The 56,308-nt window shown below is 35.4% G+C and carries 64 protein-coding genes, 3 pseudogenes and 2 riboswitches (2 of these 69 running past the window's edge); of the genes and pseudogenes, 47 read left to right on the top strand and 20 right to left on the bottom strand.

What is annotated here, in order from left to right:
* The 10 genes from BAU28_RS12755 to BAU28_RS12800 all read left to right on the top strand — a co-directional run.
* Positions 1-1,515 carry the 3' portion of a sodium-dependent transporter gene (locus BAU28_RS12755; protein ID WP_002173303.1) on the top strand. The gene continues 12 nt to the left of window position 1, outside the view, so the window shows 1,515 of its 1,527 coding nt (coding positions 13-1,527); its start codon lies beyond the left edge, outside the window; its stop codon occupies positions 1,513-1,515.
* A complete protein-coding gene (locus BAU28_RS12760) occupies positions 1,512-1,613 on the top strand; it encodes a methionine/alanine import family NSS transporter small subunit (RefSeq protein WP_002094424.1) in 102 nt (33 codons plus the stop codon). Before BAU28_RS12755 ends, BAU28_RS12760 begins: the two co-directional genes overlap by 4 nt.
* Positions 1,614-1,727: 114 nt before the next feature.
* Positions 1,728-2,348, top strand: a complete 621-nt coding sequence (locus tag BAU28_RS12765) for a stage V sporulation protein AA (protein WP_071718744.1) — start codon at positions 1,728-1,730, stop codon at positions 2,346-2,348.
* Positions 2,341-2,757, top strand: coding sequence for a stage V sporulation protein SpoVAB (gene spoVAB / locus BAU28_RS12770; RefSeq protein WP_048374094.1), 417 nt, complete (start codon positions 2,341-2,343; stop codon positions 2,755-2,757). The genes BAU28_RS12765 and spoVAB overlap by 8 nt, the downstream gene beginning before the upstream one ends.
* 12 nt (positions 2,758-2,769) lie before the next feature.
* Positions 2,770-3,228, top strand: coding sequence for a stage V sporulation protein AC (spoVAC, locus tag BAU28_RS12775; protein WP_048374093.1), 459 nt, complete (start codon positions 2,770-2,772; stop codon positions 3,226-3,228).
* Between the two features lie 13 nt (positions 3,229-3,241).
* Complete coding sequence (gene spoVAD, locus BAU28_RS12780) at positions 3,242-4,258, top strand: stage V sporulation protein AD (RefSeq protein WP_071718745.1); 1,017 nt, start codon at positions 3,242-3,244, stop codon at positions 4,256-4,258.
* A gap of 3 nt (positions 4,259-4,261) precedes the next feature.
* On the top strand, positions 4,262-4,612 hold the full coding sequence (gene spoVAE, locus BAU28_RS12785) for a stage V sporulation protein AE (RefSeq protein WP_000345912.1): 351 nt from the start codon (positions 4,262-4,264) through the stop codon (positions 4,610-4,612).
* A gap of 5 nt (positions 4,613-4,617) precedes the next feature.
* Positions 4,618-5,187, top strand: coding sequence for a stage V sporulation protein SpoVABEA (gene spoVAEA / locus BAU28_RS12790; RefSeq protein ID WP_001254419.1), 570 nt, complete (start codon positions 4,618-4,620; stop codon positions 5,185-5,187).
* Positions 5,174-6,646, top strand: coding sequence for a spore germination protein SpoVAF (spoVAF, locus tag BAU28_RS12795; protein ID WP_071718746.1), 1,473 nt, complete (start codon positions 5,174-5,176; stop codon positions 6,644-6,646). The genes spoVAEA and spoVAF overlap by 14 nt, the downstream gene beginning before the upstream one ends.
* 96 nt (positions 6,647-6,742) lie before the next feature.
* Positions 6,743-7,546 carry a Cof-type HAD-IIB family hydrolase gene (locus BAU28_RS12800; RefSeq protein ID WP_071718747.1) on the top strand — a complete coding sequence of 268 codons (804 nt, stop codon included), beginning with the start codon at positions 6,743-6,745 and terminating at the stop codon, positions 7,544-7,546.
* Between the two features lie 80 nt (positions 7,547-7,626).
* Here the strand turns inward: BAU28_RS12800 and BAU28_RS12805 are convergent, their stop codons facing one another.
* The gene (locus BAU28_RS12805) at positions 7,627-8,493 is read right to left on the bottom strand and encodes a DUF1002 domain-containing protein (protein WP_002173296.1); all 867 of its coding nucleotides are present in this window, start codon (positions 8,491-8,493) and stop codon (positions 7,627-7,629) included.
* 187 nt (positions 8,494-8,680) lie between these two features.
* Between BAU28_RS12805 and BAU28_RS12810 the strand changes: the two genes are divergently transcribed.
* The 3 genes and pseudogenes from BAU28_RS12810 to ribT all read left to right on the top strand — a co-directional run bounded on the left by BAU28_RS12810 (position 8,681) and on the right by ribT (position 9,966).
* Entirely contained in the window at positions 8,681-9,118 is a 438-nt protein-coding gene (locus BAU28_RS12810; RefSeq protein ID WP_025150154.1) for a peptidylprolyl isomerase, read from the top strand.
* A 229-nt stretch (positions 9,119-9,347) separates the two neighbouring features.
* Positions 9,348-9,530 (top strand): annotated as a pseudogene (locus tag BAU28_RS31565) (hypothetical protein).
* Between the two features lie 67 nt (positions 9,531-9,597).
* Positions 9,598-9,966, top strand: a complete 369-nt coding sequence (ribT, locus tag BAU28_RS12815; RefSeq protein WP_071718748.1) for a GNAT family N-acetyltransferase RibT — start codon at positions 9,598-9,600, stop codon at positions 9,964-9,966.
* 20 nt (positions 9,967-9,986) lie between these two features.
* Here the strand turns inward: ribT and BAU28_RS12820 are convergent, their stop codons facing one another.
* Positions 9,987-10,505: a DUF309 domain-containing protein gene (locus BAU28_RS12820; protein WP_071718749.1), complete on the bottom strand. Its 519-nt coding sequence runs from the start codon at positions 10,503-10,505 to the stop codon at positions 9,987-9,989.
* Between the two features lie 99 nt (positions 10,506-10,604).
* Positions 10,605-10,700, bottom strand: a complete 96-nt coding sequence (locus BAU28_RS12825) for a YjcZ family sporulation protein (protein WP_000510194.1) — start codon at positions 10,698-10,700, stop codon at positions 10,605-10,607.
* Between the two features lie 169 nt (positions 10,701-10,869).
* Here BAU28_RS12825 and BAU28_RS12830 point away from each other — a divergent pair, with 169 nt between their 5' ends.
* The 6 genes from BAU28_RS12830 to phnF all read left to right on the top strand — a co-directional run bounded on the left by BAU28_RS12830 (position 10,870) and on the right by phnF (position 16,145).
* Positions 10,870-11,613: a segregation/condensation protein A gene (locus BAU28_RS12830; RefSeq protein ID WP_002173293.1), complete on the top strand. Its 744-nt coding sequence runs from the start codon at positions 10,870-10,872 to the stop codon at positions 11,611-11,613.
* A gap of 171 nt (positions 11,614-11,784) precedes the next feature.
* Positions 11,785-12,357, top strand: a complete 573-nt coding sequence (gene scpB, locus BAU28_RS12840; RefSeq protein ID WP_002173292.1) for an SMC-Scp complex subunit ScpB — start codon at positions 11,785-11,787, stop codon at positions 12,355-12,357.
* Positions 12,358-12,435: 78 nt separating this feature from the next.
* The gene (locus BAU28_RS12845) at positions 12,436-13,338 is read left to right on the top strand and encodes a ComEC/Rec2 family competence protein (protein ID WP_002173291.1); all 903 of its coding nucleotides are present in this window, start codon (positions 12,436-12,438) and stop codon (positions 13,336-13,338) included.
* Positions 13,339-13,548: 210 nt separating this feature from the next.
* Positions 13,549-14,691, top strand: a complete 1,143-nt coding sequence (nagA, locus tag BAU28_RS12850) for an N-acetylglucosamine-6-phosphate deacetylase (RefSeq protein ID WP_071718830.1) — start codon at positions 13,549-13,551, stop codon at positions 14,689-14,691.
* Positions 14,692-14,695: 4 nt separating this feature from the next.
* A complete protein-coding gene (gene nagB, locus BAU28_RS12855; protein ID WP_002173289.1) occupies positions 14,696-15,484 on the top strand; it encodes a glucosamine-6-phosphate deaminase in 789 nt (262 codons plus the stop codon).
* Positions 15,414-16,145 (top strand): phosphonate metabolism transcriptional regulator PhnF, encoded by a 732-nt coding sequence (gene phnF, locus BAU28_RS12860; protein WP_071718750.1) that lies wholly within the window; start codon positions 15,414-15,416, stop codon positions 16,143-16,145. Before nagB ends, phnF begins: the two co-directional genes overlap by 71 nt.
* Before the next feature lie 74 nt (positions 16,146-16,219).
* Here the strand turns inward: phnF and BAU28_RS12865 are convergent, their stop codons facing one another.
* Positions 16,220-17,038 (bottom strand): Cof-type HAD-IIB family hydrolase, encoded by an 819-nt coding sequence (locus BAU28_RS12865; protein WP_071718751.1) that lies wholly within the window; start codon positions 17,036-17,038, stop codon positions 16,220-16,222.
* A gap of 165 nt (positions 17,039-17,203) precedes the next feature.
* Between BAU28_RS12865 and glcT the strand changes: the two genes are divergently transcribed.
* From glcT to ptsP, 4 genes are all read left to right on the top strand, one after another.
* Positions 17,204-18,052 (top strand): glucose PTS transporter transcription antiterminator GlcT, encoded by an 849-nt coding sequence (gene glcT, locus BAU28_RS12870; protein WP_071718752.1) that lies wholly within the window; start codon positions 17,204-17,206, stop codon positions 18,050-18,052.
* 339 nt (positions 18,053-18,391) lie between these two features.
* Positions 18,392-20,455, top strand: coding sequence for a PTS glucose transporter subunit IIABC (gene ptsG, locus BAU28_RS12875; RefSeq protein ID WP_025150161.1), 2,064 nt, complete (start codon positions 18,392-18,394; stop codon positions 20,453-20,455).
* 135 nt (positions 20,456-20,590) lie between these two features.
* Positions 20,591-20,854, top strand: a complete 264-nt coding sequence (gene ptsH, locus BAU28_RS12880) for a phosphocarrier protein HPr (protein ID WP_000411079.1) — start codon at positions 20,591-20,593, stop codon at positions 20,852-20,854.
* Positions 20,854-22,566 (top strand): phosphoenolpyruvate--protein phosphotransferase, encoded by a 1,713-nt coding sequence (gene ptsP / locus BAU28_RS12885; RefSeq protein ID WP_071718753.1) that lies wholly within the window; start codon positions 20,854-20,856, stop codon positions 22,564-22,566. The genes ptsH and ptsP overlap by 1 nt, the downstream gene beginning before the upstream one ends.
* A 96-nt stretch (positions 22,567-22,662) precedes the next feature.
* Here ptsP and BAU28_RS12890 read toward each other — a convergent pair.
* The 3 genes and pseudogenes from BAU28_RS12890 to BAU28_RS12900 all read right to left on the bottom strand — a co-directional run bounded on the left by BAU28_RS12890 (position 22,663) and on the right by BAU28_RS12900 (position 24,282).
* A pseudogene (locus tag BAU28_RS12890) lies at positions 22,663-23,011 on the bottom strand (DUF3915 family protein).
* Between the two features lie 196 nt (positions 23,012-23,207).
* Positions 23,208-23,426, bottom strand: coding sequence for a hypothetical protein (locus tag BAU28_RS12895; protein ID WP_071718754.1), 219 nt, complete (start codon positions 23,424-23,426; stop codon positions 23,208-23,210).
* A gap of 238 nt (positions 23,427-23,664) precedes the next feature.
* Positions 23,665-24,282: a nitroreductase family protein gene (locus BAU28_RS12900; RefSeq protein ID WP_071718755.1), complete on the bottom strand. Its 618-nt coding sequence runs from the start codon at positions 24,280-24,282 to the stop codon at positions 23,665-23,667.
* A gap of 329 nt (positions 24,283-24,611) precedes the next feature.
* Between BAU28_RS12900 and BAU28_RS12905 the strand changes: the two genes are divergently transcribed.
* The 4 genes from BAU28_RS12905 to BAU28_RS12920 all read left to right on the top strand — a co-directional run bounded on the left by BAU28_RS12905 (position 24,612) and on the right by BAU28_RS12920 (position 28,347).
* Positions 24,612-25,904 (top strand): GGDEF domain-containing protein, encoded by a 1,293-nt coding sequence (locus tag BAU28_RS12905; RefSeq protein WP_071718756.1) that lies wholly within the window; start codon positions 24,612-24,614, stop codon positions 25,902-25,904.
* Between the two features lie 91 nt (positions 25,905-25,995).
* On the top strand, positions 25,996-27,126 hold the full coding sequence (locus BAU28_RS12910) for a serine hydrolase (RefSeq protein WP_071718757.1): 1,131 nt from the start codon (positions 25,996-25,998) through the stop codon (positions 27,124-27,126).
* Positions 27,127-27,130: 4 nt separating this feature from the next.
* Positions 27,131-28,009 (top strand): NAD(P)-dependent oxidoreductase, encoded by an 879-nt coding sequence (locus BAU28_RS12915; RefSeq protein WP_071718758.1) that lies wholly within the window; start codon positions 27,131-27,133, stop codon positions 28,007-28,009.
* Between the two features lie 5 nt (positions 28,010-28,014).
* Positions 28,015-28,347, top strand: coding sequence for a DUF3909 family protein (locus BAU28_RS12920; RefSeq protein ID WP_048374081.1), 333 nt, complete (start codon positions 28,015-28,017; stop codon positions 28,345-28,347).
* Positions 28,348-28,407: 60 nt separating this feature from the next.
* On the opposite strand, the gene BAU28_RS12925 is transcribed toward BAU28_RS12920, so the two are convergent.
* The 6 genes from BAU28_RS12925 to BAU28_RS12950 all read right to left on the bottom strand — a co-directional run bounded on the left by BAU28_RS12925 (position 28,408) and on the right by BAU28_RS12950 (position 33,440).
* Entirely contained in the window at positions 28,408-28,683 is a 276-nt protein-coding gene (locus tag BAU28_RS12925; RefSeq protein WP_002173276.1) for a hypothetical protein, read from the bottom strand.
* 318 nt (positions 28,684-29,001) lie between these two features.
* The gene (locus BAU28_RS12930; protein WP_071718759.1) at positions 29,002-29,514 is read right to left on the bottom strand and encodes a 1,2-dihydroxy-3-keto-5-methylthiopentene dioxygenase; all 513 of its coding nucleotides are present in this window, start codon (positions 29,512-29,514) and stop codon (positions 29,002-29,004) included.
* Positions 29,492-30,130, bottom strand: coding sequence for a methylthioribulose 1-phosphate dehydratase (locus tag BAU28_RS12935; RefSeq protein WP_048374079.1), 639 nt, complete (start codon positions 30,128-30,130; stop codon positions 29,492-29,494). The genes BAU28_RS12930 and BAU28_RS12935 overlap by 23 nt, the downstream gene beginning before the upstream one ends.
* Positions 30,127-30,786 carry a 2-hydroxy-3-keto-5-methylthiopentenyl-1-phosphate phosphatase gene (locus BAU28_RS12940; protein ID WP_071718760.1) on the bottom strand — a complete coding sequence of 220 codons (660 nt, stop codon included), beginning with the start codon at positions 30,784-30,786 and terminating at the stop codon, positions 30,127-30,129. Before BAU28_RS12940 ends, BAU28_RS12935 begins: the two co-directional genes overlap by 4 nt.
* Positions 30,783-32,027, bottom strand: coding sequence for a 2,3-diketo-5-methylthiopentyl-1-phosphate enolase (gene mtnW, locus BAU28_RS12945; protein ID WP_071718761.1), 1,245 nt, complete (start codon positions 32,025-32,027; stop codon positions 30,783-30,785). The genes BAU28_RS12940 and mtnW overlap by 4 nt, the downstream gene beginning before the upstream one ends.
* Before the next feature lie 64 nt (positions 32,028-32,091).
* Positions 32,092-32,197, bottom strand: a riboswitch (SAM riboswitch).
* A 52-nt stretch (positions 32,198-32,249) separates the two neighbouring features.
* Positions 32,250-33,440 (bottom strand): pyridoxal phosphate-dependent aminotransferase, encoded by a 1,191-nt coding sequence (locus BAU28_RS12950; RefSeq protein WP_071718762.1) that lies wholly within the window; start codon positions 33,438-33,440, stop codon positions 32,250-32,252.
* 99 nt (positions 33,441-33,539) lie between these two features.
* On the opposite strand from BAU28_RS12950, the gene BAU28_RS12955 reads away from it, so the two are divergent.
* From BAU28_RS12955 to BAU28_RS12970, 4 genes are all read left to right on the top strand, one after another.
* Complete coding sequence (locus tag BAU28_RS12955) at positions 33,540-34,319, top strand: carbon-nitrogen family hydrolase (RefSeq protein WP_071718763.1); 780 nt, start codon at positions 33,540-33,542, stop codon at positions 34,317-34,319.
* Between the two features lie 69 nt (positions 34,320-34,388).
* Positions 34,389-34,530, top strand: a riboswitch (SAM riboswitch).
* 88 nt (positions 34,531-34,618) lie between these two features.
* A complete protein-coding gene (gene mtnK, locus BAU28_RS12960) occupies positions 34,619-35,800 on the top strand; it encodes an S-methyl-5-thioribose kinase (protein ID WP_071718764.1) in 1,182 nt (393 codons plus the stop codon).
* Positions 35,797-36,855, top strand: coding sequence for an S-methyl-5-thioribose-1-phosphate isomerase (gene mtnA / locus BAU28_RS12965; protein WP_071718765.1), 1,059 nt, complete (start codon positions 35,797-35,799; stop codon positions 36,853-36,855). Before mtnK ends, mtnA begins: the two co-directional genes overlap by 4 nt.
* A gap of 70 nt (positions 36,856-36,925) precedes the next feature.
* Positions 36,926-37,087, top strand: a complete 162-nt coding sequence (locus BAU28_RS12970) for a YvrJ family protein (protein WP_002173267.1) — start codon at positions 36,926-36,928, stop codon at positions 37,085-37,087.
* Positions 37,088-37,192: 105 nt separating this feature from the next.
* Here the strand turns inward: BAU28_RS12970 and BAU28_RS12975 are convergent, their stop codons facing one another.
* Entirely contained in the window at positions 37,193-37,969 is a 777-nt protein-coding gene (locus BAU28_RS12975) for a 3-hydroxybutyrate dehydrogenase (protein WP_048374072.1), read from the bottom strand.
* Positions 37,970-38,229: 260 nt separating this feature from the next.
* On the opposite strand from BAU28_RS12975, the gene BAU28_RS12980 reads away from it, so the two are divergent.
* The 4 genes and pseudogenes from BAU28_RS12980 to BAU28_RS30915 form a co-directional block, all read left to right on the top strand.
* A complete protein-coding gene (locus BAU28_RS12980; protein WP_048374071.1) occupies positions 38,230-38,562 on the top strand; it encodes a PadR family transcriptional regulator in 333 nt (110 codons plus the stop codon).
* A complete protein-coding gene (locus BAU28_RS12985; RefSeq protein WP_071718766.1) occupies positions 38,562-39,329 on the top strand; it encodes a DUF1129 domain-containing protein in 768 nt (255 codons plus the stop codon). Before BAU28_RS12980 ends, BAU28_RS12985 begins: the two co-directional genes overlap by 1 nt.
* A 13-nt stretch (positions 39,330-39,342) precedes the next feature.
* Complete coding sequence (locus BAU28_RS12990) at positions 39,343-40,098, top strand: DUF1129 domain-containing protein (RefSeq protein WP_071718767.1); 756 nt, start codon at positions 39,343-39,345, stop codon at positions 40,096-40,098.
* 33 nt (positions 40,099-40,131) lie between these two features.
* Positions 40,132-40,260 (top strand): annotated as a pseudogene (locus BAU28_RS30915) (DNA-binding protein); the annotation flags it as partial.
* 15 nt (positions 40,261-40,275) lie between these two features.
* On the opposite strand, the gene BAU28_RS13000 reads toward BAU28_RS30915, so the two are convergent.
* Positions 40,276-40,893 carry an ImmA/IrrE family metallo-endopeptidase gene (locus tag BAU28_RS13000; RefSeq protein ID WP_002173262.1) on the bottom strand — a complete coding sequence of 206 codons (618 nt, stop codon included), beginning with the start codon at positions 40,891-40,893 and terminating at the stop codon, positions 40,276-40,278.
* Between the two features lie 211 nt (positions 40,894-41,104).
* Here BAU28_RS13000 and BAU28_RS13005 point away from each other — a divergent pair, with 211 nt between their 5' ends.
* The 3 genes from BAU28_RS13005 to BAU28_RS13015 all read left to right on the top strand — a co-directional run bounded on the left by BAU28_RS13005 (position 41,105) and on the right by BAU28_RS13015 (position 43,270).
* Entirely contained in the window at positions 41,105-41,398 is a 294-nt protein-coding gene (locus BAU28_RS13005; RefSeq protein WP_002173261.1) for a DUF3928 family protein, read from the top strand.
* A 107-nt stretch (positions 41,399-41,505) separates the two neighbouring features.
* Positions 41,506-41,955, top strand: coding sequence for an NUDIX hydrolase (locus BAU28_RS13010; protein WP_002173260.1), 450 nt, complete (start codon positions 41,506-41,508; stop codon positions 41,953-41,955).
* Positions 41,956-42,094: 139 nt separating this feature from the next.
* The gene (locus BAU28_RS13015) at positions 42,095-43,270 is read left to right on the top strand and encodes an acetyl-CoA C-acetyltransferase (RefSeq protein ID WP_002173259.1); all 1,176 of its coding nucleotides are present in this window, start codon (positions 42,095-42,097) and stop codon (positions 43,268-43,270) included.
* A gap of 29 nt (positions 43,271-43,299) precedes the next feature.
* On the opposite strand, the gene BAU28_RS13020 is transcribed toward BAU28_RS13015, so the two are convergent.
* Together BAU28_RS13020 and BAU28_RS13025 are read right to left on the bottom strand one after the other, a co-directional pair.
* Positions 43,300-44,025, bottom strand: coding sequence for an AAA family ATPase (locus tag BAU28_RS13020; RefSeq protein ID WP_071718768.1), 726 nt, complete (start codon positions 44,023-44,025; stop codon positions 43,300-43,302).
* Positions 44,026-44,035: 10 nt separating this feature from the next.
* Positions 44,036-44,305, bottom strand: a complete 270-nt coding sequence (locus BAU28_RS13025; RefSeq protein WP_002173257.1) for a hypothetical protein — start codon at positions 44,303-44,305, stop codon at positions 44,036-44,038.
* A 147-nt stretch (positions 44,306-44,452) separates the two neighbouring features.
* Between BAU28_RS13025 and BAU28_RS13030 the strand changes: the two genes are divergently transcribed.
* On the top strand, positions 44,453-45,181 hold the full coding sequence (locus BAU28_RS13030) for a DUF4184 family protein (RefSeq protein ID WP_071718769.1): 729 nt from the start codon (positions 44,453-44,455) through the stop codon (positions 45,179-45,181).
* 40 nt (positions 45,182-45,221) lie between these two features.
* Positions 45,222-45,980: a hypothetical protein gene (locus tag BAU28_RS13035; protein ID WP_002173255.1), complete on the top strand. Its 759-nt coding sequence runs from the start codon at positions 45,222-45,224 to the stop codon at positions 45,978-45,980.
* A 41-nt stretch (positions 45,981-46,021) separates the two neighbouring features.
* Here BAU28_RS13035 and BAU28_RS13040 read toward each other — a convergent pair whose 3' ends face one another.
* Positions 46,022-46,453 carry a DUF3997 domain-containing protein gene (locus tag BAU28_RS13040; RefSeq protein ID WP_048374066.1) on the bottom strand — a complete coding sequence of 144 codons (432 nt, stop codon included), beginning with the start codon at positions 46,451-46,453 and terminating at the stop codon, positions 46,022-46,024.
* 131 nt (positions 46,454-46,584) lie between these two features.
* Between BAU28_RS13040 and BAU28_RS13045 the strand changes: the two genes are divergently transcribed.
* The 3 genes from BAU28_RS13045 to BAU28_RS13055 all read left to right on the top strand — a co-directional run bounded on the left by BAU28_RS13045 (position 46,585) and on the right by BAU28_RS13055 (position 48,103).
* Complete coding sequence (locus tag BAU28_RS13045; RefSeq protein ID WP_071718770.1) at positions 46,585-47,040, top strand: RDD family protein; 456 nt, start codon at positions 46,585-46,587, stop codon at positions 47,038-47,040.
* A gap of 389 nt (positions 47,041-47,429) precedes the next feature.
* A complete protein-coding gene (locus BAU28_RS13050) occupies positions 47,430-47,528 on the top strand; it encodes a hypothetical protein (RefSeq protein WP_002173252.1) in 99 nt (32 codons plus the stop codon).
* Positions 47,529-47,593: 65 nt separating this feature from the next.
* Positions 47,594-48,103 carry an SDR family NAD(P)-dependent oxidoreductase gene (locus BAU28_RS13055; protein WP_048374065.1) on the top strand — a complete coding sequence of 170 codons (510 nt, stop codon included), beginning with the start codon at positions 47,594-47,596 and terminating at the stop codon, positions 48,101-48,103.
* Positions 48,104-48,172: 69 nt separating this feature from the next.
* Here BAU28_RS13055 and BAU28_RS13060 read toward each other — a convergent pair whose 3' ends face one another.
* A complete protein-coding gene (locus BAU28_RS13060) occupies positions 48,173-49,273 on the bottom strand; it encodes an ABC transporter ATP-binding protein (RefSeq protein WP_071718771.1) in 1,101 nt (366 codons plus the stop codon).
* Between the two features lie 274 nt (positions 49,274-49,547).
* Between BAU28_RS13060 and BAU28_RS13065 the strand changes: the two genes are divergently transcribed.
* Entirely contained in the window at positions 49,548-51,224 is a 1,677-nt protein-coding gene (locus tag BAU28_RS13065; RefSeq protein ID WP_071718772.1) for a glycoside hydrolase family 13 protein, read from the top strand.
* 39 nt (positions 51,225-51,263) lie between these two features.
* On the opposite strand, the gene BAU28_RS13070 is transcribed toward BAU28_RS13065, so the two are convergent.
* A complete protein-coding gene (locus BAU28_RS13070; protein ID WP_071718773.1) occupies positions 51,264-53,024 on the bottom strand; it encodes an alpha-glycosidase in 1,761 nt (586 codons plus the stop codon).
* A gap of 323 nt (positions 53,025-53,347) precedes the next feature.
* On the opposite strand from BAU28_RS13070, the gene BAU28_RS13075 reads away from it, so the two are divergent.
* The 3 genes from BAU28_RS13075 to malD form a co-directional block, all read left to right on the top strand.
* A complete protein-coding gene (locus BAU28_RS13075; RefSeq protein WP_025150410.1) occupies positions 53,348-54,607 on the top strand; it encodes an extracellular solute-binding protein in 1,260 nt (419 codons plus the stop codon).
* 77 nt (positions 54,608-54,684) lie between these two features.
* Positions 54,685-55,986 carry a maltosaccharide ABC transporter permease MalC gene (malC, locus tag BAU28_RS13080; RefSeq protein WP_071718774.1) on the top strand — a complete coding sequence of 434 codons (1,302 nt, stop codon included), beginning with the start codon at positions 54,685-54,687 and terminating at the stop codon, positions 55,984-55,986.
* Positions 55,987-56,308: the 5' portion of a maltosaccharide ABC transporter permease MalD gene (gene malD / locus BAU28_RS13085; RefSeq protein ID WP_025150412.1), read on the top strand. The gene runs 521 nt beyond the window's last position; only the first 322 of its 843 coding nucleotides appear in the window; the start codon lies at positions 55,987-55,989; its stop codon lies off the right edge, out of view.

The raw sequence follows: 56,308 nt of genomic DNA on the forward strand, positions 1-56,308 counted from the left end.
CAACAATGGGGAACGAGGGCTGGATTTATTTTTGCAGCAATCGGTTCAGCTGTTGGACTAGGGAATATATGGCGTTTTCCTTATACCGCGTATGAAAACGGGGGAGGCGCATTCTTTTTACCGTACTTATTTGCATTATTAACTACTGGTATTTCATTGTTAGCGTTCGAGTTTGCTCTTGGACATCGTCATCGTGGCTCGGCGCCACTTACATTCTTCCGTATTAATCCACGTGCTGAATTTATTGGATGGTGGCAAATGTGTGTGACATTTATTGTGTCAACATATTATGCTGTAATCATTGCTTGGTCTATTTCGTATACATACTTTTCAATTACTGGAGCATGGGGGAAAGACACGCAATCATTTTTATTTAAAGAGTATTTACATGTTGCAGATAAGCCAGGACAATTCGGGGGACTCGTACCAGAAGTATTAATTCCATTGGCTCTCGTTTGGATTATCGTGCTTGGTGTTGCATTTAAAGGCGTTAAAAAAGGAATCGAAGTTGTTAACCGCATTTTTATTCCTTTACTAGTTGTTATGTTCCTTATTATCGTTGTTCGTGCAGTGACGATGGAAGGCGCGATGCAAGGACTAGATGCATTCTTTAAACCAGATTGGAGTCGTATTTTTGATGGGAAAGTATGGCTTGCTGCTTACGGTCAAATTTTCTTTAGTCTTTCATTAGCATTCGGAATTATGATTACGTATTCTAGTTATTTACCGAAAAACTCAGATACAACAAATAATGCTTTTATTACAGGGTTTGCAAATTCAGGATTTGAGTTATTGGCAGGTATCGGTGTTTTTGCAGCTCTTGGATTTATGGCAAATAACATGGGGGTACCGGTTGATAAAGTAGCTAGTGCTGGCGTAGGGCTTGCGTTCGTAGTATTCCCGCAAATTATTAATGAGTTACCGATGTCACCGTTATTTGGCGTATTATTTTTCTTATCTTTAACGGTTGCTGGAATTACATCACTTATTTCACTTGCGGAAGTATGCTTTGCCGCTGTATCTGAAAAATTCAGCTTGAGTCGTCAAAAGACGATTGGAATTATGGGAACGCTTTTAGTATTAGTTTCTCTTGTTTTTGCAACGCGCGGTGGACTTATGTTCCTCGATGTTGTTGATTATTTCGCTAACAATTTTGGATTGATTACAATTGCACTAGCTGAAGTAGTTACAATAGGACTTATTCTACGCCGTTTACCAGTTTATCAAAATCATGCAAACTTTGTATCTGATATAAAGTTAGGGACGTTTTGGAGAGTGAGTTTACTCGTTATTACTCCACTTATGTTAGGGTATATGTTAATTGATGGTACAATCCAAAACATTAAAAAGAACTACGGAGATTATCCGACAGAGTTTGTTGTAACATATGGTTGGTCGATAGCTGCAGCATTTCTTGTTGTTGCGATAGTAATTAGCTTAAAAAAATGGAATGCACAAATACATTCAGATTCTGCACAGCTTGAAAAAGAATGGAAGGACCGAGGTGTTTCATGATGAGTGGATCAGCGATTATGATGATGGTTATTGGTATGGTAGTTATTTGGGGAGGACTCGCATTAAGTATTGCAAATTTATTTAAGAAAAAGGCGTAGGTTAAAACATCTGTACCGAAACGGTACAGATGTTTTTTTATGAAAAAATTGTATTAGAAAAAATTCCAATAACCATACTACAACTACGAGGAAGAGTGAAGGGGTGATTGGAAGTTGGAACAAACGCTTTATATTAAAATGCGAAATCGCTTAAAAGTTTCTCCTACGTATGAAGTAAAGCTGGGCGATGTTGCTCAACTTGCCGGAGATTCTTTGATAGTTGAGTCGTTACAAAATGAGATAGTTTACAAAATAACAGCGCATGATAAAACGCACGTTGTAATTGATGTTATGAAAGTGATTGAGATTATTCAACAAAAAGCGTCTCATATACAAATTAATTTACTTGGTTCTGGACAAACTCTTGTTGAAATTATATACGAAAAAAAGAAAGTGCATCCGCTTTTCTTTGGACTTGTATGGTTGTTGCTTTTCATTGGAGCGGCTCTTGCGATAATTTATTTCCATGAAGATGTAAGTATGCAACAAGTACATCAACGGTTATATTACATGATTACTGGAGAATTTAAGGCACAACCGCTATTATTTCAAATTCCATATTCACTAGGTCTTGGATTAGGGATGGTCTTGTTTTTTAATCATGTATTTCAAAAGCGAATCAATGAAGAGCCTAGTCCATTAGAAGTTGAGATGTTTCAATATCAGCAATCGCTAGATCAATACGTTATCGTTCATGAAAATAAGGATAATACGAAACAGATAGCTGATGATTGAACATGGATTCGTTATTTTAATTGGTCTCGCTGGAGGAATTGCTGTAGGGAGCGGATATGTTGCGTTTTTAGCTGTGCTAGGCATTATCCCACGTTTAGCTCAATTAACGAGAAGTGGAAAACACATTCAATATTTTGAGTGGGCGGTCATTGCAGGCACTTTAACAGGAGCTTGGTGTAGTTTGAGAAATATTACATTTCAAACATCACAATATTGGCTTGTTATATTAGGGATATTTTGTGGCACATTCATTGGAATGCTTGCTGCGGCATTAACAGAAGTGTTAAATGTTTTACCTATTTTAGCGAAACGAGTAGGGGTAGAGGGAAAAATTGTTGTTTTACTCGTTGCTCTTGTACTTGGAAAAGTAATAGGCTCGCTGTTTCACTGGATTTATTTCGTAAAGTAGGAGGCAATATATATGACACAAAAAAAACTAAAGGATGACTACATAAATAAAGTGAAGGAGTACCATCCAAAACCAAACTATTTCATAAATTGTGTCAAGGCATTTCTTGTAGGTGGACTCATTTGTACAGTTGGAGAAGTATTGATGAAATTTTATATACATTATTTTCATTTTAGTGAACAAGAGGCAGGGAATCCTACAGTTGCCACTCTTGTCTTATTATCGGCGATTTTAACAGGATGTGGTGTATATGATAAGATCGGGCAGTTTTCTGGAGCCGGATCAGCAGTACCAGTTACTGGATTTGCGAACTCTATGGCGAGTGCTGCACTAGAACATAGGAGTGAAGGGATTGTTCTTGGGATTGCTACTAATATGTTTAAGATTGCAGGCAGCGTCATTGTGTTTGGAGTCGTCGGTGCATACATTATCGGGTTAATAAGATATACATTTAAAATTTTAATGTCTTAAAGGAGGGATAGGTATGAGGTTGACAGGAAAACAAACGTGGGTATTTCAAAATGATATCTTCGTGAATGCAACTGGTACTGCCGTCGGTCCGAAAGAAGCTGAAGGCCCTCTTGGAAAGGATTTTGATATTTCATATGCTGACTTACATTGTGGAGAGGAAAATTGGGAACTTGCTGAGCGAAGGTTAATGTCAGACTCGATTCAACAAGCGATGCAAAAAGGAAATATCAAAAAATCGCAAATTGATTTCTTTTTAGCGGGTGATTTATTAAATCAAACAGTGACCGCAAATTATGTTGCTCGTGAGTGTGGTATTCCTTTTTTAGGAATGTTTAGCGCTTGTGCGACGTCAATGGAAACTTTAGCGATTGGGGCAGCCTTTATAGACGGTGGATTTGCGAATCGCATCTTAGCTACAGTAAGTAGTCATAATGCGACGGCTGAAAGACAATTTCGTTATCCAACAGAGTATGGAGGACAAAAGCCAGGAACAGCAAATTCAACGGTTACTGGAGCAGGATCCATATTAATTAGCAATGAAGAGAGTGCAATTAAAATAACGGCAGCTACGATTGGGAAAGTACAGGACTTAGGAATTGCGAATCCTTTAGATATGGGATCGGCAATGGCACCAGCTGCTGCTCATACAATTCAACAGCATTTTGAAGATTTAAGAAGAAGTGCCGCTGATTATGATTTGATTGTTACGGGTGATTTATCAGCTGTTGGGACACCAATTGCGAAACAACTTTTACTTGAGGAAGGATATAATCTCGGGAATATATACAATGATTGCGGATTAATGATTTACGATTCGAGTCAGGAAGAAGTGTTTGCAGGTGGTAGTGGCTGTGCTTGTTCAGCGGTTGTAACGTACGGGCATTTATTACGTGAGATGCAAAAGGGGAATTTACAACGAATTCTTGTTGTTGCTACTGGAGCATTATTAAGCCCGATGATGATGCAACAGAAGGAAACGATTCCGACAATCGCGCACGGTGTTGTATTTGAAAGAGTGAAAGGAGAGTGAATTGTGGATTTTATATATGCATTTCTTGTAGGCGGAGCTATTTGTGTAATTGGACAAGTGTTGCTAGACTTCGCCAAGTTAACACCAGCTCATTTAATGGCAACATTTGTAGTCGTTGGGGCTATATTAGATGGATTCGGATTGTATGATAAGCTTATAAAATTTGCGGGTGCTGGGGCAACGGTCCCTATTACAAGCTTTGGGCATTCGCTACTGCACGGAGCAATGCATGCGGCAGAAAAACATGGATATTTAGGAATTGGAATCGGTATGTTTAGCTTAACGTCAGCGGGTATTTCAGCAGCAATATTATTTTCATTTTTTGTAGCACTTATATGTAAACCGAAAGGATAAATCAAATGAGACGAAGGGTTGTTTTGGTCACAGATGGAGATGAATATGCAAAGCGGACAATTGAGCTGTTAACAAAGGAATTTGGGGGAAGGTGTATTTCAGCATCGCAAAGTAATCCAACCAAATTGACAGGGAAGAAAGTTGTTGAGCTTATTATGCAAACACCATATGACCCTGTATTTGTCATGTTTGATGACAGCGGATTTATAGGAGAAGGATCTGGTGAAAAGGCGTTAAAATATGTCGCAACACATAAACAAGTTGATGTACTTGGTATTTTAGCAGTAGCGTCTAATACACATCATTGGGAATGGGCACGTGTAGATGTAAGTGTAGATCGGAATGGGAATTTGACAGAATACGGTGTGGATAAATTTGGACTTCCAGATGGTGAAATTGGCAGGATTAGTGGGGATACGATTTATTGTTTAGATGATTTGAATGTTCCTGTCATTGTGGGGGTCGGTGATATTGGTAAGATGTGTGGAAATGATGAATGGGAGAGAGGATCACCTATTACTAGAAAAGCGATTCAATTAATTTTGGAAAGGAGTGGGTTTTATGACGAAGCCTAAAAAAGTGAATATCCCTATTTCATCTTTTTTAAGTGATAATGAAAATTATTTAAAACAAACGGTTGGACTAGGTGTTACATACGATGTGGGTATTCGTAAATTTCAAATTTTAAATAAAGAAATTGGTGTGTTATTTGTAAATGGACTTTGTGATACAAATTATATTATCCCTATTTTAGAAGAAGCGGTGGATACAAATGAAATAAGAGATGTAGAAGAAGATACAGTGAAGCTTTTAGAGAATCGTTTAATTCATCAACAAGTAAGTAAAGTGAAAACGATGGATGAGGTAATGCTCCAAGTATTGTCTGGACTCATTATTATATTTGTGGAAGGTGAAACGGAAGCGTTCGCAATAGATGTTCGTAGTTATCCAGGGCGGACACCGACAGAACCAGATACAGAAAAGGTAGTACGTGGTGCAAGGGATGGCTTTGTTGAAAATATCGTTGTAAATACAGCTTTAATTCGTAGAAGAATACGCGACCCACGTCTTCGAAATGAAATGATTCGAGTAGGGGATAGGTCGCAAACGGATATTTGTATTACATATGTACAAGATGTTGCAAATCCGGATTTAGTGAAGATTATAAAACAAGAATTAAATAATATTGATGTAGACGGGATTACGATGGCGGATAAAACGGTAGAAGAATTTGTTGTCAAACAAAGTTATAATCCATTCCCGCTTATTCGATATACAGAAAGGCCCGATGTAGCAGCAAATCATCTATTAGAAGGACATGTGCTAGTGCTCGTTGATACGTCACCAAGTGCGATGATTACGCCAACGACATATTTCCATCATTTACAGCATGCAGAAGAGTTTAGGCAAAATCCAGCTGTAGGTACATTTTTACGTTGGATACGTTTTTTAGGCGTTATATTTTCGCTGTTCTTACTGCCATTTTGGTTAGTTTTTGTATTTGATCCAACTCTCTTACCGGAAAATCTTGCTTTCATTGGACCAAATAAGATGACGCATTTACCGATTTTATTACAAGTTTTGATGGCAGAAATTGGACTTGAATTTTTAAGGATGGCAGCTATTCATACACCGACACCGTTGTCGTCTGCAGCAGGATTAATTTCTGCCATATTAATTGGTCAGATTGCAATTGATGTAGGTTTGTTTGTACCAGAAGTTATTTTATATGTAGCGGTTTCTATGATTGGATCATTTGCAACGCCGAGTTATGAACTTGGACTTGGAAATAAGGTCGGAAAATTGTTTGTCATTATTTTGACAGGTGCCTTTCATGAGATGGGATTTGTAATCGGAATGACTATATTGATTTTATTTTTAGCGTCTATAAAAAGTTTACAAACACCGTATTTATGGCCGTTTTTACCGTTTGATTGGGGTGCATTAACAAAAGTTTTACTCCGTCCAACTATGTCTAGTTTAAAGGTTCGTCCAAGTATTGTAAGACCTCAAAATGTGCGAAGACAAAAATAAGCGGGATTATGCTCCCGCTTATTTTTTATTGAAAAATTATTGCTTTTTTAACAAAAACCAAACATTTTTTTTGTACAATTAGAGTAGATATTGTGTATGAAAGGGGAAGAGGACATGATTAAATTATTTGTAAGTGATTTAGATGATACGCTCGTTTACAATGTGAATCATATGCAAAAAGAAGATGAACGAGCGCTTTGTTGGTTAGCTGAAAAAGGGACAAATATTTGTTTTGCCTCTGGCCGTTTTACTCACCGAATTAATGAGGCGGTAGAAAGGTTTTCGTTCCCATATTACACAACAGGTTTAAATGGAGCGACAATGTTACTACCGGATGGAAAAGTATTTCATGAATCGAGTTTTGAAGATGGGGTTGCCCAGGAAATATATCGATATATACATAAAAAGGGACTGGCAGATATTGTATGTGCAAATGAGCAGCGATATACAAAAAGGAAGAATGAACATCATCATACTTTTGAAGAGTATATGGGAGTGCATATCGCTGAAATAGAAGCATTAGAAGAGGAATTTGGGAGGACTGTACATCCTGCGAAGTTGTTTATTTTTGGGGGTGAAGAGAAAATTGTAGCATTAGATCAAGAATTGCGAGATACATTTCATAGCGAAGCGGAAGTTTTTATATCGGGTAAGCGCTACGTTGACATTATGCCAAAGGGAGTAAGTAAGGGGAGCGCTCTGAAGCGATTAATGGAATATTTAAAAGTTGAGGCAAAGGAAGTCGCGTGCATTGGTGATTCTTTTAATGATATTTCTATGTTTGAAGTAACTCCGCACTCGTTTACTCTTCATCATGCTCATCCGTATGTGAAAGAGAAGGCAAATCATGTTGTTCGTTCGGTTGAAGAGGCTATTATGAAATTACCTTTGCTCGTATAAAGTGAAACCTTAAATCCTGCTAATTATTAGCTCAGACGCTCGTTAATGCAAAATAAAAAAGCTCGTCAAAGACGAGCTTTTTACTTAAATAATGATTTAACAAAATCAATGATACTAGAGAAGAAATCTTTTACTTTATCTAAGAAACTTTGTCCTTCTTCAGATCCTAAGAAGGCCGATACATGGTCTTTTGCTTTGTTTAATTGGCTACCAACTTGGTTCCAATCAATATTAAGATTTTTCATTTTATCAAATAACGCTACTAAGTTATCCAACTGTTCATCTGTTAATGTAATACCGAGTTGATCAGCAATTTTTTTTATTAATGAACGTAAATCTTCAGTAGTTTTTGGCTGTTCTTTTGCAATTTCTTCTTTAATTTTTGCAACAAGTTGAACTGCTTTTTCTTCACCGATTTTATCACCAAGTTTTGCTGTTTGTACCATTTCTTCATTGGCTACTTTTTTAACATCTTCTGGAATTTCTTTGTTCGATGTTGTTTCATATGCCTTCATTAAACCGGTTAAAGCAGCGGTTCCAGAAACTTTAAATGGTGCAGTAATTTGAATCTCTGCATCTTTCACACCTGCTGTAATAAGTGCATTTGTGTACATTGCATCTGTTATCGAATTAATGTTTTTTGAGCGTACAATGAGACCTGACCCTGGTTTTGTGTATGTAATCATAGAAGAGGAAATTGCTCTCGTACCAATTTGTGCTTTTGGAACAATTCCTTCTAGAAATTTATGTTCTTCCGCATTAGACACAGTAATAATTGTAGCATCTTTTGGTGCTTTCATTTCTTTTAACAGATCTTGTTTTTGTTGTTCAGATAAGTTTTCTCCTAGTGTAACAATTGATTCTCCCTCAATGATGTCTGCAAATGAAGCTGTTGGCATAATAAATACGGCTACAGCTAATAGCAGAGCTAGTAATTTCGCTTTCACGAAAAATCGCTCCCTTTCTCTTTCTAAAATTTTCGGGCAACACAGTTATTATAGTATATTTTTCTTATTTGTCACCTAGCTTTTTCCACATTTCAAAAAAGAAGTATGCAGATTGTCGGATTCTTTTTGTTTCTCGTCATGAATATGGTAATATAGTGCTGAGATAGTTGAAAGGAGACATATACGTATGAAAACTTTAGGATACATATTAATGGAAAATGGTGAAAAAATCGAATTGGAATTTTTCCCAGAAGAGGCACCGAAAACTGTAGAAAACTTTAAAAAATTAGCAGAGCAAGGATTTTATGATGGTGTGACATTCCACCGCGTTATTCCTGGCTTCGTAAGCCAAGGTGGAGACCCAACAGGCACAGGTGCAGGTGGCCCAGGTTACTCTATTCCATGTGAAACTGATGGAAACCCTCATAGACACGTTGTTGGCTCACTTTCTATGGCACATGCTGGCCGTAATACAGGTGGTAGCCAATTCTTTGTTGTTCATGAGCCACAACCTCATTTAGATGGCGTACATACAGTGTTTGGTAAAGCGACGAGCGGTATTGAAACAGTATTAAACATGCGTCAAGGCGATGTAATGAAAGAAGTTAAAGTTTGGGAAGAATAAGTTATGAAAAAAAGAGAGCAATTGTGCTCTCTTTTTTATTTGCTCAAATAGGAATTGGGATATATTCTATAGTACATGATACAGATAGGACGGTTACTACTGTTAAAATATATTGTTCATGAGAACAAAGTTTTAACAAAATACATAGAATACATTAACAATTATATGCTTCAATAAATGGATTTCTTTTATCATATTATTTTTGCTAGAATTACTTTGTTCAAAAGTGATTAATAATTATGCTGTGATGAGCAGGGATTTTCCTTTTAGTTCCTATGCAGTCGTGTTTTTTTGTGTAGTTTACTGGAAACAAATAGTGTGAAAACATATATTTGACTTTCTTCTTTACGCTTTGTATGATTATCAAGTTGTTTTAGACTCTTCTCACTCTGGTGAAAATACTGTAGAATGAATATGATGTGAAAAGAGTGATTGAGGGGATTAATAGTTTATAACTTTTGTAAGAAGGGATAAGGGTTATGTTAATTCGTTTTAAAAAAAGTTATGAAAAGATTGCAATGGGGCTTCTTTCATTTATGCCAACTGAAAAAGATGTAAAAACATTACAATTGACAATGAAAGAGTATGAATCGAAAGATGATTGGCAACTGTATTTGTGGAAACAAAACGAAGATTTTGTTGGGATAATGGGGATTGTAAAAAAAGAGAATCATGTATTAGAAATTCAGCATTTGAGCGTGAACCCGTCTCACCGTCATATGGGGATTGGGACGAAGATGGTTCAAGCGCTTAAGATTAAATTTCTTGAGTTTACAATTTGCGGAAATGAGCAAACAGCAAGTTTTTGCAAAAAGTGTAAAGAACTTGAACAAAATATACATTCATGAAAGCAGGGATAAGTAGTTTATTATCTCTGCTTTCTTTTTTGTAGTTGTTCGTTTCGTTCAGAAATGACTTCTGTTCGATCACGTAATGTGTGCTTATTCATAATGTATTCACCAGGAATGGCATTCGCATCTTTCCAAGATAGGTTTTGTTTCTTACATAACTGTATGCAGTGACGTTCTAATGTAGCATCTAATAATGGTAAAAATAACGGAGCGAAATTTTCTTTTTTATGGATAGATAGTAATCTTTCATTTAATAAGAATAGTAGCTGTTTATGATCTATTCCTAATTGTTGTAATGACACACTGTTCTTTTCTAAAAGTGCTATTGAACTTTTTATCATTCTCTCTGCGCCATTCCAGTTGGAGCGTCTTTGATGATATAAAGAAACTGCAATTTGAATGAGACCAACTAAGTAATTGTCACGCTCTCCTCTAGGTTTTAATTTCCAATACTCTTCTAGTATTTCATGACATTCAAAATAATCATAATCTCCGTGAAAATGAATTAAAAATTGTATGTATTCGGTAGGATACATTTTTTTCGCCCCTGTCTAACTATTATATGTACAGTGTATCATAGAAATATTAACAATAAGCGACTAGGGAATTTTCCGTAGTCGCTTTATTGCCTCATGTTAGCAGAAGCAAGCCGCTCCTACAATGATTAGTAAAATGAACAGTACAACAAGTAATGCGAATCCACCGCTAAAACCGCAATCAACGTGACCCATAGTTTTTTGACCTCCTACATTGTTCTTACTACACTGTTATCATATGAAGCGGTGGGCATTATGACATGGGCATAGGTCTATTTTTAATTAAATTTCTTAAAAAGGTTGGATAGAACATGAGTATGCTCTATACTTATGGTGTTATAGAAAAAATGTGGTGGGATGCTTTGTGCAGTATAATTTTAAAGTAGAGGCATTTGAAGGGCCTTTAGATCTATTGTTACATTTAATACATCGTTACGAAATTGATATATACAATATTCCTGTAGCGGAAATTACAGAGCAATATTTATCTTATGTCCATACGATGAAAGAATTACAATTAGATGTTGCTAGTGAGTATTTAGTAATGGCAGCAACGTTATTGCAAATTAAAAGTAAAATGTTGTTACCAAAACAAGAAGAAGATGTACCTGATAACGGTGAAGACTTTATGGATGACCCTCGTCAAGAATTGATGGAGAGGTTAATTGAATATAAGAAATATAAGCAAGTTGCTACTGAGTTAAAAGAAAGAGAACAAGAAAGAGCACAGCTATATACACGTCCGCCAATTGATTTTACATCATTTCAACAAGAAGAGGAGACAAGCTTACCTCTTGATGTTACATTATATGATATGTTAGCGGCATTTCAAAAGCTAATGCGTCGTAAAAAAGCAAAGAACCCTGTGACAACACGAATTACTCGTCAAGAAATACCAATTGAAAAGCGAATGACTGATATTCTACAGCAGTTAGAAACAAAAGGCGGTCGTCAAAGCTTTTATGATTTGTTTGCTGATGAAGAACGAGAAATAATGGTTGTAACATTTTTAGCGGTTCTTGAGCTGATGAAAAACCAACAAATTATTATTGAACAAGAGCATAATTTTGATGAAATTTTCGTATCAAGCTCTAATAAATCCATATAGATTCAGTATAGTTTATTAGGGTGGAAAATGAGAGGGAAATACTTTATCTCATGATCGTTTTTAGTGTATCGTTTGGAACAAGAAAAGAAATATTGAACCGAACGCATTGACTGTGATTCGGTTTTTTTATGTGTATTTTTTTGGAAAAGACAGGAGGAAGGAGTTCGTAAAATGGATAGAAAAGAACAAAAAGCAATTATTGAAGGACTTTTATTTGTTGCCGGTGATGAAGGGATTTATCCAGAACAAATAGCGAAAGTTCTTGAAATTGAAGTGGAAGAAGTAAGAAACAGTATAGAGGAAATGCAAACGGAATGCGAAGGAACGCATCGCGGCTTGCAAATTGTGCAATATGCAAAAGTATATCGTTTTGCAACAAAGAAAGAGCATGCTTCGTATTATCAAAAATTAATAGATACCCCAACCGCGGCTTCACTTTCTCAAGCAGCTCTTGAAACGTTGGCAATCGTTGCATATCGTCAACCGATTACAAGGACAGAAATGGAAGAGATTAGAGGTGTGAAAACGGACAAGGCATTACAAACGTTAGTTTCGCACTTACTTATAAAAGAAACGGGAAGAGCGGAAGGCCCAGGGCGTCCTATCTTATACGGAACTACGAAAGAATTTTTGGATACGTTTGGATTAAAAACATTAGATGATTTACCATCGCTTTCTGAAGAAAATGAACAAATGAATGAAGCAGATTTATTCTTCGGTTCTTTACAGGAATTATCAAAATAAAAGCTTAGCATTTTGCTAAGCTTTTTTTGTATATCAATTACAGGGCGTGCCATACTAAATGAAAAAAGGAGACGAGTTATGAGAGGTGTACGGAGTATTCTATTGTTGGTTTCTGTTTTATTATGTTTTTCGCTAAACAGCGCATCGGCTAAAAGATATATGATGACTATTCATACTGCGTCTTCTTTACATATGCAACGGCAACATTTAGGGAAAATGAAAGTGAGTTTTTTAAAAGTTGGACAAGGTGATGCGACACTTATTACCTTGCCAAATGGCCAAACGATGTTAATTGATGGAGGGCCTTATGAAGCGGGAGAGGTCATTATTCAAAAGCTAATTGAAAAAGGGATTAACCACTTAGATGTTATTGTAGGTACGCATCCTGATATGGACCATATAGGTGGACTTATTCCGATTGTAGAACAAATGCCAGTCTCACTCGTATTAGATAGTGGGAAAACATATAGTTCATTTACTTATCATACGTATCGGAATAATATTAAAAAAAGGGGCATACCTTTCGTTTCAGTGAAGGAAGGACAATATATACCGTTAGATCCACATGTTTCTATACAGGTGTTGAACAATGGGAAATCGAAAGATGAGAATAATGAGTCTTCAATTGTTCTAAAAATTCGATATGGTAAAGCAGACTTTTTATTAATGGGTGATGCTGATGTACGGACGGAAAATGAAATATTAAAGCGATTTGATGTACATGCAGATGTGCTAAAAGTGGGGCATCATGGCTCGTATACTTCAACGAGTGAAACATTTTTAAAAAAAGTAGATCCACAATTCGCTATTCTTTCATACGGAAGTAAAAACCCGTATGGACATCCTCACCAAAGTGTAGTGAGACGATTAAAACAGCGCGGTATAATGCTATATGGAACAAACAAGCGAACAGTAGAAATAGAAACAGATGGTGAACATATTGCCATGTGGTCGAGCGGCTGGATGCCATTACTTAAGTAACAAATTATATAAGAGGTTATTGTCCCTTTTTGGAAAAAATGAATAACATATATTATAATTGTGAGAGAAACAATTAATTTCCTTTTTTACTGAACAAAGAGGAAATTTCATTAGAATGTATAGACAACTACTCGTGTGTATATTAAGATGGAATTAGGCGAATAAGGTAATAATAACAAGTAGGTATTTCATGGGAAAGGATCGATGAAAATGAAAACGCAAGTTGTCATCAATGCCAAAATTTATACAGGTCAAGAAGTAGTGGAAAACGGATTTATTCGTTACGCAGAAACAATTAAAGAAATTGGTTTGATGGCTCAATATGTCTCACAAGAAAATGAAACTGTTTTAGATGCGGCAGGGAAGATTGTGATTCCAGGTATGATTGATGTTCATATTCATGGTGGGTACGATATTGATGCGATGGATGCAAATAGCGATGGATTAGTAACTCTTGGTAAAGAAATGTTAAAAGAAGGAGTTACAACTTACTTCCCAACAACAATGACACAAGCTCCAGAAGCGATTGAAGTGGCACTTAGTGCTGCGAAGGAAGCGAAAGAAAAAGGAGCACATTTCGAATATATTCACTTAGAAGGACCATATGTTTCAAAAAAACGTGCGGGTGCACAACCTCTTGAACATATTGTTCCTGCGAGTATCGAGCAATTTAAACAATGGCAGGAAGCAAGCGGTAATCTAATTAAATTAGTAACATATGCGCCAGAAGAAGAAGGTGCGTTAGAGTTTGAACAGTATCTTGCTGAAACAGGTGTTGTTGGCACAATGGGGCACACAGATGCGATGGATGCACAACTGAAAAATAGAAAAATTACACATGCAACACATTTATACAATCAAATGCGTGGATTACATCACCGTGAACCAGGAGCTGTTGGCCATGTGTTATTAAATCCAGATGTAATGGTTGAAGTAATTACAGATGGCATTCATATTCACCCTGATATGGTGAAATTAGCATATAAATTAAAAGGACCGAAAAAAGTAAGTGTCATTACTGATGCAATGCGTGCAAAAGGTCTTGAAGATGGATTATATGAGCTTGGCGGACAGCCAGTACATGTAAAAGATGGAAGTGCCCGATTAGAAGATGGAACGTTAGCTGGTAGTATTTTGAAAATGGATCAAGCCTTCCGAAATGTAATTGAATTTACAGGATGTTCAATCGAAGATGCAGTACTGATGACATCAGTTAACCAGGCAGAAGAGTTTGGATTAAATAATAAAGGTGCGTTAGCGGTAGGTAAAGATGCAGACTTTGTTGTTATGACTGAAGAATTACATGTATATGATACGGTTCGTTTAGGAACTCATATGAAGGAAGGGAAGTAATTAGATGAAAATTCTTGTTGTAAAAACTCCAGAAGAATTAGCAGAAGCAGGCTATAAGTTAATTGAAGAGGTTGTAAAATCAAAAGAAAATCCAACATTAGGAATGGCTACTGGAAGCTCTCCATTAGGTATTTATGCAGAAATGCGAAAAAATAAACTTGATACAAGTCATGCAACCACTGTAAACTTAGATGAGTACGTAAATTTACCACACGAAGATAAAAACAGCTATCACTATTTCATGCAAGAACAGTTGTTTGATCATCTTCCATTTAAACAAACTTATGTACCAAACGGGATGGCAAGTGATTTAGAGGAAGAGTGCAAGCGTTATGAAGGCATTCTAGCAGCTAACCCAGTTGACTTACAGATTCTTGGAATCGGTGAAAACGGTCACATCGGATTTAATGAGCCAGGAACACCATTTAATTCTCCAACTAACATTGTGGAATTAACAGAATCTACGCGCCAAGCAAATCTTCGCTTCTTTGAGAATGAAGAAGATGTGCCGACTCATGCGATTACAATGGGAATTGGAAGCATCATGAAAGCGAAACAAATTCTACTTGTTGCTATGGGATCTAAAAAGGCAGAAGCTATTAAAGAATTATTGCAAGGTGAATATAGTGAGGTGTGTCCTGCTACAGTTTTACAACGTCATCCGAATGTAACCGTAATCGCAGATCCAGAAGCTCTATCTTTATGCAGTGAGGCGATTGCTGATGAACATCGACAAGTATTCACCATTTCCGATCTATTATCAGATTCAAGAGTGGGTGAAACAGCTAATTGAGGACGGCGAATGGAAGCCGGGAGATAAAATTCCATCTGAGAATGAACTTTGTGATAAGTTCGAAGTGAGTCGTATGACAATCAGACAGGCAATTAATAACTTAGTGGAACAAGGATATTTATACCGGAAACGTGGAATTGGAACATTCGTTCAACTTCCGAAAGTGGAGCAAAAGTTGCAAGGGATGACGGGATTCACAGAAGATATGATTTCTCGTGGTATGAAACCGAGCAGCCAGTTATTGAGCTTCCGCCTAGTTCCAGCTACTGCTAAAATAGCAGACCGGCTGAGAATACAAGAGGGAGAGTCGGTTTATGAAGTGAGGCGTACTCGCTTAGCTGATGACGAACCGATTGCATTTGAGACGACATATTTGTCGCCAACTCTTGTGAATGATATTAACGAAGAAATATTGCAACAATCTTTATATGAACATTTAGAGAAAAAACTAGGCTTTAAACTTGTTCGCGCTACTCAATCAATTGAAGCTTCAATCGCAACAGATAATGAAGCTGAACATCTGCATATTCCTAAAAAGGCGCCTGTACTTGTAATGCGTCAATGGTCATATTCAGAAGGTGAGTTACCGTTAGAGTATGTGAAATGTATTTATCGCGGTGATCGTTATAAGTTTATTACGAACATCGCACGTAACAAGTAATATATTTCAGTTTGTGAAGTACAGTGAACTTTCATGTGTTCAACATGTAAAGAAAATAAAAATACGACTCATCCTTATAAGGATCGAGTCGTATTTTTATTTTCTTCTTTATTATGAGCAAGCACTTGGTTAACTGCATCTTTAACAGCATCGACTACATAGTGAGCATGTTCTTTTACCGCGTCATCAGCCTGAGACATAGCAAAACTATGAGGAGTTAGAGTAAACATAGGGATATCATTGTAAGAATCTCCGATGCAAGCAACCTCTTCGGGTTGTATTTGAAACTCTTGTAATAAAATGGAGATAGCGGAGCCTTTACTAATATTAGGTGGCATTACATCTAAGCACTGTTCAGCTGAAATGAAAGTACTAACTTTCCCCTGAAATTTTTCATCAATTTTTTTTTGAAGAACTTGTAAGCTTTCCTTAGTTCCACCAACAGAAATTTTATTTGGAAAAATTGTATCGTCTATTTTCTGTAACAAATGTGGTTCTTCAACGGAAGTCATCGTTACTTGTTTTTCAAGTTCATGAATAAAAGGTGTCTTTTCTTCAATGTAGTAATTATGCTCATCACTTACATAACGGAAATAAGGGTCTTCGTTCGTCATCGCTAACAAGTCAGGTAGAATACTGGAATCGAATGTTGCAGATAATAGTTGCTTATTTGCATGAGTATATACGAAAACACCATTCACACTAATACGATGAAAATTTGTATTTACAGCTTTCATTAAGTCTGCGATTTCATTATCAAGTCGTCCGGAAGCGAAACAAAGAATAACATTTTGCTCAGCTAGACTACGAAGTGCTGCAATATCTTGTTCGTCAATTAGACCTCCGTGTTGCATCATTGTACCGTCAATATCACTTACAAACATTTTAATCATGTTGCTATCTCCTTTCTATGTACAGTTGCTCTTACATTATACGCATCATATACAAACATGTCTAAAAAATGAATTTTTATCAAATGGTAGATGTTTTACATTGACGACAAAGAAGAATGTTCTGTAACATAACAGTAGGCTATTTAAGTACGAGGGTGGTGTTATATGAGTAATTATCTAGAAATTAAAAAAGTTTTAAATAATAATGTCATCATTGCTAGCCATCCTGAACACGAGGAAGTAGTAGTGATCGGTAAAGGAATTGGATTTGGAAAAAAGGCTGAAGATGTGTTGGAGCAAGAACAAATTGAGAAAATGTTTGTTTTAAAAAATGAACGTGATCGAGAACAATACAAACTTTTAGTGCCACATGTGAGTGAAAAGCTAATTGAATTGATGAATGATATTATGTTATACATTCAAGAAAAAGCAGAGTCTCCATTAAATGAACATATTCATATCGCTTTAACAGATCATATTTCTTTTGCAATTAAAAGGCTGAAACAAGGACTTGCAATAGATAATCCTTTTTTGGTTGAAACGAAAATGCTATATCCAGAGGAATATAAAATTGCCGAAGGAGTTGTACACCTGTTAAACTCTCGTTTGCAAATTACATTGCCAGAAGGGGAAGTTGGCTTTATCGCACTTCATATATACAGCTCGCTTACAAACTCTGATTTATCTTCTGTTAATCAAAATTCCCGTCTTATTGCACAACTTGTGTCTTTAATTGAAACAAACCTACAAATTACATTAGACCAAGAAAGCATTCATTACTTACGCCTTATTCGTCATTTACAATATGCTATTGAACGGGTAAAAAAAGGCGAAAAAGTAGAAGAGGCACAAAGTTTTGCTGATTTATTAAAATTGGAATATCCAGTCTGTTACAATTTGGCGTGGAAGCTAGTCAAAGTAATGCAGAAAGAATTGCAACTACCTGTATATGAAGCGGAAAGTATTTATTTAACGATGCATTTACAACGGTTAGTGAAAGCAGAGCATGTGTAAAAAGACATATATTTTTGTCTAAAATGAAAACGTTAAAAAAAATGATTGAATCGCTTACAATAGTTATGTATAATAACTATTGCAAAGTTGTACAAAATTCGACAAACACATTAAGGTGAGTAACGAAAACGTTTGCCTTAATTATAGTGAACTTATACGTAATCCTATTTTTGACACGTGTTACTGATTCGATCAGGCATGAGTGGAGAAAAGTAAGGAATGTAAGCTAGAGAAAGGGATATACTACCCTTTGTATAGCTATCGTTCTATCTTTTTTTCCTCATGCCTTTTTGGCGTTTGTCGAAAAGTATCAATATAGATAAGAGAGGAAGGGTTTCCATGTTTAAGAATATCTTTGGTGTTCTTCAAAAAGTCGGAAAAGCGCTTATGCTTCCAGTAGCGATTTTACCGGCTGCAGGTATTTTGCTTGGATTTGGTAATGCATTTCAAAATCCACAGTTAACAAATGTTATTCCTGCTTTAAAAGCAGATTGGTTCGTAATGGTTGCGAAAATTATGGAACAATCTGGTGATATTATTTTCGCTAACCTTGCGTTATTATTCGCAGTTGGGGTAGCAATTGGTTTAGCTGGTGGAGACGGAGTAGCTGGTTTAGCAGCATTCGTCGGCTACTTAATTATGAACAAAACGATGAGTGTGTTCTTAGAAGTAGATAAGTTAGTGAAAGTAACAAGCACTGGAACAGATCCAGTGAAAATTGGATTTGCAGATCCTGCATATGCAAACGTATTAGGAATTCCAACACTACAAACCGGAGTATTTGGTGGTATTATCGTCGGGATAGTAGCGGCATATTGCTACAATAAATACTTCAACATTGAATTACCATCATACTTAGGTTTCTTTGCAGGTAAGCGTTTCGTACCGATCGCGACTGCAACATTCTCTTTAGTAGTAGGTATTATCATGTGCTTCGTGTGGCCATACATTCAAGGTGGCTTAAATACGTTCTCGCATCAAATGATTGATGCAAATAGAACGTTAGCAGCATTTATTTTTGGTTTAATTGAACGTTCACTAATTCCATTTGGATTACATCACATTTTCTATTCACCGTTCTGGTTCGAATTTGGTCAGTACACAAATGCGGCTGGCGAATTAATCCGTGGTGACCAAAAAATCTTTATGGCACAGTTAAAAGACGGCGTAGAATTAACAGCAGGTACATTTACAACTGGTAAGTATCCGTTCATGATGTTCGGTCTTCCAGCAGCAGCTTTAGCGATGTACCATGAAGCACGTCCTGAAAATAAAACATTAGCAGCTGGTATTTTAGGTTCTGCTGCATTAACATCTTTCTTAACAGGTATTACAGAACCACTTGAATTTTCATTCTTATTCGTAGCACCAGTATTATTCGGGATTCACGCTGTATTTGCTGGTCTATCATTTATGACAATGCAAATTTTAGGTGTTAAAATTGGTATGACATTCTCTGGTGGTTTAATTGACTTTATTTTATTCGGTGTACTACCAGGCCGTACAGCATGGTGGTGGGTAATTGTTGTTGGTCTTGTACTAGCAGTTATTTACTACTTCGGATTCCGTTTTGCAATTCGCAAATGGGATTTAAAAACACCTGGTCGTGAAGTAGCAAATGCTAATGACGGTGCAGGAAAAGCAGAAGCAGGTGAACTTCCTCGTGAAGTATTAGTAGCACTTGGTGGTAAAGAAAATATCGCTTCTTTAGATGCTTGTATTACTCGTTTACGTGTTCAAGTTAACGAACAAAAAAATGTAAACAAAGACCGCTTAAAAGAACTTGGAGCAGCTGGTGTACTTGAAGTTGGAAATAACATTCAAGCTATTTTCGGACCGAAATCTGACACATTAAAATCACAAATTCATGATATTATGTCAGGTCGTACACCTCATGTTGAAAAAGAAGAGCCTGTAAAGGTAGAAGAAACTCCTCAAAAAGTTGATGAAAATGAAACAATCGTATCACCAATTGAAGGAAAAATCTTACCGATTACAGAAGTACCTGACCAAGTATTCTCAGGGAAAATGATGGGAGACGGATTTGCAATTGAGCCGACTGAAGGAACAGTAGTTTCTCCAGTAAACGGTGAGATTGTCAATGTATTCCCTACAAAACATGCGATTGGTATTCAGTCTGAAGGCGGAAAAGAAATATTAATCCACTTTGGTATTGATACTGTAAAATTAAATGGTGAAGGCTTTGAAGCACTTGTAGCACAAGGTGATAAAGTGAAACAAGGACAACCATTATTAAAAGTAGATCTTGCATTCGTAAAAGAAAATGCACCATCTATCATTACACCAATTGTCTTTACGAATTTACAACAAGGACAACAAGTCGAATTGAAAAAAGATGGAAATGTTAAGAAGGGCGACAACGCTATTATTGACATTCAGTAGGAATTTGACGCAAAATGTTTATAATTATAATAGGCGATGTGGTTGACCGAACATCGCCTATTATATACAATAGATGATGTAGTACTCACGTCTATACAACTAAAAAAATTCGTAATTTAAAGGAGATAAATTATCATGGAAAAAATCTTTAAAGTAACTAGCGACTCAGGAATTCATGCACGTCCAGCAACTCTACTTGTAAACACTGCAAGCAAATTCGGTTCTGACATAAACTTAGAGTATAACGGAAAAAACGTTAACTTAAAATCAATCATGGGCGTTATGTCTTTAGGTATTCAACAAGGCGCAGAAATTAAGATCACTGCAAATGGTGATGATGCAGCTCAAGCACTAGCAGCTATCGAAGAAACTATGAAAAACGAAGGATTAGGAGAATAATGACTCTTAATATCCAAGGGATCGCTGCATCAAGTGGGATTGCTATTGCAAAGGCTTTCAGACTTGAGAATCCTGAATTTAACATTGAAAAGAAATCAATTACAAACGAAGCTGCTGAAATTGCACGCTTAGACGCTGCGCTTGAGAAAGCAAAATCTGAACTAGAAGCTATTAAGGACCACGCTTTTGCTGAGCTAGGTGCTGATAAAGCTGCTATCTTTGAAGCACATTTATTAGTATTAAATGATCCGGAATTAGTAAATCCAGTAAAAGATAAAGTAAATAGCGAAAAAGTAAATGCTGAATTTGCAATGGATGAAGTTGCATCAATGTTTATTTCTATGTTTGAAAACATGGATAACGAATATATGAAAGAACGCGCTGCGGATATTCGCGACGTAACAAAACGTGTTCTTGCACATTTATTAGGAATTAACTTCTCAAACCCTGGTACAATTTCTGAAGAAGTAATCATCATTGCTGAAGATTTAACACCATCTGATACAGCTCAGTTAAACCGTAAGTATGCAAAAGGGTTCACAACTGATATCGGTGGACGTACATCTCACTCTGCAATTATGGCTCGTTCTATGGAAATTCCAGCTGTTGTTGGTACGAAAGTTGTTATGGAGAAAATCCAAAACGACGATATCGTAATCATCGACGGTTTAGATGGAGAAGTAATTGTAAATCCATCAGAAGAAACTCTTCGTTCGTTTGAAGAAAAGAAAGCGAAATTTGAAGAGCAAAAAGCTGAATGGGCAAAATTAAAAGACCAAGCTACTGTAACAAGCGATGGACATCACGTTGAGCTTGTTGCTAATATCGGTACACCAAATGACGTACAAGGCATTATCGATAATGGCGGAGAAGGCGTTGGTTTATACCGTACAGAATTCTTATACATGGGCCGTGACAATCTTCCAACAGAAGAAGAGCAGTTCGAAGCGTATAAAGCAGTTCTTGAAGGTGTAAAAGAAGGTCAACCTGTTGTTGTTCGTACACTTGACATCGGTGGAGATAAAGAGCTTCCATACTTACATTTACCAAAAGAAATGAACCCATTCTTAGGATACCGTGCAATTCGCTTATGTCTTGATGAGCAAGATGTGTTCCGTACACAACTTCGTGCATTACTTCGTGCTAGCGTATACGGTAACTTAAAAATTATGTTCCCAATGATTGCAACTCTTGATGAGTTCCGTCAAGCAAAAGCGATCTTATTAGAAGAGAAAGCAAAACTTGTAGAAGCGGGTACAACTGTTTCTGATTCTATTGAAGTTGGTATGATGGTTGAAATCCCAGCTTCAGCAGTATTAGCAGATCAATTCGCAAAAGAAGTTGATTTCTTCTCTATCGGAACAAATGATTTAATCCAATACACAATGGCTGCAGACCGTATGAACGAACAAGTAGCTTACTTATACCAACCATATAACCCATCAATTTTACGTCTTGTAAAAATGGTTATCGATGCTGCTCATAAAGAAGGCAAATGGGCTGGTATGTGTGGTGAGATGGCGGGAGATTCACTTGCTATCCCATTATTATTAGGTTTAGGTTTAGATGAGTTCAGTATGAGTGCAACATCTATTCTTCCTGCAAGAACACAACTAAGCAAGTTGTCAAAAGCAGAAATGGAAACTTTAGCAGAAAAAGCATTAACAATGTCAACTGCTGAAGAAGTTGTTGAACTAGTTAAAAGCATATAATAATAATAAAACCTGAGTCGATTTGAAATCGGTCTCAGGTTTTTTCTATGAGAAAAGTAAATCTTATTTTGTTACTATAGAGGATAAGGAACAGAATTAGATAGCGATTGCGATAATATCAGTTGGGCATACACGTAAAATGCCAGTAAAAGTATTTTGGTTTTGATTGTTCTTATCGTCTTTATTGTTATCTTTGTTGTTATCAGCTAAAGCAGAGAAAAGAGCAACACCGTTACAGAATCCTTCAAAAATTACATTGCGGAATGATTGGTGGCCTCTAATGCTTAAAAGAGAAATTTCTGTTCCAACTGAAATGCTAGCAAGTACGTTACATACAGCAGGTCGTTGTGGTCTAACTTCTTCTCTCTCTTTCTCGGTGGTTGCACTCTCTTTCATGATGATGACATTCTCTAAAGTTATCACAGCATCCAAATGATCCAAACATAATCCTCATCACCCCCTTCACATTTATAATCTATGTAAGTTCGGTAGTTCGTGACTGGACAGAGAGTGGAATTTTTTCTAGGGGATTTTCTCATTTTAAACGACTAGATGGGTGTTTATTACGGGATGATGTTTAAAATGGGTAAAATAGCATAAAAAAGTGTAAAGACCACCAAAATGAATGAAATAGGTAATCTTTACACTTTTTTACTTTTATATAAAACGATGATATATACGGGAAGAGCTAAAAGTAGTGGTATGATAGATCGTGAGGTATGTAATCCTTCCTCTAATTGGAACGCTTCTTCTTTTGGGAATTGTAACACTGAAATATTTGCAGCATCGCCAATAAAATATAGAAGCAGTACAGTTACGATGTAACTTAAAAGCGCAATAAAGCTTCCGTATGAATTCAATGAAAATCCCTCTCTTGTTATCTATTTGTTACCATTGTATCATAATTGTAACAAAATAACACGCCTATATTTCAACAATCTAACAAACTTCGACATAAAACGTCATATATTTTTATATATAGGAAATGAATTTTATGATTTTACATGTATTAATGTCGAAATATCTGATTTGATATTACGAATATATGACAAAGAAAAGCAATAAAAAACGAAGGTAATTCATTACCTTCGTTTTTTATTACTTCGCCCATTCACTTACTTGCTCGACGCTCATGCGTGGTGCAGGGTGCCCCTTTAAAGTTGATTCACCAATTGTAATAAGCATAATTGGTACGTAACGAGATGAAACATTGAATTCTTCCATTAATGCTTGTGAGTTGAAACCACCAATTGCGCAAGTATCCCAGCCAGTTGCTTTAGCTGCAAGCATAAGTTGCATTGCTGCTAAAGCTGCATTTGAAAAGGCAGCATCTCGCGGATATTGCTCACGATTATATGCAGATTCAATATTTGTAGCTAAGCGCTCTTTTGCTTCTTTTTTCATAAATCCTTGTTCTACAATTGGGCCGTAAACGGGTTCAATATTTTTATAAGCTTCTAAATCACCTAAAATAGCGACTACGGCAGAAGCATCAAGAATTTGTTGTTGGTTATAAGCAATTGGATGTAATCGTTTTTGTACATCTTCTCCTTGGAAAACAAGGAATTTCCAGTGTTGTAAGTTCCAAGCAGAAGGTGCTTGTGCAGCTGCTTTTAAAATATCGTGTAGTTCTGTAGATGAAATTTCTTTTTCAGGGTTGAATGCACGTGTAGATGTGCGTTCATATAAAACGTTAAAAAAATCATTGTTTGTCATTATATATCCTCCAAATTACATATCAACTTAATAAAAATACATATAATATATTCTACTTACATTTTGTAAGTTATCGAATTTAAGGATATAATATCTTTATTTTAATTGTCAAGTTTTAAACAATAAGGTAGGGCATTCATACAAACGATACACTTCATATAATCATACACTAAAAAAGGAATTTCCAGAGTAGATAAGCGCAGATAACATTCTCAATTAGCTTGTTAATATGTATCCCTCACTAATCGGATTTTTTTGGAACAATCCTTTATAAAATGATTGTGAGGAATTCAGTAGAACAAGATATATGAAGTGAGTGAAGACTAGTGATGAACATACTACGTTTTTTATTAGAGAATACTGTTTTCCAAAATGTATTACAAGATCTTCAGTTGAATGTCCTTTATATAGAAGATGGATGTACACATCAACAAACGATAGAAAATGTCCATCCAAAATGTATGTTTATAGCAAATAGTTTTGAAGAAGGAGAAATATTATTTCATAGAACTAGACCGCATATTGTAATTCTGTATGTAACAGATTTTGCTCAAATAAAATATATAAAGAATATATATGATCCGAAGAGTGCATTCATTGTCATTTGGGATCAACAGATAAACAATGAATTTGCAGATTTACTTATGTTAGGAATACGTAATATTGTTATAGCACCAGTAACCCCACAAGTGGTACTTGAGGAAGTAAATAAGAGTTTGTATCAGCTTTCTTTAGTACGACAAGTAAGTTTACAACAAGAATTACTTCAAATGATGTTTGATTTTCAAAATGATTTATTATTTATAGTAGAAGATGATGAAATTGTTGATTGTAATACAAATTTCTTGGAATTTTTCGGTTATGAAAATTTATTTGCATATCGCGAACAGCATTTAGTCTTTGCAGAACATCTTATTAGAGAGAATGGCTATTATTCGACGACCCACGATATAACATGGCTGGATGATACTTTAACAAATGGAAGAAGAATTAAGATGTACAATTATGAAGGAGAAGTGTCTACCTTTTTATTACGTGCCACACCATTACCAGAAGATTTATCACGATTTGTAGTGAAGTGCACAGAGATTACAGAATTAGATGAAATCTATCAAGAACAAGAAAGATTGGCTATGATAGATTCGTTGACAGAAATATATAATCGTTTAAAATTCCAACAAATATTGGAGACAGAGTGGGACAATGTAATACGTAAGGATGAAAAAATTGCACTTATTTTGTTTGATATAGATAATTTTAAAACAGTAAATGACACATATGGTCATGATTTTGGCGATTTAGCATTAATACAACTTGCAGATCTTATGAAATCTAAAGTTGAACATCAACATATATTTGCAAGATGGGGAGGAGAGGAATTCATAATATTAGTGACAAATACGGTAGAAAAAGAAGCTTTTCAAGTTGCGGAATCATTGCGATTTTTCATTGAAACAAAGCAATTCTCTGGAATTTCGAAATTAACAGCAAGTTTTGGTGTTGCGTTATATGAGCAAGGGATTACAAGAGAAGAATTAATGCAAAGGGCGGATATTGCATTATATGAAGCGAAAAAAAATGGAAAAAATCAAGTGTGTGTATATAGAAAAGAAAAAATGTGATTTTTCGCAACAAATTGTTGCGATTTTTTTTTATTGCCGGATAATAGAATGAGGGGGACTATTTGTAATGAAGTAATTACGGAGGAAATATATGTTTAAAAAAATAATGATTATGGTTTCACTATCTGCTGTTGTTTGCGGAGGAATATACTACTTTCTCTCTAGTCCAAAGGAACAAACAGTATTAACATCTAAAGTAACTCCTGCTATCGAGTCAGAAGTAAAGGATAATATAGAAAAAAAGGAAGAACAACAAATTGATTATGCCAGTATATCTCAACAGTTAGATCAATATTTAGTAGGAAAGCAATTTAATGGGACCGTTTTGGTGACAGATAAAGAGCATGTTATATTGAATAAAGGATATGGATATGCTGACGTTCAAAATAAAATAGAAAATACACCTCAAACAAAATATCGTATCGGTTCTATTACGAAAACAGTTGTTGCTACATCCATTTTACAGTTACAAGAACAAGGGAAGTTAAATATTCAGGACAATGTAAATAAATACATTCCTTCATTTCCAGCAGATAAAAATATTACTTTATATCATTTATTAACGCATACATCAGGTTTACCGGAAAACGGAAAAGGAAAAGTTAATGTAGCTTCACGTATACATTTAATAAATTGGATTGGAAGTCAGACATTAGCGTTTCCACCAGGAACAGGCTGGAAGTATACGGATTATAATTATATGGTACTTGCTTATATTATTGAAAATGTAACGAAAAAGCCTTTAGGAGATTATATAAAAGAAAACATATTTACAAAAGCAGAGATGCATGAATCAGGTATGGGAGATATGGTACTTGGAGACAAAAATTTTACAAAGGGTTATGTGAAAAAAGATCAAGCACTTGTCCCAGCGCAGAAATTAGGGATGGATTGGTTATATGGCTGTGGTGAGATGTATACGACAGTGGGGGATATGAAAAAATTAGACGAAGCGATTATAAATGGCAAGCTTCTTTCAGAACAAAGTATACAAGCGATGTTTACACCATCTGCAGAGAGAAAATATGCATTTAGTTTTTACATATATCCAGATTATTTCCATAATCATGGTGTACTATCTGGTTGGAATACGTTTAACAATTTTAATAAAGAAAAAGGAACGTTTGTTATTTTATTTTCAAATGTGAAAAATAGTATGGATGATGATTTTAATAAGGAATTTCGAAAGATGGTAAATGATTTATTAGAACAAAGGGGATGAGAAGATGGAATATAAAAATGTATCAGTAGGTTTCATTGGTATTGGTGTGATGGGAAAAAGCATGGTTCACCATTTAATGCAAAGTGGTTATAAAGTATATGTATATAATAGAACGAAGGAAAAAGCGGATTCTTTAGTACAAGAGGGTGCGACTTGGTGTGATACACCGAAAGCGTTAGTAAAGCAAGTTGACGTTGTTATGACGATGGTTGGATATCCTCACGATGTAGAAGAAGTATACTTTGGGATAGATGGAATTTTAGAACATGCAAATGAAGGTACGATAGCGATTGACTTTACGACATCTACACCAACATTAGCAAAACGTATTAATGAAGTTGCAAAAAATAAGAACGTATTTACATTAGATGCACCTGTATCTGGGGGAGATGTAGGGGCGAAAGAAGCAAGACTAGCAATTATGGTAGGTGGAGAGAAAGAAATATATGATAGATGCTTACCTCTATTTGAAAAACTAGGAACAAATATTCAGTTGCAAGGACCAGCTGGGAGTGGGCAGCATACAAAAATGTGTAATCAAATTGCAATTGCTTCTAACATGATAGGGGTATGTGAAGCAGTAGCTTATGCAAAAAAAGCTGGACTTAATGCAGATAAAGTATTAGAGAGTATTTCAACAGGGGCAGCAGGTAGTTGGTCATTAAGTAATTTAGCACCGCGAATGTTAAAGGGAGATTTTGAACCTGGTTTTTATGTAAAGCATTTTATGAAAGATATGAAGATTGCTTTAGATGAGGCTGAAAAATTACAATTACCAGTACCGGGTTTAAGCTTAGCAAAGGAATTGTATGAAGAGTTAATGGAAGATGGAGAAGAGAATAGCGGAACACAAGTATTATACAAAAAGTATACAAGGGGGTAAATGAGATGGATCTTCAAAAGTTTGATACGATGATTGATGCTGTGCAGCGAGCAACTTGTGTACAGATTAATGGCAAGCAAAAAGAGGCTTTTAAACAAAAATATGATTTTGAACCAAATTTCGAATATGGGCGAGATGAACAAGGGCATTATGTTATTCGAACTTCAAAAAAGATGTTAGAAGAAATGGAGTTTTATTTGGCATTGAAGTATGATCGGGATGGAATTGATCTTTACATGCACGCTGAAATTGAAGGTACATGTCATGTATCTGTTAGCTATAGTGAAGAGGCACTACATCTACAAGAATTGTTTCAATTTCTAGAAGAGAATAAATAAAAAGTCCTCATTTGAGGACTTTTTATTTATATAGGCAGGTAAAATATTCAAGTTGTATAATTATAAGCTGGAAGCACGACGGCATCGTTCGATTGGGAATGGAATAACTTGTGCAATGTGATTAGGACCAAACTGTTTTGTGCGAGCATGACGTAATATATAAAATGCGCACAGAATAGAAACAGGAATAGCACCGTACAAACCAAAAAATAAAGCGCTTACACAAGATGCGACAAAACCTAAAACCCCAACTTCTAACTCTTCCATAATAGCTCCTAAAATGACAGGAATAGCTCCGCATGAAACTCCTAGTATAAGTGCGATAAGTAAACTCATGATTATCCCCCTCTGTTTGCAAGATTCTTTTCCTTCTTATTAGTTGTAGTATATCATATATAAAACAGAATTTTCAGAAAAAATTCAAAAAAAGTTCAATGAATGTTCAAAAAGTGTTGAGAAATGCACTTGATAAAGTGGAATTATGATCAGGGGATTTGATATATGCAAACGAAAGGGACAAATCCTTTTAGTAAATAAAAAATCAGGCTTACTTCATTTTTATGAAATAAGCCTGTTCCATAGGAGGATGTATATATGTAGAGTGAATAAAAGGTTGGAAAAGGGGGTCCAAATCCTTTTATTCAACCAACTACCTTAATAAATTGGAACCCAACCTTCTGTTGTAACAAAAATACGAATAGCTACAACTTGGCGATCATCTTGCAAGGTAAAATAATGCCTAGCATTTTCAGGAACAGATATAAGATCACCAGGTTCAAGTTCAACATCAAAGAATCGACCATCTTTTCCTTCAATAGCAAAGATGCCATGGCCACTGACAATAAAGCGAACTTCATCGTCAGTATGATGGTGTTCTTTTTGAAAATTAATTAATAACTCGTCAAGGTTAGGTGTGCTACTTGAAAGTGAAATTACATCATGAGCTTTATAACCTCGGCGTTCTGAAACATCAGCAATTTCTTTTGAAAACAATGCTAATATTTCAGCTTTGTTTTCATCTGTTAAGGAGTAAGTTTCTTTTAAATGAGTAGGAAGTTTAGAAATATTCCATTTCTCATATAAAACACCTTCTCCTTGTAGAAAACTTGATACTTCCACTTCATTTTCAATACGAACATTTACTTCATGAATACGAATTTGCGCCATTAGAAACGCCTCCTTGAATTGATAATAGTTTTATATGGAATTGGAATAAAAACTCATAAGCTTCTAATCTTTTCTTTGCATCAAAGCTATCTCGCCCCCATACGGTAATGCCATGGTTTCGAATTAATACTGCTCCTGAATCCCCTTGTATATGTGTTCGGAATTTCTCTCCAAGTGTTGGGATATGAGCATCATTTTCGATAATAGGGATGTTAATCGTTGCACCTTCTTCCCAAATATCAAGAGCTTTAATGATTTCTTGGTTCCGAAGAGACACTGTATCGCTATACAAATTTGTGATGACATTGTTATCAGTTGTATGAACATGAAGGACGCAACCAGCATCCGTGTTATTATAAATATGTGTATGTAATATTGTTTCAGCTGAAGGGCGTAGTTCAGTATCTGAAACAGGAAGTCCTTCGTGATTTACAAGTAAGAAGTCATCTGGAGTTGTTTTGGTTTTGTCTTTCCCACTTGCTGTAATAAGAAAAGTAAGCGGATCATGGCTTACTTTTATAGAAATATTCCCACTTGTTGCTGGAAACCAATTACGAATTGTTAATTCTTTTTTTATCTCGCTTAAGTTATGCCATTGACGGAAAAGCTGTTTCATGATTTCACCTCCAACAAATGTTGTAACTCAGATTGAATATCGTAAAACGTTTCAAATGGTGTATAAGCAATATGATTCTCCTCACATTTCGTAATAAGGAAGTCGCGAGCGAATACTTTATCGGCTTGTTTTGTTGCTTGTAAATCAGTAATGGAATCCCCTATTACAATATGAAAATCATCTGTAGAGCTTAGTTTACGAATCAATGATGATTTACAGAGACCACAACTATGATGACATTGTTCATCACAAGGATGAGGCCATTTCACTTCAACATAATCTCCTGAAAAATCAGTTGCATTACAATAAATTTGATCTTTAGGGACTATTCCTTGTAAGAGTGGATAGACGAAGAAATCCATCCCGCCAGAAATAACATAAAAAGAAATGTTGTTTTTATTTGCAAATTGTATAAATTCTTTAAAGCCAGCACGAATTTCCGCTGTTTCTTTTAGATGCTTAATAATGTCGTTGTGTAAAGTGGTAGGTAATAATTTAAATAATTGAGAAACACCTTCTTGAATAGAAAGTTCTTGTGATAAAATTCTTTCTTTTATTCCCTCAGCTTCTGGTGGTGCGAAATGTTCCATGATGGACATGATATTATCATTATTTGTGATCGTACCATCGAAATCACAAAACACTTGAATACTCATAATTTCACCTCATAAGATGGATTTCCCCATATTTGTAGCGCACTTTGCAAATTAATCTCATTTACTTCATGGAGTGGAATGTTTTGCAAAGTAGCTTCAATTGCTGCTCGGAAAGCCTTTCCACCGCCCTGTGCTCCATTTGGGTGGCCATGTATACCACCACCAGCGTTAATAACAACATCCTTACCAAAATCACGAAGGATAAAGGGAACGAAACCAGGATGAATTCCAGCAGATGGGACAGGAAAGCTTTGTTTGAAAAACGTGTCTTCTTTAGTCAATTTCTTTGTAATAAGAAGAGCTTCTTCTTTTTCTAATGCGACACTACCGTATGGTGATGGGAATAAAGAGAAATCAGCACCAGCGTAACGTAGTAATTTTCCAAGTAGTAATGGAGAAGAGAATCCGTATAGTTTCGATGAAGCGTAAGCGCCACTTACAGCAGGATGTGCCATAATAGGAATTGGAATTTCATCATCTTCTACAAGTGATTGCAGTACATCTAGCCCGTAAGAAAATACATTGAATAAAAGAATGTCTGCTCCAGCTACCACTGCACGTTTCGCATTTTCTTTTAAATCATAAGTTCGTCCTGTTAAATTTACTGCATACAAAGTTTTATGACCGTATGTTTCATATACAGATTGTAATACTTCTTTTCCACATTCGATTCTTTTCGTAAGTGGTGTTAATGAATTTTCAAATAAGATTTCATCATCTTTTACAATATCTATCCCACCAATTGCTTGATCGCGTAGTTGTGTTTTTAAATATCCAATATTACGGCCTATCATCCCTTTAAAAATACTCATTAGAAGAGGGCGATCTTGAACTTGTAACAGGTTTCGAATACCATCAATTCCAAATTTCGGTCCAGGGAACTGTTTTTTTAATTCGTCTGAGAATGTTAAATCTATTAGTTTAATTTCACCATCTAGCGATAGTTTTCCAAACGTTGTTGTCAAAATAGCTGGTAAGTCTGGGCTGAAGTTCAGTGATGGATAATGAATTTTAATAATTCCACGTGTTACCTTTTTAGCAAGATAAGAGTTTATATGTTCTTGTTCGTCTAATTCTTCTATATGAATGACATTCCCTTTATGTTGTTTTAATTGTTCTTGTAATAAGTGTGGTAAATGAGTCCATGAACCAATTGTTAAACCAATTGCAATTTGTTCCGCTTTTCTTTCTAAGTTGTGAGAATCATCATGGATTAAATATGTCGCTATAATTCCGCTCATTGTTATAACCTCCTAGTTAAATAAAAAAACCTCTCAGCTAAGGAGAGGTTTTTTTACAACCAGCTCCTTATCTGTCAGCGTAATGCTGCGAGAATTAGCACCGTGTCTACAATTGTAGATCGGTTGCCGGGCTTCGTCGGGCTCGTCCCTCCACCTGCTCTTGATAAGAAGTATTTAGAAATGTTTAAATTTTTATGATATCTGAATTTTGTCAGATATCTTTTATGTTGTCAATGACTTTTTGAAAATTTTTAATTTATCGATTCGATTAATGGCTTCTTGCAATCGTTCCTCCGTATGTAATAGACCGACACGAACATAACCTTCGCCATGTTCACCGAATCCAACACCAGGGGCAACAGCGACATGGGCCTCTTCAAGTAACATATCAGCAAATTGTTCAGAAGTGAAACCTTCTGGGACAGGAAGCCATGCAAAGAATGATCCTTTTGGAATAGTTACATTCCATCCGATTGAATGACAAGCTTTAATAAGAGCATTTCTTCGAGATTCATAACAATTTACAAGTTCTACCACACAAGACTGCGAGCTTAATAGAGCCTCACGGGCAGCTTCTTGTACAGCTCCAAAAATACTAACATACATATGATCTTGTAATAGGTTAATCGTTTCAATGACACTTTCATTGCCGACAGCAAAAGCGATACGCCATCCGGCCATATTGAAAGTTTTTGATAAAGTGTAGATTTCAATGCCGGTATCTTTGGCGCCGTCTGCTTGCAAGAAACTAACGGGCTTTTTTCCGTCAAATCCGATAGCACCGTATGCAAAATCGTGAATAACTAATATATTATGCTTATTAGCGAAATGAATTGTTTCATCAAAGAATTCTTTTGATGCTACAGCCCCAGTTGGATTATTAGGGTAGTTCAAAAACATTAACTTTGTTTGTTTGGCAATAGAGTCATCTATTTTTGAATAGTCCGGTAAAAAATTATTTTCTGAGACAAGTGGCATTATTTCAAAGTGTGCTTTGGCTAAAGAAACACCAGATAAATAATCTGGATACCCTGGATCTGGAACGAGAATAGTATCACCAGGGTTTGTAAAACAAAGTGGTAATTCAACGAGTCCAGCTTTTCCGCCAAATAAAATAGCGACTTCGGTAGCGGGATTTACTGTCACTCCGTATTCACGTTCATAAAACGTGGCAACGGCTTCTTTTAAGCTTTCATGTCCGCGAAATGGCGGATATTTATGATGAAGGGTCTTTTCTGCCGCATCTTGTAAAGCCTTTACGATATGCGACGGTGTTGGTTGATCTGGATTTCCTTGACCTAGATTAATAACATCGTGACCAGCTGCAACGACTTTGTTAACTTTTGCAACAAGTGAAGCGAAAAATTGTGTCGGCAATGATGTTACTACCTCGGAAGGTTGAAAATTTTTCATACTTTCCACCTCTTTTGAAAGTTGTTACAATTCTAGTGACAAATGATATAATCTTTCCAGTATTTTGTAAAGAAAAAAATAATGAATGGGGCTGACAAAATGAAAGTCGCATGTATTCAAATGGATATCGCATTTGGGGATGTGGAAAAGAATATTGAAAATGCAAAAAAACAAATAAGCGAAGCTATGAAAGAGCAGCCGGATGTTATTGTACTGCCAGAACTATGGACAACGGGTTATGATTTAACGAGGCTTTCTGAGATTGCGGATAGGAATGGATTGGAAACGAAAGATATGTTGAAAGAATGGTCAAAACAATATGGTGTACATATTGTTGGTGGTTCTATAGCAAAGCAAACGAAGCAAGGTGTTACAAATACGATGTATGTTGTAAATCGCGAAGGGCAGCTAGTAAATGAATACAGTAAAGTGCATTTATTTCAGCTTATGGATGAACATAAGTATTTAATCGCTGGTAATGGAACAGGTGAATTTACGCTAGATGATGTAGAGTGCGCGGGAGCAATTTGCTATGACATTCGTTTTCCAGAGTGGATGCGTGTTCATACTGCTAAAGGCGCAAAAGTTTTATTTGTTGTAGCAGAGTGGCCGTTAGCCCGTTTAGCACATTGGCGCTTGCTTTTGCAAGCGAGAGCAGTTGAAAACCAGTGTTATGTTGTGGCGTGTAATAGAGCAGGAGAGGATCCGAATAATGAGTTTGCAGGTCATTCTTTAATTGTGGATCCTTGGGGTGAAGTTGTTGTAGAGGCAAGTGAAGAGGAATCTATTTTATTTGGAGAGCTTAAACTCGAGAAAATTAAAGAAGTACGTAAAGGAATTCCAGTGTTCGCTGATCGCCGTCCAGAATTATACAAATAAAATGTTGACAAGTGATTTTTATTCTTGGTATAGTCTTCATCATAAAGTTGAAAGTTCAAAAAAATACAACTCTTATCAAGAGCAGGTGGAGGGATTTGGCCCGATGAAGCCCAGCAACCGACCGTAATACCATTGTGAAATGGGGCGTTTATTACGCCAAAAAGGCACGGTGCTAATTCCAGCAGAAAGTAAACTTTCTGGCAGATAAGAGGGGAGAAGATAAACTTCAAACCTCTTTCTTCGTGGAAAGAGGTTTTTCTTATGTTGAAAAACCTCTGAATTAAAAGGAGGAGAAGACGGTGGGATATTATTCATTAACAGAAGAAACAGCTGTGCAATACGCAAAAGAACAGGGCTATTTTGAAAAGAAAGCAACTGTAGTCTGCCATGAAATTGGGGATGGCAATTTAAATTACGTCTTCAAATTAGATGATGGAGAGAAGACGATTATAATAAAACAAGCACTTCCATATGCAAAAGTAGTTGGTGAGAGCTGGCCACTGTCTATAAAAAGAGCGACAATTGAAAGTAAAGCACTGCAAATTTTTGCGAAGTATGTACCGGAATACGTTCCGGAAGTATACAGTCATGATGAGAAGCTGGCAGTAACAGTAATAGAAGATTTATCAAGGTTGACAATTACAAGAAAAGGATTAATAGACGGAGAAGAGTATCCGCTTTTATCCCAGCATATCGGTCGTTTTCTAGCACACGTTTTATTTTATACTTCAGATTTCGGCTTACGCTCAGAAGAGAAAAGAGTGTTGGATGGCACATTTGTTAATCCGGATCTTTGTAAAATTACAGAAGATTTAGTGTTTACGGATCCATTTGGTCATTATGATACGAATGATTATGAGCCAGATTTGAAACTAGTAGTTGATGAACTTTGGAGTGACAAAACTTTAAAATTAAAAGTAGCGCAGCATAAATATAAGTTCTTAACGAGAAAAGAAGCGCTCATTCATGGGGATTTACATACTGGTAGTATTTTTTCATCACCTGCTGAAACGAAAGTAATTGATCCAGAGTTCGCAACTTATGGCCCGTTTGGATTTGATTTAGGTCAATTTATTGCAAATTTATTGTTAAATGCGTTATCGCGAGAAGAGGAAAAAAGAAATGTGTTGTTTTTCCATATAGAGAAGACATGGAGTTATTTTGTAGAAGCTTTTACGAAGTTATGGATTGGAGAAGGTGTAGAAGCATATACGAAAGAAAAGCAATGGTTACCAATTATTTTGCAAAACATTTTTAGTGATGCTGTTGGATTTGCCGGATGTGAACTTATTCGTAGAACAATTGGCTTAGCGCATGTAGCTGATTTAGATGAAATAGCAGATAAAGAAAGAAGACTCCAAGCTAAGAAACAAGCACTTTACTTAGGAAAAGAACTATTAAAATATGAATCAAAGAGCGCAGATATTCAACTGTTTCGAACATTATTTCAACATACAGTTTCAGGAGGCATAAAGGCATGAGTACAATTATTACTGTTCCGAGATCTGTAAGTTGGAAAGGCGATGCCATTGCGGTATTAAATCAAACCAAACTACCGCATGCCACTGAATACAAAACATTAACGACTATTGAAGAGGTATGGAAAAGCATCATTATGTTAGAAGTACGCGGAGCACCTGCAATTGGAATTGTAGCTGCGTTTGGTTTGGCACTTGCGGCAAAGAAATACAATGCGCCAAATATCGATGAATTTCAAAAGAAGTTTAATAGCGATTGTAATTATTTAGGGACATCACGTCCGACGGCAGTGAATTTATTTTGGGCAATCGATCGTATGAGAGAATCTATTCAAGAGATTACTACAATAAAAGAAGCACAAAAAATATTAGAAGACGAAGCGCTTCGCATTCAGCAAGAGGATGAAGAGGTGTGCCGAAGTATTGGAGAACATGGTTTAACATGTTTTAAAGACGGTGATAAAATTTTAACAATTTGTAATGCAGGGAGTATTGCAACTGCTAGATATGGTACCGCATTAGCACCGTTTTATATTGGGAAAGAGAAAGGTGTGCATTTACATGCGTATGCGTGTGAAACGAGACCAGTGTTACAAGGTGGTCGTTTAACGACATGGGAATTAGAGCAAGCAAACATTAATGTAACGCTTATTACGGATAATACGGCAGCTCATGCAATTCGAACGAAAGAAATTAATGCAATTATCGTAGGGGCAGATCGAATCGTTGAAAATGGTGATACTGCTAATAAAATAGGAACATTAAATTTAGCTATACTAGCAAAGTATTTCGGTATCCCATTCTATGTTGCAGCCCCGTTATCTACATTTGATATTACGAAACAAACAGGTGCTGAAATTGTCATTGAAGAAAGAGACGAAACAGAAGTTACGAAAATTTTTGGAAAACAAGTGGCGCCAATAGGTACTCCTGTATTTAACCCTGCATTTGACGTGACACCACATGAATTAATTACAGGTATTATTACTGAGAAGGGTATTTTAAGAGGGGATTATAAAGATGAAATTACGTCATTATTTAAAAAACAAGCTAATTAATGATAGCTTGTTTTTTTATGCCTAAAGTTTTCTGTTTCCCTTATTTATGTAATGAAGGGAGGAGAGAAGGATGGAAGAGTGGATCTCGATGATAGGTAATGTGGGGTTTCCGATTGTTGTAACATTATATTTACTACATCGTATTGAAAGTAAATTAGATGGAGTAATTGTTGCAATTGAAAAACTCCCGCAACAATTACTAAAGTATGAAGATCCTCGCGATAGAAAATAGAATAAAGTTTGCTCTTTGTGAGCAAACTTTCTCCCGCTATGTGCGGGAGAATAATCAGTGAGGATGGACAAAATCCTCACTGATTAAAGTTTCACGTTATTTCTCTTATTGAGCAGTATAACCACCGTCGATAACGACAGCTTGACCAGTTATACCTTTTGCTTTTTCACCAGCTAAAAATATAGCATAATCAGCAATTTCTTGTACTTGTAACAATCTTTTCTGTGGTACAAGTGGATAAATGACATCTTCTAAAACATTTTCAAGTGGTACATTCCGTGTAGTTGCTAAGTCTTGTAGTTGATTGCGTACAAGGGGGGTATCAACATATCCAGGGCAAAGAGCATTTACAGTAATTCCATGAGTTGCTCCCTCTAAAGCAGCCACTTTTGTTAATCCAATTACTCCGTGTTTCGCACTATTATAAGCAGCTTTTCCAGCAAATCCGATAAGGCCGTTAATAGAAGCAATATTAATAATTCGCCCATATTTTTGGTTCTTCATAATAGGAAAGGCATGCTTAATTGCGATAAACGGAGCAATCTGCATAATTTTAATAAGAAGTTCGAACTTATCCGTTGGAAAATCTTCAATTGGTGAGACATGTTGCATTCCGGCGTTATTAATTAATATATCTAATGAACCGAAATGAGTAACTGTTTGAGAAATTGCTGCTGCAATTTCTTCTTCGGAGGTAACGTCACATTTTAAACCGATAGCTTGAAAACCTTCTTTTTGCAATTGTTCAGCAGCTTCTTTTGCACGATCTTCAAGGCGATCACTAATGACAACTTTTGCACCTTCTTTTGCGAAAGCATTTCCCATTTCATAACCAATACCGCTCGCAGCACCTGTTAAAAAAACAACTCGATTTGTAACCATGATGAAAAACACTCCTTCATAATAAAGTGAAATTTAAATAAGTGGAGGGCATCCCTCACTGATTATTAGCCCACAAATAGCGGGCTAATAGTTCTCTTATTGCTCTATTTAGAGAAGCGATAATGAAATTCCTGCAAACATTTGGAAATAATGTCGTTAGCTATCTTGCTTTGCAAAGTAGCCTCTGCTATACTATTTTGTAAAGCAAGATACTTACGCTTATCTATCTTGTAAAACAAGATAGTGGGAGGATTTGAATTATGTCGACAAGTCAAATGCTAAAAGGGATTTTAGAAGGTTGCCTCCTTGCTATTATTTCTGAAGGTGAAATATATGGTTATGAAATGAGTGAAAAACTAGCGAAATATGGTTTCACAATGGCAAGTGAGGGGAGTATTTATCCGTTATTAATACGAATGCAAAAGGAAGGATTAATAACAAGTGTAATGAAGGAATCCCCATCTGGCCCAAAGCGAAAATATTATACATTAACAGAAAAAGGCGAAGAAGCACTAGATGAATTTATGGATCGCTGGGAAGCGATGCAAAGTAGTGTAGAGCGTCTACTGGAAGGGAAGAGGAGCAGAAAATAATGCTATCAAATGAAGCACGCAAGTTTTTATTAGATATGAGATTATTTTTGACTGCAAAGGGTGTGAAAGAAAGTGATGTTCATAATTTTTTAGAAGATGCAGAACTCCATTTAATTGAAGGTGAGAGTGACGGGAAAAGTGTAGTAGATATTTTTGGAAGTTCACCGAAAGAATACGCAAATGAACTTGTAAAAGTGATGGAAAAGGATAGACAGGAAACGTGGAAGCAAATTGGCTATACGGTAATGAATATCGTTGCGTTTTGGATTATCGCTTCTATTCTAGTAGTCAATAATGGGATTCTACAGATTTCGTTTATTCAATGTGTTGGATATAGCCTTACATTGATTCTAGCTATTATTGGTCCTAATTTTCTACTTCGTAAAATGACCTTTTTGACAGGTTTTACAACAAGCTGGTTTTCTATGTGGTTTTTAGTAATGATAGCGCCAGTGTTTTTATTAGGAGTAGTTACTATATTAGATGTGATATATCCTACACCGATGTTTATGTTCACTCTAGTACAAAGTTATATATTGGCTGGGTTAATTTTTATTATCACGGTAGTTATAAATGTATATTTTGAAGGATGGTTCAAAAATTTATACTTAATCATTCCACTTTCTATTATGTTAGTTTTTAAAACATTTACATCAGAAGAACTAATTCCAATGTTATTTCAAATTATATGTTTATACGGAAGTTTATTTGTTTTAATTTTCCTTGAAATTATGATGAAGGCGAATAAAAGAGAGACGGTCAAATAAGGGAGGGGTTATGATGCAAGTTTCTAAAGAAGGGGAAAAGTTTTTAATCGATACGAAAGTGTATTTAATAACGAAGGGAATTAAAGAAGAAGATGTGGATGCTTTTCTAGAAGATGCAGAGCTTCATTTAATAGAAGGTGAGAAAGAGGGAAAGACGGTAAGTGATATATTTGGTGATTCACCAAAAGCATACGCGGAAGAGTTAGCGAAAGAGATGGAGAAGGATAAAAGCGGAAGTATAAAAAGTATTCTTGCAATGATAATGGGTGTTGGTGGGTATTGGTTATTAACTCATATTTTGTTTAATAATCCAAATCAGCAATTTACACTAACTAATGTACAATTAATTGGTTATCCAATCGTATTAATGATTACGATCGTCGGAACGATTGTTGCGTTTAGAATGTCTTCTTTTAAAAGTAAGTTAGTAGAGTTCGGAATTATTTATATGATAGTGATGGTCCCTATTCTATTATTAGTATTATTGATGTTTATTGATAAATGGTACGGTACATCTGTCTTACAATTGACGACAATACAAACTTATATATTAGCCGCAATTATCTTTTTGTTACTTCTTATTGGTGAAGTGTATGTTCTTGGCTGGATGGGCGTTCTTGCGTTAATTGTCCCTTTAGTAATTATGTTTATATTTAAAGACTTAGAAGAGAGGAATATATTTTGGGGAATTGCAAAGGTTTTACTTATGTATGGTAGTTTATATGGATTAATGAGATGGTATTTAAAAATTGAAGAGAAAAAAGTGTGAATTAGGTGTTTAATAAGAAAAAGGCTGCTTTAGATATGCAAAAAAATATTTCCAAAGAAATATTATATTGGGATTTTTAGAGGGGTTACGTTTACTTTTAGTTCTATATTTTTATTTCTGGCAGCCGGCATTTGCTTTGTTGATGTGAATATGATGTTTTAAACAGTAACAATATTGTTACTGTTTTTTTCTGTGTAATAAAGGACTTTGTAAAGAAAGAGCTTTTTGCTCATTTGTTAATAATGAATTGATATGAACTTGATCAGGGCGGGGGACTATAGGATACATAAGGTTGGATGGAGAAGGATGATGTTCAGAACCTGTTGGAGAATGGGGATCAGCGTGCGTAAGTTTTCCATGAATCCGCCTTGTAAATAAAATATGACCAATTTCGTGAGCGAGGGTGTATATATTTTTTATTGGAGCAGCTGAGTTTGTTAAAACGATATAGCCAGTGAGTTGCTGTTGCTTCGCTAAAGAGTAAGCGCAGGCAATTACTGCCGTTTCTTTGAAATAATCACTAGCAATGTAGCAAATGTACAAATCACAATTTGGGGATTCGGAAATACAAGTGTTAAAAAAAGATGATAATTTCGGTTGGTTTTGAATAGAGTTTTTATAACTAATTTCTCCATTCGTAAAGCGGAATAACTCGTTTAATACAATTACATCTTTAATTTGAAATGTAATGGGATACCATATTGATTCTGCGACAGCCAAATCTTTTGCGATACGTTCGTCTGAAATATCAGCTCCTGGGGTAATGCAAATACATATATTTAAATATTGATCCATCGAAAACACCTCAAATGGAAAAAATTCTTCCTATAATATATGTGAGGAAAAGGTGGTAGGTATGGATAAAAACCCTAGTTGTCATTACTTCTATTTTTGGAGGCGTATAACCGTTTTTGTTGAAATATATAATATAAGTCGAAAAAATTTCATAGTTCTATAACGTAGTATGGTCATCTTTTTGATATAGTAAAGAAAAGGGGGAGTATATATGTATACATTAAAAATTGTTTCAGACAGAGAAGCTCTTTATCAATTTGCGAGCTATGTAAGAGTTGTGCAAGGGGTTGAAGATGTATATGTAGAGGTGGGAGAACCTTTATATGAACATCCATTAATGAAATTCCATGTACATATTACAATTGAAGAAAAATATGACCAATATAAAGCACTACAAGAAATAGCTAGATTAGTAGAATTGGGGCGTTTTACATATGTCCATTATCGTAATGAGGAAATTGAAGAGGCTTTTGAAACTGTAAAATACGAAAGTCTTAGAAAATAAAGGTAAAAAAGGAAGCGAAAGCTTCCTTTTTTAATTGAAAATTACATCAACAAAGGGAAGAGAATTTTGTTATGATAAGGAAGGGTGAGGAAAGGAGAGTTTGCATATTGGGGTATATTGAAGAATTACGCAAAGTAGTTGGTACGAGACCACTTATTCTAGTAGGATCAGCAATTATTATATTAAATGATAATCAAGAAGTATTGCTTCAATATCGTTCAGATACATATGATTGGGGTGTACCTGGTGGGGCGATGGAACTAGGTGAAACGACAGAAGAAACTGCTCGTAGAGAATTATTCGAGGAGACGGGGCTAAGTGCGAAAATAATGCAATTTCTTGGTGTTCTTTCAGGAAAGGAAGTTTATTTCCGTTATCCGAATGGAGATGAAATTTTTAATGTAATTCATCTTTATCAGGCGCATCATGTAAGTGGAGAATTAAGGCTGGACCATGAAGGGCTGCAGCTTCAATATTTTCCGGTAGATAAGTTACCGAAATTGAATGAAACGACAGAGAAGATTTTACAAAAATTTTTATATGCATTAACAGAATAGAAGGTTAATTCCTTCTATTTTTATTATATTAAATATTTTGATTTTTTAGTATGTTTATAGTATGATAATGGTAGACATACATCTTATGGAAATCCATCTAAAAACTTATTAGGGTACATAAGAGAGGGGCAAGTACAAAATGCATAATGTTGTCATTACAGCTGCAGTTCGTTCACCAATTGGAACTTTTGGAGGAGCACTAAAAAATATAACACCAGTAGAATTAGCTGTTCCTGTACTTCAGGAAGCTGTAAAAAGAGGCGGAGTGGAGCCACATGAAGTTGATGAAGTAATTTTAGGTCATTGTATTCAAAGAACTGATGAAGCAAATACGGCAAGAACGGCTGCATTAGCGGCAGGATTTCCTGACACAGTTACTGGTTATACGATTCAACGTCAATGTTCTTCAGGTATGCAAGCGATTATGTCCGCTGCAATGCAAATCCAATTAGGTGTAAGTGATATTGTTGTTGCAGGTGGAGTAGAAGCGATGAGTTCGAGCCCTTATGCATTAAAACAACACCGCTGGGGACAACGTCTACAGCACGGAGAAATTCGTGATACGGTGTGGGAAGTTTTAGAAGATCCGATTCATCATATTATGATGGGGGAAACAGCGGAAAACTTAGTTGAACAATATGAAATTACAAGAGAGGAACAAGATGAAGTTGCGCTTCGTAGTCATACATTGGCGCTACAAGCGATTGAGTCTGGATATTTTGACGATCAAATTGTTCCTATTACGATAAAAGAACGTAGAAAAGAAGTTGTATTTGCAAAGGATGAACATCCACGTGCAGATATTACAGCTGAAAAATTAGCAGGATTAAAACCAGCTTTCCGTAAAGGTGGATCAGTAACTGCAGGGAATGCATCTGGTCTTAATGATGGAAGTGCAGTTCTAGTATTAATGAGTGAAGAAAAAGCGAAGGAAAAAGGCTTACAGCCATTAGCTAAAATTGTTGGATATTCAGTAGCTGGAGTAGATCCGAAAATTATGGGGATTGGACCGGCACCAGCAATTCGCAAAGGATTAGAAAAAGTAGAGTGGTCATTAGAAGACGCTGATTTACTTGAAATTAATGAAGCTTTCGCTGCGCAATATTTAGCTGTAGAGAAAGAATTAGGTTTAGATCGTGAGAAAGTGAATGTAAACGGTAGTGGTGTAGGACTTGGACATCCAATTGGTTGTACAGGAGCTCGTATTACGGTAAGTTTAATTCACGAATTAAAACGACGTGGATTAGAAAAAGGTATTGCCTCTCTATGCGTTGGAGGCGGTATTGGAGTAGCATTATTTATAGAAGCGCTATAAAAAAGAGGCAGCGATTGCTGCCTCTTTTTTTATGACTCAAATAAATGATGAAATAATCGATCGCGATTTTCAAAGAAAAGTTTCGTCGTTTGGTAATGCTCCGTTTCTTCTAATGTCGATTCGTGAATCCCTTCTTGAGTTAAAGAGTATATAGTAGATTCGGGATAAGCCATTAAAATAGGAGAATGGGTCGCAATAACAAATTGTGAACCTTGTTCAGCTAGTTCATGCATACGAATAAGCATTGAAAGTTGTCTCATTGGGGATAAAGCTGCCTCAGGTTCATCTAAAATGTATAAACCTTGCCCTGAAAAACGATTCATAAATAATGAGAAGAATGATTCTCCATGGGATTGTTCGTGTAGTGAAACGCCGCCGTAAGATTTTACAGCATCTATTTCATCAATATAAGAAGCAACGTTATAAAATGATTCAGCGCGAAGAAAGAAACCGTCGTTTGGTGTATTGAAACTTTTGGAGATTCGAAGATATTCATGTAAAGATGAATGTGAATCATACGTGTTAAAACGGAAGTTCTTCGTTCCTCCTTCTGCATTAAAACCTAGAGAAACTGCAATTCCTTCGAGTAATGTTGATTTACCAGTTCCGTTTTCTCCAATAATGAATGTTACATTCGGATGGAAAACGAGTGATTGTAATGTTCGAATGGCCGGTAAACAGTATGGATATGCGGAAAAACTAGGGATATTTTCTTTTTGTAATGAGACACTTTTTAAAAAGGGTGTTTCGATCAATGTACAAACCTCAATTCATAAGGGATTTTGTTTCTAAAAAAGCAGCGAATACAAGTGCAAGACAGCTTGCTAATAATATCGTATATTGAAGTGCGCCAAAACCGAGACCTTCCCATCCGAAAGTCATTCTCTTCAATATAAAAATGAAAAGAACGCTCATAAAGCCAACTAGAGCAGGCGTATATTTTATAATGTTAAAGTTCTTCCATAGAAAAAATCCTATGTATGTACTTATTAAAAGAATAGAAAGAATAAGAGAAAAGAAAAGTGTTAACGACACATGAACCTCTCCTCATTTTCTGAATATTTCATGTGATTATAACATTTAAACTATCATATTCCAATGTGAAAATAAATATTGCATAGAGATTGTTCATGTCGTTATGATAGAATGTATTCTATTGAAAATATGAAAAGGAGTTAAAACATGCCGTTTACATTTGCACATCCAGCAGCTGTTCTCCCTTTCACTAAGAAACATTCTAGCTATATTTCAATGACGGCTCTTATATTAGGTAGTATGGCACCTGATTTTGAATATTTTTTACATTTTAGGCCATACGGTATTATTGGACATACATGGTCTGGGTTTTTATATTTGAATTTACCATTTGTTATTTTATTAGCATATGCATATCATCGTATTTTAAAAGGACCATTTATAACACATTTACCTAAGCCTTTTGCTAGTTATTATAAATATGTAGTAGATGAGAAGTGGGGGCTTTATACATGGAAAGATCTTTTTGTATTTTGCTATTCTGCTCTATTCGGTATGGTGACGCATGTAGTTTGGGATGCGTTTACCCATAAGACAGGCTATTTTGTTGTGAAAATGCCGTTGTTACAGCAAGGATTACATGGTATTCCAATTTATAAATATATGCAGCATGGGAGTACATGCTTTGGTCTACTATTACTAATATATGTACTATGGAAATATAGGAGAGAAACGGATAAAGATACTAGTTTAGCTTCGGAAAAAAGGAAATATTGGGCTTCATCAATCGTTGTGGCAGCCATTATATTTATCGTTCACGCGTTATTAGACCCCTATTTTCATATTTTCCAAATAGGAGGTATAATAGTAGCTGGACTGACAAGTTCGTTTTGTGGACTTCTCATTGTTTCTATAGTTTACAAAACAAGGGACTAATTAATGTATTTTAATGAATGATAGTGTTAGGAGAAATTAAATGATGAAAGCATGGAAAAGTATTTTTGTTTTATGTAGTTTTCTTCTTATGTTAAGTGGTTGCTTCCATCAAGAAGAAAAGAAAGCAGAACCTAAAAAGAAAGAATCTATTCCAGAAACAAAAGAGTATGGTGGGCGTGAGCTTAAAAAAGTAGGGCAAAAGGTGAAAGAAAAAGGATGGGGGACTTTTGAATTAGAACAGATCAATTCTGTGAATCAAACATTTGAAGTGGCCCCAATGAAAATTCACGTACAAGACGTTAAAGTAATCTCATTATCACAAATGAGCAAAGATGCAAAAAATACATTAAAAGTGTATACTGCATTAACTCCTGAAGAAGTAAAGCGTAGATTGGGAGATAAAGTTAGTCAAGAAGATGCTGAATTATACGCATCGTTAAGTGGAACAGAGATTAGTGATACGATTCGTTATGTTGAAATTACATATAAGGTAGAAAATAGTGGAGATAAAAATATGCAATTTTTCTCTATGAATGATGTTACAATAAATGACAAACAACATTTTAATGTAGCGACTCAAAACTTTTTATACGATGAAGATACCCTCGTTGGTACAAAGAGTGTATCAAGGGAAGATTATAAGCCTGGTGAGACACGAGAAGGAATTATCGGTCTAATACTCGATGATGGAAAAGAAAAGGTAAAGGATATTAAGTTTACGACAGATGATTTAGCAGCAGGAGATACAAATGAAACTGTTAAAGAACCGCAAACTTTTAACATTTCACTTTCTAAATAAGATATCTTAATAATGTAAGAAAAAACAGTCAGCATTCAAAATTATGCTGACTGTTTTTTTAGTTCTTTAACGTATGACTCTACATTTTGAAAAGGCACTTTAATTTTAAAAGCATCTTTTTGTTCATTAAATTGTTTTTCATTATAAGGACCGAATCGTTTATTGTGTTTTACATCGATAATCCAATAATGTTCACTTTTTTTATTTGTTATTGCTGAATCAGGATTATTTGGATCTGATTTTTCCTCAATTTGTTTTGCGATAATATATTTATCATCCCAAGCAATCTCTGTAATTTTTGCAGGGATATACTGTGTTGCATATACAGCATCCTGTGTGGGGAAAAGTTCAAATGCATCTCCAGAAGTATGCATGAGTTCGTATTCATCGTTAATCGTATAGGTTAAATGATTTGTATTGCCTGCACAACCTGTTAATAAGAATGCGGCAAATAGGATTATCCATCTTTTCAATATGGGAACCTCCTTTACAATGCTGTTGTAACACATTGTACAAGAAAAGTAAGAGAAACGCTAGTTTACAATGTTTTTTAGAAGTGGTACGATGAAACGGGTAAAGAAGGATATGAAGGAGTCGACACAGAATGAAGTTAAAGATGCATCGTCCAGCGCTTGTAATGAATCGCATAGGTGCTTCCCTTATTGACATGTTTTTGATCTCGGTTACGTACGGTGCGGTAGTAGCTATTATCACCGGAAACTATAGTGCTATTTTTAATCGTTTTAATATAAGTTTAGGTGACTATAGGTATGACCTCACACTTGTTTTCGTATTAATGGCAATCAATTTTATTGTGTTACCTTTTCTTTGGAACGGTTCTACACTTGGTAAAAAGGTAACAAGAACAAAAATAATCTCATTAACGAGTGGAAAACTAACGTTACAAACATTAATAATACGATTTTTTGTATTATTATTACCAGGCATATTATTACTTGGAATTCCATTAATATGCAATGTATATATGATGTTATTCCGCAAAGATAATTGTGGCTTCCATGATTTAATTGCAAAGACGAAAGTGATGAGTCTTGTATAAGCGATATGTAAATTATGTATTCTATTAAAAATAATAGTAATAAAGAGGGGGGAATCAGCGTTTCTCTCCCTATTGATTATAAGTCATACCAATCGTGTTTTTACGAGCAGCGAGACTCCCATTTAATTTAGATGGGAGTCTTATTTAAATTTTGTAAAAATAATCATTTACCTCTTATTATTTTACAAAATTCGATAAATGGAATTGATATAATGGAATTTATATAGGGCGGATATCTCCTATATAGTACCCTCCATATTGCTGAAGGATGTTTAAAGAAGCGAGTAGCTAATTCAAACATCCTATTTTTTGTTTTAATAGATTGAAAATTAAGAAATCGATACAATGAATGCACATAATATTGTTATATAACAAAGGGGGAAGCTAGAATGACGGGAGGTAGCTTGATTTTTTGGGGAATTCTTATTTTTATCGGTTTAATTTTTGATCAATATAATAGTAAGAAAAAAGAAGGAGTAAAAAAGTAAACGTTTACAATTTATAGTGTTAACTTTTCCTGCTTGCAGACCAATCTAATAAAGGAGTATACTGAATGACGGTAAGACTTATAGAAGGGGTAATGAAAATGAAGCTTGCAGGAAAGGTTGCCATTGTAACTGGTGGTGGCATCGGTATTGGACGTAGTACAGCTCTTTTGTTGGCTAAGCAAGGCGCAAAAGTAATTGTGACGGACATTGATCAAGAAAGTGGACAAGCAACAGCGGATGAAATTACGAATCTAGGCGGAGAGGCACTTTTTGTCTCCTATGATATGGAAAAGCAAGGAGATTGGCAACGAGTTATCAGTTTTGCAATGGAGGCATACAGTCGTGTTGATATGCTTTTTCAAAATGCTGGTCTATATAAAATAGATTCTATTTTTTCCCGTCAACAAGAGAACGATTCCAATGTACTTTGTATTAATGACGTTTGGATAGAGATAAAACAATTAACGTCATCTTTTATGAAACAGCAAGAAGAAGTGGTGCTCAGTGACTTACCGGTTTTCGGTATTATTAGCACGAAAGGACAATCATTTCATACAATAGAAGCCCTAGTATAATAATGGAAAACCGCCCTCAGCATATATGTGGACGGTTTTTTTGTATGTTATATATTAAGAATTTACTTTTTAACGAATACGTTGTTCGGTTTGACTATCAAAGAAATGTGCTTTGTTCATATCAAATGCAAGTTTAATTTGGTCACCAGGTGAAAAAGTATGTCTTGCATCAACACGTGCTGCGAAATCTTGACTTCCAAGTTTCATATATAAAATGGATTCAGCACCTAACAACTCTGCAACTTCAATTTTTGTTGTAAAAGTAGTAGTTTGTGAAGCTTCTAAAAATAATAGTTCATCATGAATATCTTCTGGACGAATACCTAAAACAATTTCTTTGTTTACATAGCCTTGTTCGCGTAATAACTTCATTTTTCCTTCAGATACTTTAATCTTTAGTGCATTTTCTATAACGAAATCGGTTTCAGTTAATTTTCCACGGAAGAAATTCATTGCTGGTGAGCCGATAAATCCACCAACGAAAATATTTTCAGGTGTTTCATATACTTCTTTTGGAGTTCCGATTTGTTGGATTTTTCCGTCTTTCATAACAACAAGACGTGAAGCCATTGTCATTGCTTCTGTTTGATCATGTGTTACATAAATTGTTGTCGTTCCAAGGCGGTGATGTAATTTGGAAATTTCTGAACGCATTGCAACACGTAGTTTTGCGTCTAAGTTTGATAATGGTTCATCCATTAAGAAAACTTTTGCGTCTCGAACAATTGCCCGACCTAATGCAACACGTTGGCGTTGTCCACCAGATAAAGCTTTTGGTTTTCTATTCAAATATTCTTCAAGTCCTAAAATTTGAGCGGCATCTTTCACCCGACGGTCGATTTCATCTTTCGGTATTTTTCGAAGTTTTAATCCAAATGCCATATTATCATATACACTCATATGTGGATAAAGAGCGTAGTTTTGGAAGACCATTGCGATATCTCGATCTTTTGGAGGAACATCGTTCATTAGCTTACCATCAATTGAAAATTCTCCCTTTGAAATATCTTCAAGGCCAGCCACCATTCGTAGTGTTGTAGATTTTCCGCAGCCAGAAGGACCAACGAATACGATAAATTCTTTATCTTGAATGTGTAAATTAAAATCTGTTACGGCTGTTACGTTATTATCATATATTTTATAAATGTTTTCTAATTTCAGTTCTGCCATGATATTTCCCCCTAGAAATTTATGCAAACGTTTTCTTTGAATTCATTATAAACGAATAGATTCAAAAAAGAAATAAAAACACTAGAAAAAAATAAAACGTTTTCATTCTTCTTATGAATATATAATAAGTTCCGTATGTTTTCTTAAAAAAAGAAAATAAACATTGTAAGCGCTATTTTAAATTTGGATAGAATCTGTTATCATTCAGTAATGAAAACGTTTGCGCCTTAAAAAAGAAAAAGAATTTATAGTATAGATGAAATGGGGTAGCATAATGGAAAAGCAATGGTGGAAAGAAAGTGTAGTATATCAAATTTATCCTCGTAGTTTTATGGATAGTAACGGTGATGGTATAGGTGATCTTCGTGGAATTCTTTCGAAGCTAGATTACTTAAAAGAATTAGGTATTGATGTAATTTGGTTATCACCAGTCTATGAATCTCCAAACGATGATAACGGTTATGATATAAGTGATTATTGTAAAATCATGCATGAGTTTGGATCAATGGGAGATTGGGATGAACTATTGCATGAAATGCATAAACGTAATATGAAACTTATGATGGACTTAGTTGTTAATCATACTTCAGATGAACATAATTGGTTTATTGAATCACGTAAATCGAAAGATAATGAATATAGAGATTACTATATATGGCGTCCTGGAAAAGACGGGAAAGAGCCGAATAACTGGGGAGCAGCTTTTAGTGGATCTGCATGGCAGTATGATGAAATGACAGATGAATATTATTTACATCTGTTTTCTAAAAAACAGCCAGATTTAAATTGGGATAATGAAAAGGTAAGACAAGATGTTTATGAAATGATGAAGTTTTGGTTAGAAAAAGGAATTGATGGATTCCGTATGGATGTTATTAATTTTATTTCTAAAGAAGAAGGCTTACCAGCCGTTGAAACTGACGAAGAAGGATATGTTTCAGGTCATAAGCATTTTATGAACGGTCCGAACATTCATAAATATTTGCATGAAATGAATGAAGAGGTATTGTCTCATTATGATATTATGACAGTTGGTGAAATGCCGGGAGTAACGACAGAAGAGGCCAAATTGTATACAGGAGAAGACCGGGACGAATTGCAAATGGTATTCCAATTTGAACATATGGATTTAGATTCTGGAGAAGGCGGGAAATGGGATGTAAAACCATGTTCACTCCTTACATTGAAACAAAATTTAACAAAATGGCAAAAAGCATTAGAACAAACGGGATGGAATAGTCTTTATTGGAATAATCATGATCAGCCGCGCGTTGTATCTCGTTTTGGTAATGATGGGGTTTATCGTACTGAATCAGCGAAAATGTTAGCGACAGTACTTCATATGATGAAGGGAACACCGTATATTTATCAAGGGGAAGAAATCGGAATGACCAATGTTCGATTTGAATCAATTGATGAATATCGAGATATTGAAACACTAAATATGTATAAAGAAAAAGTTATAGAGCGTGGCGAAGATAAAGATAAAGTGATGCAATCTATTTATATAAAGGGCCGAGATAACGCTAGAACTCCAATGCAGTGGGATGATAGAGAACATGCTGGATTCACAACGGGTGAGCCTTGGATTGCGGTAAATCCTAATTACAAAGAGATTAATGTGAAACAAGCGATGCGAGACGAAGAATCAATTTTTTATTACTATAAAAAGTTAATTGAGTTACGCAAAAACAATGAAATAGTAGTGTATGGAGCATATGATTTAATACTAGAAAATAACCCGTCTATTTTTGCTTATGTAAGAACGTATGGAGAAGAAAGACTTCTTGTTATTGCAAACTTCACTGCGGATGAATGTGTATTTGAATTGCCTGAGGACATCATTTATAGCGAATCAGAGTTATTAATACACAATTACGACGTGGAAAGCGGATCGATAGATAACATTACATTACGTCCATATGAAGCAATGGTGTATACATTAAAATAAGAAAAAGCCTTATGCCCGAGCGGCATAAGGCCTTTTCTATTACCATTTTAATATTGAGAATCCATACGGAGGGAGTGTAACTTGTAGTACACTTGCTTCCGCTGAAAATTCTTCATTTGTATATATATCGATTATTTTTTTTCCGGTAATATGAAGAGGGAGTGGAGCTGTAATTTCGTTGTTAGTAGGATTTAAAACGAAAAAGATAGTTTCACCTTCATATGTTTTTGTATAAGAAATATAATTATGTTCATCATTTGCTTCAATAAATTGAAAAGCACCATTTCCTCCAAATGCTTTATATTGTTTCCGTAATGAAATTAATGTTTGTATATGTGTGAATAATAGGTGGTCTTGTTCTTTTATATCCCAAATCATACATTTACGACAACCTGGGTCCATTCCGCCATCCATACCGATTTCGTCTCCGTAATAAATACAAGGAGAACCAATGAAGGAAAGGTGGAATACATAGAGTAACTTTAACTTGTTTTTATCCCCGTTACATGTCGTTAAAATTCTTGGTGTGTCATGACTGTCTAATAAATGAAATGCAGCCTCGTTTACATTCATAGAGTAGGAATGTAAAGATTCTGTAATTTGTTTCATAAATTCACTTGCTTTAATGGAATCGTTAGCAAAGTAAGAAAGCAAAGCATTTGTAACAGGGTAGCTCATGACAGCATCAAATTGATCACCTTGTAGCCAGGGGAGTGCATCGTGCCAAATTTCTCCTAAAATATATACTTCAGGATTTATTGCTTTTATTTCACTTCGGAATTCTCTCCAAAAACTATGATCGACTTCATTTGCTACATCAAGGCGCCAACCATCTATATGGAATTCTCTTACCCAATAACGACCTACTTCAAGTAAGTATTCTTTTACATCTGGGTGTGCAGTATTTAATTTAGGCATATATGGTGTAAACGCGAAAGTATCGTAATTAGGAAGTGGCTCGGTTATGATCGGAAATTCATGAATGTGGAACCACTCTTTATAAGCTGACTTCTCGCCATTTTCTAGTACGTCTTGGAATTTATCGAAAAAATATCCACTATGATTAAAAACAGCGTCAAGCATTACTTTTATACCATGTTTATGACACGCCTGAACGAGTTCTTTAAAAGTTTCTTTTGTCCCAAATTGTGGATCAATTTCCATGTAGTCAATTGTGTCATATTTATGATTCGAATGAGCTTTAAAAATAGGAGTGAAATAAATGCCGGAGATTCCAAGCTTCGCAAGATAATTAAGATTTTGAAGAATCCCAGCAAAGTCACCTCCGAAAAAATTAGTCGCAGTTGGCTCTGTACTTCCCCAAGGAAGGGTATTCTTTGGATTTATTGCGCTATCTCCGTTAGCAAATCGTTCTGGGAAAATTTGATACCATACTGTGTCTTTAATCCAGGACGGGGCTTTGAAAACATCTTTTGCATGAATAAACGGAAAACAGAAAAAGTTACCAACATCGTCATTTGGGATGTTAGAAAAAAAACCGCGCTCTGTATAAATAAGAGTTTCTGCATCATTTTTTAATTCAAATCCATAACGTAAGCGTTTAAACTTTGGTTCAATCGAAATTGACCAATAATCAAATAGCTCAGTAGAACCAGTTTTTTTCATCGGTGTACTTGCTGTAATCCATTTCCCATCTTGCCATTCGTAAGGATCACCGTAGATAAGAGTGGCGGTGTGAACATCGTTTCTTTTTGTACGCATCCGGATGTGAATCGTTTTTTCGTCGTAAGCGTATGCATAATTATCTTTTGGCCTATGATAAATCGCTTCTTTAAACATATAGAAAATCCCCCTTTAATATCTCTATACATATCGTTCCCTTAAACGTAATAATAAAGAATGTGTTGCAAACGATTGCTTTTCTCATAACTTTAATATTGCTTATAAGAGTAGTATTCATTTCATATAAAGTCAATGTATAAAGAGTAGAAGAAGATTATTTTGAAAATTAATATTTGCAAAATGAATAAAAGGATGTATAATGATAGACAAATAGCGCAAACGTTTTCATAGATTATGATATTGTTTGCGCTTCTATTAAACTATCTAATGCAAACGTTTTCAATCAAAAGGTACATAGACAATTTAGGGAGGTTTTTGGGATGAAGAAAGCATTATCACTATTAACGATTTCAGCATTGTCAATCGGTATGTTATCTGCATGTGGACCGAAAGATTCAGGGAAAAAAGAAGCAAGTAAAGAGAAGAAGGATTATGATCTTCTCGTTTGGGAAGATGAGAAAAAAGGTGTTGGTCTAGAGCCGGCAGTGGAAAGTTTTGAAAAGAAATATAATGTGAAAGTAAAAGTTGTAGAGGTTCAGATGACGAAACAAATAGAAAAACTTCGTCTCGACGGTCCAGCTGGTACAGGACCAGATGTTGTAACATTACCGCATGATCATATTGGTAATGCGGTAACAGAAGGGCTACTTTCAGAGGTGAAAGTGGATGATACGGTAAAAAATAAATTTACAGATTTATCAATAAAGGCACAAACATACGACGGAAAACTATACGGTTTACCAAAAGCAATTGAAACACCAATTTTTATTTACAATAAAAAATTCATGCAAAAAGCACCAGAAACGATGGACGAGCTGTTTAACTTCTCAAAAGACTTTACGAAGGATGGCAAGTACGGATTTTTAGCATTAGGAGATAACTTCTACTTTGCTAACGCGTTTATGGCGGGTATGGGCGGTTATGTATTTGGTGAAAAAGATGGAAAACTGACTCCGACAGATATTGGATTAAATAATAGTGGTGCAGTACAAGGTGCTGAATATATTCAAAAATGGTATAAAGAAAAATTATTACCAAAAGGAATTATTGGTGAATCTGGCGGTTCAGCTGCAGATGGATTATTTAATGAAGGAAAAGCAGCATCTATTATGAACGGACCATGGGCATTCCAAGCGATGGAAAAGGCTGGAATTGATTATGGTGTTGCTCCAATGCCGAAATTACCAAATGGTCAACCGATGAAAACATTTGTTGGGGTAAAAGGATGGCATGTAACAAGCTTCTCTAAACAAAATGATTTAGCTACAAAATTCACTGAGTGGGTAACAAATGAAGAAAATGCAAAAATTCGATTTGAGAAAACAAAAGAAATTCCTCCAGTAAAATCAGTGATGGAAGATCCAGTTATTAAAGATAATGAGGCTGCAAAAGCAGTTGCGACTCAATCAGAAAATGGAATTCCAATGCCAAATATTCCAGAAATGCAAGAAGTTTGGAAACCAGCTGGAGATGCGCTTCAATTAGTTGTATCAAATAAACAAGAGCCAAAAGCAGCACTTGATGATGCAGTGAAACAAATTAAAGGTAATATTGAGGCAAATCATAGTAAGAAAAAATAAGGTGAAATTCGTGCCTCTAAATATGAGAGGCACGAATTCTCTCCCTTCCAAGTAGGAAGAAAAAAGGGGGAAGGAACATGCAAACATCTATAGAACCAACGAAAGATGTGAACGGTTCAAAGCATAGGAAATTAGCGACCATGTTATCAATCATTCCAGGCATTGGTCAACTATATAATAAACAATACGTAAAAGGTCTTATTTTTCTAGTACTAACAGGTTCATTTATTGTAGCATTTGCTGATTTATTAAATATAGGATTATGGGGAATTGTAACACTAGGTACAGAAGTTCCACGCGACCATTCTGTCTTTCTATTAGTAGAAGGGATTTTGGCACTAATCGTTGTCGTATTTGGCCTAGGGATATATGCATTTAATTTATATGATGCATACCAAAATGGGAAAAAACGTGATATAGGAACACCATTAAACTCAGTAAAAGAGCAATATCGCAATTTATTAGATCAAGGTTTTCCATATTTAATGGTTTCACCAGGGTTTCTATTACTTATCTTTGTTGTTGTATTTCCAATCATTTTCGTAATTTTAATTGGATTTACGAACTACGATTTGTATCATTCGCCACCAGCTAAATTAGTTGATTGGGTGGGCTTTAAAAACTTTATTGATATTTTCACATTACCAATGTGGAGAGATACATTTTTAAGTGTGTTCTCTTGGACTGTCATTTGGACGTTCGTTGCAACGACATTACAAGTAGCACTTGGAATTTTTTTAGCGATTATCGTAAATCAGCCTGGTATTAAAGGGAAGGCGATTATTCGTACAATCTTTATTTTGCCGTGGGCTGTTCCAGCATTCGTGTCTATTCTTGTATTTGCTGGTATGTTTAATGAGACATTTGGAGCGATTAACAATCAAGTATTAGATTTATTCGGAATTGAAAAGGTTGCTTGGATGACTGATCCATTTTGGTCGAAAATCGCTTTAATTATGATTCAAACGTGGCTTGGATTCCCGTTTATCTTTGCAATGACGACAGGTATATTGCAATCGATTCCAGGAGAATTATATGAAGCAGCTACAGTAGATGGTGCAACAGCTTGGCAACAGTTCCGCAAAATTACATTGCCACTTGTTTTATATGCAACAGCGCCAATATTAATTACGCAATATACGTTTAACTTTAATAACTTTAGTATTATTTATCTATTTAATAGCGGGGGACCTGCTGTGTCTGGACAAAATGCAGGTGGAACGGATATTTTAATTTCATGGATCTATAAGTTAACGATGACTTCGGCGCAGTACGGAAAAGCAGCAGCTCTTACAATGATTTTATCGTTAATCGTTATTACAGTTGCGTTATGGCAATTTAAGAGAACAAAATCATTCCAAGAAGAGGATATGATGTAAATGAATATTAAACGACAAAAGATGTTACGTCTTTCATTAAGTTATTTCGTTATCTTCATAATGTGTGTCATTATTTTCTATCCATTGCTATGGATTATTGGCTCATCGTTTAATCCAGGAGATAGTTTGTCTGGTTCTAGCATTATTCCGAAAAATGCAACGTTAGATCATTATCGTCAGCTACTTGATCTTGATTCAAGTAATTACTTACTTTGGTATAAAAATACTTTAAAAATTAGTGTAATGACGATGATCTTTTCGGTGTTAGCAATTAGCTTTACTGCTTATGCGTTTTCGAGATATCGTTTTGTTGGAAGAAAGA

The organism is Bacillus paramycoides (genome assembly GCF_001884235.1).
In the GTDB taxonomy this organism is placed as follows: Bacteria; Bacillota; Bacilli; order Bacillales; family Bacillaceae_G; genus Bacillus_A; species Bacillus_A paramycoides.

Excerpts from the sequence above, each read along its gene's own strand:
- BAU28_RS12930 (WP_071718759.1), bottom strand. The coding sequence starts at position 29,514 with ATGGCGCAAATTCGTATTCATGAAGTAAATGTTCGTATTGAAAATGAA.
- BAU28_RS12920 (WP_048374081.1), top strand. The coding sequence starts at position 28,015 with ATGGATCTTCAAAAGTTTGATACGATGATTGATGCTGTGCAGCGAGCA.
- BAU28_RS12910 (WP_071718757.1), top strand. The coding sequence starts at position 25,996 with ATGTTTAAAAAAATAATGATTATGGTTTCACTATCTGCTGTTGTTTGC.
- BAU28_RS12760 (WP_002094424.1), top strand. The coding sequence starts at position 1,512 with ATGATGAGTGGATCAGCGATTATGATGATGGTTATTGGTATGGTAGTT.
- BAU28_RS12985 (WP_071718766.1), top strand. The coding sequence starts at position 38,562 with ATGCTATCAAATGAAGCACGCAAGTTTTTATTAGATATGAGATTATTT.
- spoVAC (WP_048374093.1), top strand. The coding sequence starts at position 2,770 with ATGACACAAAAAAAACTAAAGGATGACTACATAAATAAAGTGAAGGAG.
- BAU28_RS13005 (WP_002173261.1), top strand. The coding sequence starts at position 41,105 with ATGTATACATTAAAAATTGTTTCAGACAGAGAAGCTCTTTATCAATTT.
- BAU28_RS12820 (WP_071718749.1), bottom strand. The coding sequence starts at position 10,505 with ATGTATCCTACCGAATACATACAATTTTTAATTCATTTTCACGGAGAT.
- ptsP (WP_071718753.1), top strand. The coding sequence starts at position 20,854 with ATGACTCTTAATATCCAAGGGATCGCTGCATCAAGTGGGATTGCTATT.
- BAU28_RS12940 (WP_071718760.1), bottom strand. The coding sequence starts at position 30,786 with ATGAGTATTCAAGTGTTTTGTGATTTCGATGGTACGATCACAAATAAT.
- BAU28_RS12955 (WP_071718763.1), top strand. The coding sequence starts at position 33,540 with ATGAAAGTCGCATGTATTCAAATGGATATCGCATTTGGGGATGTGGAA.
- BAU28_RS12905 (WP_071718756.1), top strand. The coding sequence starts at position 24,612 with ATGAACATACTACGTTTTTTATTAGAGAATACTGTTTTCCAAAATGTA.
- BAU28_RS12810 (WP_025150154.1), top strand. The coding sequence starts at position 8,681 with ATGAAAACTTTAGGATACATATTAATGGAAAATGGTGAAAAAATCGAA.
- spoVAF (WP_071718746.1), top strand. The coding sequence starts at position 5,174 with ATGACGAAGCCTAAAAAAGTGAATATCCCTATTTCATCTTTTTTAAGT.
- BAU28_RS12825 (WP_000510194.1), bottom strand. The coding sequence starts at position 10,700 with ATGGGTCACGTTGATTGCGGTTTTAGCGGTGGATTCGCATTACTTGTT.
- BAU28_RS12845 (WP_002173291.1), top strand. The coding sequence starts at position 12,436 with ATGAGAGGTGTACGGAGTATTCTATTGTTGGTTTCTGTTTTATTATGT.
- glcT (WP_071718752.1), top strand. The coding sequence starts at position 17,204 with ATGAGTAATTATCTAGAAATTAAAAAAGTTTTAAATAATAATGTCATC.
- BAU28_RS12800 (WP_071718747.1), top strand. The coding sequence starts at position 6,743 with ATGAAAGGGGAAGAGGACATGATTAAATTATTTGTAAGTGATTTAGAT.
- BAU28_RS12950 (WP_071718762.1), bottom strand. The coding sequence starts at position 33,440 with ATGAAAAATTTTCAACCTTCCGAGGTAGTAACATCATTGCCGACACAA.
- BAU28_RS13030 (WP_071718769.1), top strand. The coding sequence starts at position 44,453 with ATGCCGTTTACATTTGCACATCCAGCAGCTGTTCTCCCTTTCACTAAG.
- BAU28_RS13060 (WP_071718771.1), bottom strand. The coding sequence starts at position 49,273 with ATGGCAGAACTGAAATTAGAAAACATTTATAAAATATATGATAATAAC.
- phnF (WP_071718750.1), top strand. The coding sequence starts at position 15,414 with ATGAACATCGACAAGTATTCACCATTTCCGATCTATTATCAGATTCAA.
- BAU28_RS12975 (WP_048374072.1), bottom strand. The coding sequence starts at position 37,969 with ATGGTTACAAATCGAGTTGTTTTTTTAACAGGTGCTGCGAGCGGTATT.
- BAU28_RS13070 (WP_071718773.1), bottom strand. The coding sequence starts at position 53,024 with ATGTTTAAAGAAGCGATTTATCATAGGCCAAAAGATAATTATGCATAC.
- ptsG (WP_025150161.1), top strand. The coding sequence starts at position 18,392 with ATGTTTAAGAATATCTTTGGTGTTCTTCAAAAAGTCGGAAAAGCGCTT.
- BAU28_RS12970 (WP_002173267.1), top strand. The coding sequence starts at position 36,926 with ATGGAAGAGTGGATCTCGATGATAGGTAATGTGGGGTTTCCGATTGTT.
- scpB (WP_002173292.1), top strand. The coding sequence starts at position 11,785 with ATGGATAGAAAAGAACAAAAAGCAATTATTGAAGGACTTTTATTTGTT.
- spoVAD (WP_071718745.1), top strand. The coding sequence starts at position 3,242 with ATGAGGTTGACAGGAAAACAAACGTGGGTATTTCAAAATGATATCTTC.
- BAU28_RS12935 (WP_048374079.1), bottom strand. The coding sequence starts at position 30,130 with ATGAAACAGCTTTTCCGTCAATGGCATAACTTAAGCGAGATAAAAAAA.
- nagB (WP_002173289.1), top strand. The coding sequence starts at position 14,696 with ATGAAAATTCTTGTTGTAAAAACTCCAGAAGAATTAGCAGAAGCAGGC.
- spoVAEA (WP_001254419.1), top strand. The coding sequence starts at position 4,618 with ATGAGACGAAGGGTTGTTTTGGTCACAGATGGAGATGAATATGCAAAG.
- BAU28_RS13035 (WP_002173255.1), top strand. The coding sequence starts at position 45,222 with ATGATGAAAGCATGGAAAAGTATTTTTGTTTTATGTAGTTTTCTTCTT.
- BAU28_RS12980 (WP_048374071.1), top strand. The coding sequence starts at position 38,230 with ATGTCGACAAGTCAAATGCTAAAAGGGATTTTAGAAGGTTGCCTCCTT.
- ptsH (WP_000411079.1), top strand. The coding sequence starts at position 20,591 with ATGGAAAAAATCTTTAAAGTAACTAGCGACTCAGGAATTCATGCACGT.
- BAU28_RS12900 (WP_071718755.1), bottom strand. The coding sequence starts at position 24,282 with ATGACAAACAATGATTTTTTTAACGTTTTATATGAACGCACATCTACA.
- BAU28_RS13050 (WP_002173252.1), top strand. The coding sequence starts at position 47,430 with ATGACGGGAGGTAGCTTGATTTTTTGGGGAATTCTTATTTTTATCGGT.
- BAU28_RS13000 (WP_002173262.1), bottom strand. The coding sequence starts at position 40,893 with ATGGATCAATATTTAAATATATGTATTTGCATTACCCCAGGAGCTGAT.
- BAU28_RS13055 (WP_048374065.1), top strand. The coding sequence starts at position 47,594 with ATGACGGTAAGACTTATAGAAGGGGTAATGAAAATGAAGCTTGCAGGA.
- mtnA (WP_071718765.1), top strand. The coding sequence starts at position 35,797 with ATGAGTACAATTATTACTGTTCCGAGATCTGTAAGTTGGAAAGGCGAT.
- BAU28_RS12925 (WP_002173276.1), bottom strand. The coding sequence starts at position 28,683 with ATGAGTTTACTTATCGCACTTATACTAGGAGTTTCATGCGGAGCTATT.
- malC (WP_071718774.1), top strand. The coding sequence starts at position 54,685 with ATGCAAACATCTATAGAACCAACGAAAGATGTGAACGGTTCAAAGCAT.
- ribT (WP_071718748.1), top strand. The coding sequence starts at position 9,598 with ATGTTAATTCGTTTTAAAAAAAGTTATGAAAAGATTGCAATGGGGCTT.
- BAU28_RS13075 (WP_025150410.1), top strand. The coding sequence starts at position 53,348 with ATGAAGAAAGCATTATCACTATTAACGATTTCAGCATTGTCAATCGGT.
- BAU28_RS12915 (WP_071718758.1), top strand. The coding sequence starts at position 27,131 with ATGGAATATAAAAATGTATCAGTAGGTTTCATTGGTATTGGTGTGATG.
- mtnW (WP_071718761.1), bottom strand. The coding sequence starts at position 32,027 with ATGAGCGGAATTATAGCGACATATTTAATCCATGATGATTCTCACAAC.
- BAU28_RS12865 (WP_071718751.1), bottom strand. The coding sequence starts at position 17,038 with ATGATTAAAATGTTTGTAAGTGATATTGACGGTACAATGATGCAACAC.
- BAU28_RS13045 (WP_071718770.1), top strand. The coding sequence starts at position 46,585 with ATGAAGTTAAAGATGCATCGTCCAGCGCTTGTAATGAATCGCATAGGT.
- BAU28_RS13015 (WP_002173259.1), top strand. The coding sequence starts at position 42,095 with ATGCATAATGTTGTCATTACAGCTGCAGTTCGTTCACCAATTGGAACT.
- nagA (WP_071718830.1), top strand. The coding sequence starts at position 13,549 with ATGAAAACGCAAGTTGTCATCAATGCCAAAATTTATACAGGTCAAGAA.
- BAU28_RS12990 (WP_071718767.1), top strand. The coding sequence starts at position 39,343 with ATGCAAGTTTCTAAAGAAGGGGAAAAGTTTTTAATCGATACGAAAGTG.
- BAU28_RS13065 (WP_071718772.1), top strand. The coding sequence starts at position 49,548 with ATGGAAAAGCAATGGTGGAAAGAAAGTGTAGTATATCAAATTTATCCT.
- spoVAB (WP_048374094.1), top strand. The coding sequence starts at position 2,341 with ATGATTGAACATGGATTCGTTATTTTAATTGGTCTCGCTGGAGGAATT.